The organism is Erythrobacter sp. SD-21 (assembly GCF_000181515.1).
Taxonomy (GTDB): domain Bacteria; phylum Pseudomonadota; class Alphaproteobacteria; order Sphingomonadales; family Sphingomonadaceae; genus Qipengyuania.
On the sequence record NZ_ABCG01000002.1, the window covers coordinates 286,370 to 344,040 of the forward strand.

Sequence of the window (57,671 nt, forward strand, 5' to 3'; positions counted from 1 at the left end):
GAGAAGTTCCGTCATCGTCTCATCCGTTTCGTTGCGAGGCCCATGGCACAGCTAGCCACGCGCTTGAAGCGGCGTTTGGGAGAATTTCGATTTCGGGAGGAAACGCCTGCCACCCGAAACCGGGTGGCGGTGCGTCGCTTAGGTCGCGCGCATCCGCCCCCGGAGAGCCGGGGTGGTAGTAGTCGTAGTCGTGATGCACGCTTGCGTCATGCTCACCCGAATATGACGTCGCAGTCCTAAGTGCAAGGCTCGGAGAGTTCGCGCGCGTCGAGCGCGGCGGTTACGCGGTGCGGGGGATTGATCGCGTCATTGCGGCTGCGCACGTCGTGCATGAAATGGTAGTCGCAATGGACGACGCCCGGCGTAAGCTCGATTACCATGTAGCCGCGCTTGGAAGCGTTCATCCATTTCAGTTCCGGATTGCATGCAATGAGCGCACCCGCGACCGCTTCGGGCGGGAGTTGCGGCAAGTATCCTTCCAGGCCCGGCGACGTGACCGAGTGCCCTCCGAATTCAACCCCGACCTTCGCGCCTTCGTGCGCAAGGTCGAAGGCCCAGGCATTATGCGTGTCGCCGGCAAGGCTGATGAGGCTGGCATCGGCAGCCAGCGCCGCTTCGAACAGCCGTGTGCGGGCCGCGGGATAACCGTCCCATGCGTCCATGTTGAGCGGCAGCTCCGCCCGGCTCGCCAGTGCGCCCGCGACGACGCGTTCGCGGATGTAGCTCGGGGTGCTGTCAGGCAGCGTGTCGGTGATTGAGGTGGCCGAGGCGAGCTTGCCCATGAGCACCTGCTGCACCAGCACCTGCCACTTCGTGCCACTCGACTTCGAGCGCTTCAGGCCATCGGCAAGCCATGCCTGCTGCCGCATTCCCAGCACCTCGCGCGATGGGTCTAGATATTCGCCGTGGCGAAAGGCTTCGAGCCGCGCAATGGCTTCTTCGGGAGGCAGATTGCTGCGCAGCAAAATGTTGTAGTCAAACTGTTTCGAGCGCGCGGAAAGACGCGTCTCGAGGCGGAACAATGTTGCAAGATCGCCGACTTGGTATTCGACCCAGGGCTCATCGGAAACGGGCATCCATTCGCGATAGGCTTTGATCGCTGCGGCCTTGCGGACGGACCATGGTCCTTCGGTTTCGGGCTGGTGGTTCTGCGCGCCGCCTTCCCAGCTGTCGTTGGTACTCTCGTGATCGTCCCAGCCGGCAATCATCGGGTAGAGCTGGTGGATGCGGCGAAGGTCCGGGTCGCTGCGGTATTGCGCATAGCGCGCGCGGTAATCGGTGAGCGCGACGGTCTCGGATTGCGGGTCGAGCGGGGCGCGGCCAGGGATCGTCTGCCGCTCGCCCGGATACGTGCCTTGCGGGTATTCGTAGAGGTAGTCGCCCAGATGCAGCACGCAGTCGAACTGGTTGGTTTCGGCGGCGTGGGCATAGGCGTTGAACCAGCCGAAGCCCAGGTTCGAACAGGAGAAGACCGCCATTTTCCAGCGCGAGACATTTTCGCGCGGGAGCGTGCGCGTGCGGCCGAGATCGGAGGTCGATCCATCGGGCGCGATGAAGCGGAAGTAATACCACTGCCCCGGCGCGAGGCCCTCGGCCCATGACTTGCAGCACCAGTCGTTGTCGGGCGTGGCGGTCACCTCGCCTTCGGCCACCACCCGGCGGTTGGCGTCGGCACTGAGCACCTGCCAGGTGAGCGTCATGTCCTGCGCGGCCCTGTAGCGCGTCCACAAGAGCACCCGCTCGTGCCCCGGCTCGCCGCTCGCCACACCTTGCGTGAAGCTCGCCGCTCTGGACTCGATCTGCGCGGCCAGCGGCGCGGCGAAAAGGCCGCCGCCAAGCAGACCGCCTTTCAGCAGGCTCCGGCGATCGAGGGCGGGCAGGCGCGGGGACGCGGGCGGTTCGGTTGCGGACATGATGTGCGGTTCTCCTCTTGCCCGCATGCCTGCGCCCGATGGCAGTCCCGTGACAAGCCCGGAATGCGATGCATGACAAGCACCATCTCCGTTTTGGAAAGCAACCTTGACATCTTCATCGAATTATGACAAACACCCTTTACATCAAGAAAAGGACACTTGCCATGACCCAGACTCAGAAAGCCCTTCTCCTCGCCGCCGCCATGATCGGCATCGCGCTCCTTGCCGTTTACGAGATCGTGCCCGAAGAGGTGGCGCAATATTCGCCCTTTCTCCTTCTCGCCCTGTTCCCCGGCGCTTGGTTGCGTGATCGCAAGTCCTGTAATTTACTGAAGCGGGGCGCAGCATGAGCGCGCAGGACCGTTCCGCCTTTCGCCAATCGGTGCCGCTCTGGGCCGGCCTGACCTTCGCCAGTTTCGGCATGGTCATGGGGCTCGCCCTGTCGGACGCGATCAACGCCACGACGACTCTCATCCTGATGATCGTGCCCGCCGCGCTGTTCTTCCAGACCATGCGCGCCGCCAGCCGCAAGGGACCGTGCAGCGGACGCGGCGAAGCGCAGCGGCTCTATATCAAGCGGGTCGCTATCTTTTCCTCGCTCTACCTCGTGGTGATCGCGCTGCAGGTCAGCTTGCTTGATGGAGAGGACCGCTCGCTCGCCGTGCGCGCCGGCCTCTCGGTCCTTCCGGGCCTCGCCATCTGCGGCGTGTTCTGGGCCATCGGGCGCCTCATCCTCGACGAGAAGGACGAATTCCTGCGCATGCTGATCGTGCGCCAGACGCTGATCGCAACCGGCTTTGCCCTGGGCTTCGCAACCATCTGGGGCTTCCTCGAGACGGGCGAGGTTGTGCCGCATATCCCGGCCTACTGGTTCGCGGTCGCCTTCTTCGGTGGGCAGTTCATCGGCGCGATTTCGAACCGCCTTACCCACGGCACATGGGGCTCGCTGTGAAGAACCGCCTCAAGGTGCTGCGCGCGATGCGCGACTGGAGCCAGCAGGAGCTTGCCGACCGGCTTGAGGTTTCGCGCCAGAGCGTGAACGCGATCGAGACAGGGCGCTACGATCCCTCGCTCCCGCTCGCCTTCAAGATCGCCGATGTGTTCGAAATGCCCATCGAAGACATATTTGAGCGTGACTGACACTCCACACGCTTGACTTGGGCGACCCATCTCGCCGATTGTCCTTCCCGGACGGGAATTTTTACGACAATTCGACTGGGGGGTCGCCCTTTTACATGTACCAGGAAGATATTCAGGCCGACAGCGCGTTCGGCTTCGACGGCAATTGGAAAGACTTCGCGAAGATCGCGCTGCCCAACCTCTTGCTCACCCTCGTCACCCTCGGGATCTACCGTTTCTGGGCGACTACGCGCGAACGCCAGTACCTCTGGTCGCACACGCGCTTCGTCGACGAGCGCCTCGAATGGACCGGCACTGGCAAGGAGCTGTTCGTCGGCTTCCTGCTTGTCATGCTGCTGTTCGCCATCCCGGTGTTCGGTATCCAGTTCGTGGCGCAGGCGCTGATCCTGCGCGGCTACGAAGCCGCCGGCGCGGCGCTCGGCATTCTGCCGATCCTCGCCATTTTCTACCTGACCGGCGTCGCGCGTTTCCGCGCGCTGCGTTACCGCCTCTCGCGCACCCGCTGGCGCGGCATCCGAGGCGGGAGCGACGACCAGGGTCTGGGCTATGGCCTGTCCTATATGTGGAAGACCTTCGTCGGATACCTGCCGCTGGGCCTCGCCATTCCCTGGTCGATGACGAGCCTGTGGAACGAGCGCATCAGCAAGATGAGCTTCGGCCCCTACCGGTTCGAATCGGACGCCGATCCGGCCAATGTCTTCGCCCGCTTCCTCCTCTTCTACCTCTCGCCGATCATCTTCTTCATCGGTGCGATCATCGCCGGCGCCACGGGCGCACTCGCCGGATACGGTCTCGGCGGGGAAGAAGGGATGCAGGTCGGCATTATCGGCATCACCATTTTCCTCCTGCTGTTCTTCTACATCGGTCTCGGCCTGATCGCGGTGGCCTTCTATGCGAAGTTCTACCGCGAGGTGGTCGGCTCGACGCATTGGAAGGACCTCCATTTCGGTTTCGAGGCCTCGACCATGGATTGGGTGAAGCTGCTGATCGGCGATGCGCTGATCGTGGTCTTCACGCTCGGGCTCGGTTTCGTCTTCCTCTCCTATCGTCACTGGAAATTCATGGTGACGCATCTGGAAGCGGGCGGCGATATCCTGCTCGACGAACTGACCCAGTCGACCACCGCCACCGCCCGGCACGGCGAAGGCCTGCTCGACGCCTTCGATATCGGGGCGTTCTGAGGCCATGGAAGACGTCTTCCACCAACCCGCGGTCTGGTACGACGGCGAAAGCGCCATCCGCCACGAGGGCGAAGCGCATTGGGACGGGAGCGACACGCTGTCGCTGCGCGGTTTCAGCGGTTCGATGGAGGTCGATTTCGCCGACCTCGTCTATGGCGAGGAACGCGGCGGCGAGCTGGTTTATCGCCGGTCGAGCGTGCCCGACTTCCGGCTGATCCTGCCCGAGGACCTGCCGGCGGGCCTGGCGGCGAAACTGCCCGCCAAGGCCATCTATGGCGCGTGGATCGACCGGATGGGGCTTGGCAAGGCCGCCGTCATCCTCGGCGCGGCAAGCGTGGCTGCCGTGGCGCTGTTCATGACCGCGCCCGAATGGCTCGGCCCGCGTGTTCCCGAAAGCTGGGAGCGCAATCTCGGCCAGGCCATGGTCGGCGACATGGGCGGGCGGCTGTGTCACACGCCCGCAGGCGACGCCGCGCTCGCCAAGCTGCTCGCCAAGGTCGATCCGGCCGAGGAGAAGGTGCGCGCAGGCGTCGCCAATATCGGCATGGTCAACGCGGTCGCGCTTCCCGGCGGGCAGGTCATGCTGTTCGACGGGCTGGTGCAGGACGCCGAGACGCCCGAGGAACTGGCCGGCGTGCTGGGCCACGAAGTCGGCCACGTGCGCGAACGCCATGTGATGACCGCGCTGCTGCGGCAATTCGGCCTCTCTATCCTGCTGTCGGGCGCCAATTCGGGCATGAGCGAGACGCTCTTCGGCCTCGCCGCAATGGGCTATTCGCGCGACGCCGAGCGCGAAGCGGACGAGTTCGCGCGCAAGCGGATGGCGGAAAGCGACGTCTCGCCGCTGGGCGCGGCCAGCTTCTTCGAACGCATCGGCGGCGACGCGGAAGAGGATAAAGGCGGCGAGGCCAACGCCGTGATCGGCTGGGTCTCGAGCCACCCCGACCCGCGCGAACGCGCCAAGGCCTATCGCGCAGCAGCCAAGGGCAAGACCTTCGGGCCCGTCCTGACCGAAGCCGAATTCCAGGCCATCAAGACTATGTGCGAAGAAGACCCGGACGTCGAAGAGTTCGACTTCGGCTTCTTCTGAGCGGTAGCCCCTCCGAGACTTGCAATCGGGCGTCTTCGGGCCGACATCGCGGCGGCATGACCGATATCCGTTTTTACGAAATGCCCGACGGGCGGCGCATCGCTTTCCGTCACCATGAGGGCGCCGGCCCCACGCTCGTTTTCCTGCCCGGCTACATGTCTGACATGGACGGCGGCAAGGCGAGTGCGCTGATGGACTGGGCGAAGGCGCAAGGGCGCGCCTGTCTGTTGCTCGACTATTCGGGCTGCGGGCGGAGCGACGGCGATTTTGCCGACGGCACTCCGTCGAAATGGCGCGAGGAAGTGCTGGCGTTGATCGAGGCACAGGTGGAGGGCGATGTCGTCGTCATCGGCTCGTCCATGGGCGGCTGGCTCATGCTGCTGGTCGGTCTTTCGCTGGGCGAGCGCGTGGCGGGGCTGATCGGCATCGCCGCCGCGCCCGATTTCACCGAGTGGGGCTATGACACAGACCAGAAGGCGCAAATGGAAGCGGGCGAGACCGTTTTCGAGAACAATCCCTACGGCCCCGAACCAACGCCGACACACGCGGGCTTCTTCGCCGACGGACAGGCGCAGCGCCTGCTTGGCACCGACATCGCGATCGACGCGCCCGTGCGCCTCCTCCATGGCCAGCGCGATGCCGATGTGCCGTTTGAGATCAGCCAGCGCCTCGCCGACGCCTTGCGTTCGGACGCGGTTCAAGTGAGTTTCGTCAAGGACGGCGACCACCGCCTCTCGCGGCCGCAGGATATCGCCCTGTTGCTGCGCACGGTGGACGGCCTCTTGAAAGACAGGGAAACCGCGTGACCGCACTCCTCGCCACTTTCGCCCTCCTCGCCACACAAGTCGGCCCGGACCCCACCGCGGGCGGCATGCCCGGAATTCCCGACGAATTGCGCGACCGACCGCCGCGCGAGGAACTGCGGATAGTTAAACAGCCCCAGACCAACTATCTGCAGCGCTGCCTCACCAAGGCGTCGAGCGACCCGCAATCCGCTCTCGATTTCGCGCAGAGCTGGCGCGAGGTGGCTCAGACCGATCTCGATTTTGCGCAAAGCGCGCATTGCCTCGGGCTCGCGCTGGTCCAGCTCGGCCGCATGGGCGAAGCGCGCGAGGCATTCGAACTCGCCAGCGGCGAGGCACCTGCGGACAATCTTGCCTATGCCGCGAGGCTGGCGGCGATGGCCGGCAATGCGGCGGTGTCCGCAGGCGACCTCGAAGGCGCCATCGCGCTGCTCGACCGGGCGGGCGGCATGGCGCTAGCCGCGCCCGACGGAGATTTGGCAAGCGAGCTGCGGGTCGACCTTGCCCGCGTAATGGTCCGCCATGGCCGGGCCGACGACGCCGCGCTGGCTCTTGCCGAAGCACGCGAGGCCAATGCGCTCAACGGCGAGGCATGGCTGCTGTCCGCCACGCTGTCGCGCCGGATGGAGCGGCTCGGCGAAGCGCAGGCGCAGATCGAGCGTGCGGCCATGCTCACTCCGCGCGACCCGCAGGTCGGCCTCGAGGCGGGAGTGATTGCCGCCATTTCGGGCCGTGCCGAGGACGCGCGCGCCAGCTTCGCCTCGGTGATCGAGGTTGCGCCCGGCACGCCGCTGGCGACCCGCGCGCAAACCTATCTCGACCAGCTTGGCCCGGCGGACGAGGAACCGGAAGGCGAATGACCGCCTACAACGTCCTCGATCTCGTTCCTGTCCGCGAGGGCAGGACCCTCGGCGAGGCGTTCAAGGCTGCGACCGCGCTTGCGGTGGCGGCCGAAGACGCGGGCTGCAAACGCTATTGGGTGGCCGAACACCACGCGATGGAAGGGATCGCCGGCGGCGCGACATCGGTCGTGCTGGCCCATGTCGGCAACGCCACAAGCACCATCCGCATCGGTTCGGGCGGGATCATGCTGCCCAACCACACGCCGTTCCAGATCGCCGAGCAGTTCGGCACGCTCGACGCGCTCTTCCCCGGCCGCGTGGACCTTGGCCTTGGACGGGCTCCCGGTGCGGGGCCCGAACTCCAGCGTGCGCTCAGGAAAGACCTCCACCGCGCCGCCGAGATGTTCCCGCAGGACGTCGTCGAACTGATGGCGCATATGGATGGGACCAGTGAGATACCGCCCAACCCCGGCCTTGGCGCGAACCCGGAATTCTGGATGCTCGGATCGAGCCTCTTCGGCGCCAGCCTCGCTGCACGGCTCGGCATTCCCTACGCTTTTGCGAGCCATTTCGCGCCCGACCACCTCGACGCGGCGCTCGAACTCTACCGCCGCAATTTCGAACCGTCCGAGGCGTGCGAGAAACCGCATGTCATGGCGGCCATGAACCTCTTCTGCGCCGAAACGGAAGCCGAAGCCGAGAAGCTCGCCACCTCGCAGATGCAAGCCTTCGTGGCGCTGCGCACGGGCAAGCCTTCCAGGCTCAAGCCGCCGGTCGCAGGCTATCGCGACCAGCTGCCACCCACTGCGCAAGCGATGCTGGCGCATATTGGGCAGGCGAGCGCCATCGGAACGCCTGATCAATGCGCCGCCGCGGTCCGCGAATTCGTGTCGCGGACGCAGGCCGACGAGATCATTTTCGCAGGCCCCACCTTCGATCCGCAGGCGCGGATCGACAGCCTTGCGCGCGCCATGAAGGCGCTCTCCTGACGCTACGGCGACAAGGCATGCATAGGTTTGCAAAAATGCGCGCTCGCCGCCTTGCTCTCTCTCTCCAACAGGCCTAATCGCCGCCCCTGACCAATCCGGGCAACGCCTCGGATATTTCACGGTGCAGCAACATTCGCGCGCCAGAAAAGCGAGAGGCCCCCAATGGGTTCCAAGACCGGTTCCAAGCCCGCCACCAACCCCGCAGCGCAGGCCAAGGCGCTGATGCAGCACATGCGCGATTCGCTACTGCCGGGCGACACGCCGTTCGACGGCGCGCGGATGAAGGAGGCGGCGGAATTCGTCGTCGAGGCGGCGCAGAACCGCGAATATGGCGACGTCGCCATGGCCATTGAGTCGGTGACCGACGGCCATCGCTACACACGCATCGCGATCATCAACGACGACATGCCGTTCCTGGTGGATTCGACCGCCAACGCGATCGCCGCGCTGGGCATCTCGATCGACCGCCTCGTCCATCCCGTCGTCCCAGTCGAGCGCACCGCCGACTGCACGCTCGACCGCATCCGCGAGGGCGAGCCCGAGGGTGCCTATTGGGAATCGATGATTTATCTCGAGACCGCGCGGGTCGACGCCAAGCAGCGTCGCGCGCTCGAGGAAAAGCTCGCCGTCACCCTCGCCGATGTCCGCGCCGCCGTAGCCGACTGGCCCAGGCTGCAGGAGCAGATGCAGGCCGACGCCGCGGGTCTGGGCGACGAGGAAGGCCGCGCCCTGCTCGAATGGCTCGACAGCGGCATGCTCACGCAATTGGGCCATGTCGTCCGTCGGCGCGACGGCCGATTCGAAAGCCCGCTCGGCATCTGCCGTGCAGGCGAGCCCGAACTGCTGGTCGATGCAAGCTACGAACGGGCCTTCAAATGGTTCGAGGGTAAGGGCGAACAGCGCACGCCGCTGATCATCAAGGCCAACCACATCAGCCGCGTGCATCGCCACGTGCCGCTCGACCTGTTCATCGTGCCGCGCCGCGAGGGCAAGAAGCTCGTCGCGCTGTCGGTCCATGCCGGCGTCTGGACGAGCGCCGCGCTCGCCGCCCCGCCGCGCGCCGTGCCGATCCTGCGCCAGCGCCTCGACGGTATCCGCGAGCGGCTCAATTTCGACGAGGGCGGCCACGCTGGCAAGGCGTTGGTCCACGCGATGACCGCGCTGCCGCACGATCTCCTCATCGGTTTCAGCGAGGAAGACACTGAGCGTGTCGCCACCACCATGATGGCGCTGGTCGATCGCCCGCGTCCGCGCCTTGCGCTGGTCGAAGCGCCGCTTGCCCGCCACCTCTTCGCCTTCGTCTGGTTGCCGCGCGACATGCTGGCAACACAGGTGCGCCTGCAGATCAAGTCGCTGCTCGAAGAAAACGCCGCCGCGCGCCTGCTCGACTGGAGCCTCGAGGTGGAAGGCGGCAATCTTGCCATGCTCCGCTTCGTGCTCGACATTCGCGACGGGGCACGGGCGCCCGACGAGGCCCTGCTCGAAGAACAGCTGCAGACCCTTCTGCGCGGCTGGAGCGAGGCGGTCGAGAACGAGCTGGTCAACCTGGTCGACAAGGGCCGAGCGGCTGCGCTCACCATGCGTTTTGCCGAGCATTTCCCTACCGCCTACCGCGCCCGTTTCGGCCCGCGCGAGGCGGCCGAGGACATCGCCCGCCTGCGCGCGCTGGGCATCCACGCGGACGAGGAAGAGCATCCCGACCCACCCCATCGCGGCGCGCGCCTCTACCTGTGCGAACGCGACGATCCGGCCTGCCTGCGCCTGAAGCTCTACCAGGCCGAAGGCAGTCTGCCGCTGTCCGACGCGGTGCCCGTGCTGGAGAACTTCGGCTTTCACGTGCAGTCGGAAATGCCGACCGTGCTGAAGGACGCCGACCTCGGAACCATCCACGATTTCAGGCTGGCCCTCGCCCCGGGCGTGGAGGCAGACGACCTCGTCGAACGCGCTTCTGAGATCGAGGACGCAGTCGCATCCGTGCTCAACGGCCATGCGGAAAACGATGTCTTCAACCGTCTCGTCGCCGAAGCTGGCCTTGGCGCGGCGCAGACCGACTGGCTGCGCGCCTTCTATCGCTACCTGCGCCAGACCGGCATGGGCTTCACCATCTACACCGTGGTCGATGCGCTGGCGAAGAACGCCGACATCACCGCAGCGCTGATCGACCTGTTCACCGCACGCCACGATCCCGAATTCAAGGGTAGTCGTGAGGAGGCTATCGAGGACGCCCGCGGCACAATCAAGCGCGGCCTCTCCAAGGTCAAGGCGATCAACGACGACCGCCTGCTGCGCCTCTACAACGCGCTGATCGACGCGATCCTACGCACCAATTCCTTCGCCCCGGCGGCGAACGAGGCGCTGGCGTTCAAGATCGACAGCGCGATGGTCCCCAACCTGCCCAAGCCGTTGCCCTGGCGCGAAATCTTCGTCTATTCGCGCCGCGTCGAGGGCATCCATTTGCGCTCCGGCCCGGTGGCGCGTGGCGGGCTTCGCTGGTCCGACCGGCGCGACGACTTCCGCACCGAAATCTTGGGGCTCATGAAGGCGCAGCGCGTCAAGAACGCCGTGATCGTGCCGACCGGCGCGAAGGGGGGCTTCTATCCGAAGCAGCTGCCCGATCCCGCGCTCGACCGTGAAGGCTGGGCGGCCGAAGGACAGGCGAGCTACGAAGTCTTCATCCGCACGCTGCTGTCGGTCACCGACAATATCGTCAACGAAAAGGTGGTGCACCCCGAAGGCGTCGTCATCACCGATGGCGAAGACCCCTATTTCGTGGTCGCTGCCGACAAGGGCACCGCGCGCTTCTCCGACGTGGCCAACGCCATCGCCGAATCGAAGGATTTCTGGCTCGACGACGCGTTCGCGTCCGGCGGCTCGAAGGGTTACGACCACAAGGCCATGGGCATCACCGCCAAGGGTGCCTGGGTCAGCGTCCAGCGCCATTTCCTCGAAATGGGCGTGGACGTTCAGTCGGACCCGATCCAGGTCGTCGGCTGCGGCGATATGTCGGGCGACGTGTTCGGCAACGGCATGTTGCTCTCGAAGGCGATCAAGCTGGTCGCGGCCTTCGACCATCGCCACATCTTCCTCGACCCCGATCCCGATCCGGCCAGGAGCTGGAAGGAACGCGCGCGCATGTTCGACCTGCCGCGTTCGAGCTGGGAGGATTACGATTCCGACCTCATCTCGCGCGGCGGCGGCGTTTTCCCTCGCGATGCCAAGACCATCAAGCTGTCCAAGGCGATGCAGAAGGTGCTCGGCCTCGACGTCTCGGAGATCGAGCCCGAGGCGTTGATTTCGGGCATCCTCAAGGCTCCGGTCGACCTCATCTGGTTCGGCGGCATCGGCACCTACATCAAGGCCTCGGCCGAGAACAACGTGCAGGTCGGCGACCCGGCCAACGACGTGCTGCGCGTCGATGCGAAGGAAGTGCGCGCGCGGGTCATCGGCGAAGGCGCCAATCTCGGCGCGACGCAGGCCGGACGCATCGAATTCTCGCACAATGGCGGGCGCTGCAACACCGACTTCATCGACAATTCGGCCGGCGTCGATTGCTCGGACAACGAGGTCAACATCAAGATCGCGCTTGCCGCAGCCAAGCGCAACGGAAAGCTGACCGAGCCCCAGCGCGTGAAGCTGCTCGAAGAGATGACCGACGAGGTCAGCGCGCTGGTGCTGGAAGACAACCGCCTGCAGGCGCTTGCGCTGTCGATTGCCGAAATCGGCGGCGACCGCGCGATGAATTCGCAGTTGCACCTCATCGAAACGCTCGAGGCGGGCGGCAATCTCGACCGCCGTACCGAAGGGCTGGCCGACAACCAGACGCTCCAGCGCCGCGCGGCCGACGGCATGGGCCTTACCCGCCCCGAACTCGCCGTGTTGCTCTCCTCGACCAAGCTGGTGCTGCAGGATGCGATCGAATCGAGCGACGTGCCCGACGACCCGATCCTGGAAGACCTGCTCTTGCGCAGCTTCCCCGAGCCGATGCGCAAGAAGTTCAAGGAGCAGATCGAGAACCATCGCCTGCGCCGCGAAATCATCGCGACCAAGCTGGCGAACGCCATGGTCAACCGCCTCGGCATCATCCACCCCTTCGAACTGGCGGAAGAGGAAGGCGTCGAGCTTTCGCAGGTCGCGGCCAGCTTCGTCGCGGTCGCCCATCTCTTCGACCTGCGCACCCTGTGGGCCGAACTCGATACGGCGAAAATGGAGGAAGGCGCGCGCCTGCTGATGTTCGACCGGCTTGCGGCGGCTACGGCCAACCTGATGTCCGACGTGCTGCGGACCGGCGCGGGCCGCGTGATGCCGGCCGACATGGTTGCCGAACTCGGCAAGGGCGTGACCATGCTGGTCAAGGACACCGACCAGCTGCTCGGCAGCGAACTGAAGGCGCAGTCTTCCAAGCTGCACGAGAAATTCACCACTGCAGGCGCCAGCGATGCCATGGCCGCGCGGGTCACGCATATGTTCGACCTCGACGGGTCGGTCGGCCTCGCCCAGCTGGCGAGCGACACCGAGATCGGCGCGCGGATGATCACCGAAGGCTTCACCGATATCGGTGCCAAGCTCGGCATCGACTGGGCGCAGAGTGTGGCGGCGACCATGGTCCCTTCGGACGTGTGGGAGCGCCTGCTCGTCTCCGGCCTCGCGCGCGATTTCCAGCAGATGCGCCTCGAACTGCTGCGCCGCCTCTCGCGCCGCAAGGGTGCCAAGGAGGACATGCCGCAGGTGGTCGAGAACTGGCTGGCCGACCACGAGGTCGCCGTGCGCCAGTTCAAGTCGATGGTCGAACGCGCACAAAGCCAGACCCCGGTCGCGCCTGCCATGCTCGCCCAGATCGCCAGTATGGCGCGCAACCTTCTGGCGCGGTGATCGACCGCGCAAGGCTTGACCAGAAGCGCGTTTGCGGCCAGCCACCCCGCCTATGGAGCATTACGACGTCGTCATCGTGGGGTCCGGGCACGGCGGCGCACAGGCTGCGATAGCCCTGCGCCAGGCTGGCCACGAGGATTCGATCCTCATGGTCAGCCGCGATCGCAACCCGCCCTACGAACGCCCGCCGCTGTCGAAGGAATACTTCGCGGGCGACAAGCCCTTCGAGAAGATCCTCATCCGTCCCGAAGCGTTTTGGGCGGAGCGCAAGGTGACCCTGCGGCTCGGCGCGAATGTCAATGAGGTCGACTGGATGCGCCGCGTCCTGTCGCTCTCGGATGAAAGCTTGGTCAGCTATCGCAAGCTCATCTGGGCGGGCGGCGGCGATCCGCGCCGTCTTGGCTGCCCGGGCGCGGAACTGGCCGGCATCCACACCATCCGCAGCCGCCGCGACACCGACAGTTTGAAGGACGAACTCGCCGCCGGTGCACGCCGTGCGGTCGTGGTCGGCGGCGGCTATATCGGGCTTGAGGCAGCGGCGGTGCTGCGCAAGCTCGATCTGGAAGTTACCGTGGTCGAAATGCAGGACCGCGTGCTGGCCCGCGTGGCCGGCCCCGAGATCTCCGATTTCTACGCCGCCGAACATCGCAAGCAGGGCGTGGACATTCGCCTCGAAGCGGACATCGACCGGATCGAAGGCGACGGCGAGAAAGTCACTGGCGTCACCCTGTCGAGCGGCCAGACGCTGGCCTGCGAAGTGGTGATCGTCGGCATCGGCATCGTGCCCTCGGTCGGACCGCTGATCGCCGCCGGGGCCGCGGGCACCAATGGCGTCGACGTGGACAGCTTCTGCCGCACGTCGCTCGACGATATCTACGCCATCGGCGACTGCGCCGCCCATGCCAATCCCTATGCGGACAACGCGGTGATCCGGCTGGAATCGGTCCAGAACGCGAACGACATGGCAAGCGTCGCGGCCAAGTCGATCATGGGCGACAAGCAGGACTACGACGCGGTGCCGTGGTTCTGGTCGAACCAGTACGATTTGCGGCTTCAGACCGTCGGCATTTCGAACGACTACGACCAGTCGGTGCTGCGCGGCGATCCCGAAGCGCGCAAGTTCAGCTTGATCTATCTCAAGGAAGGCCGCGTAATTGCGCTCGATTGCGTCAACAACACGCGCGACTATGCGCAGGGGCGCAAGCTCGTGATGAACCGCGCCGAGATCGATTCCGAGCTGCTGGCGGACACCGAAGTCCCGCTCAAGGAGATGGGCTGAGCCGTGCGGCGGCCCAGTCGGCGGCTTCGGCCACGACCGGGTTCGGATCGCAGCGCAGCTTCTCCACCTGCGCCGCCAGGGCGCCATTGCCGCTGTTGCCCGCCGCATAAAGGCAGTTGCGCACAAACCGATCCCGCCCGACGCGCTTGATCGGCGAGCCGGAAAAGAACTGCCGGAAGCCCGCATCGTCGAAATCGAGAAACTCGGCGAGGCGCGGCGCGGTCAGCTTTTCGCGCGGGGCGAGCTTGATGTGCCGGTGCGCGGCATCGGCGAACTTGTTCCACGGGCACACGGCAAGGCAATCGTCACAGCCGTAGATGCGGTTGCCCAACGCCTCGCGAAACTCTTCCGGGATCGGGCCCTTGTGCTCGATGGTGAGGTAAGAAATGCAGCGCCGCGCATCGAGCTTATAGGGCGTGGGGAAGGCATCGGTCGGGCAGGCGTCCTGGCAGGCGCGGCAGTTGCCGCACAGGTCGCGGTGGGTCTCGTCGGGCGCGAAGGGCAGCGTCGAATAGATCGCGCCGAGGAACAGCCAGCTGCCATGCTCGCGGCTGACCAGATTGGTGTGCTTGCCCTGCCAGCCGATCCCCGCCGCCTGCCCCAACGGCTTTTCCATCACCGGTGCGGTGTCAACGAAGACCTTGAGCTCGCTCTCCGGCTCCCGCTCGATCAACCACCGCGCGAGCGCCTTCAGCGCCTTCTTCACGATGTCGTGATAGTCGCGCCCTTGCGCATAGACGGAGATGCGCGCCTTCTCGGCATCTCCCTCCAGCGCCAGCGGATCGCCATCGGGCGCGTAGCTCATGCCGAGTGCGATGACGCTTTGCGCTTCGGGCCACAGGCCTTGCGGTGAGGCGCGCTGGACTTTCCGGCTTTCCATCCATTCCATCGAGCCGTGGCGCCCCTCGCCGAGCCACTCCTCGAATCGCTCGGCGCGCAGGGGATCGGTGCCCGCCCCGGTAAAGCCGCAGGCGACGAAGCCCAGCTCGCGCGCCTTTTCCCTCAGCGCAGCCTGCAATCCCTCCAGTGACGCGGCCTTGACCAAACTTGCTGTTGCTCCCGTTCACATCGCGCGGTTAACTCGCTCCCAGCAGGGGAGCCGGACACGCGATGTCGCGAAACGACGATCAACACAAGAACAGCCTCGCCATCGAGGCGCGCGGGCTGGTCAAGCGGTTCGACGATACGCTCGCGGTCGACGGGGTCGATATCTCCGTCCCGCAAGGCGCGATATACGGCATTCTCGGTCCCAATGGCGCGGGCAAGACCACGACACTGCGGATGCTGCTGGGCATTATCGATCCCGACGAGGGCCTGCGCCGCGTCTTCGGTCACGACCGCCCGCACGAAATCGCCAAGTGGATCGGCTATTTGCCCGAAGAACGCGGCCTCTATCCGGCGATGAAATGCGACGAGGCGATCGCCTTCATGGGCGCGCTGCGCGGGCTTTCGCTCGACGAAGGGCGCAAGCGCGGGCGCGAGTTGCTCGAAGGGCACGGGATGGGTCATGCCATCGACCGGCAGATCCGGCAGCTCTCGAAGGGCATGGCGCAGACGGTCCAGCTGCTCGGTACGCTGGTCCATCGGCCGAAGCTGGTGGTGCTCGACGAGCCCTTCAGCGGCCTCGATGCGATCAACCAGGGCAAGCTGGAGGTCATGATCCGCGATCTGGCCAAGCAAGGCACCACGGTGATCTTCTCGACCCACGTGATCCACCACGCCGAACGGCTGTGCAACGATGTCGCCATAATCGCCGGGGGCCGCGTGCCCTATGCCGGCTCGGTCGATGCCGCGCGCGATCGCATTCCGGCGCAGGTCCGCCTCGAAACGCAACGCGCCAAGGGCGACTGGCGCAGCGCCCTGCCCGCCGATGCCCGCCACGACGCTAAGGAAGGCGGCGGACATTTCTGGTATTTCCCGATCCCCGAAAGCGGGATCGAAGCGCTGCTCAAGCGCCTGATCGACGGCGAGGCGGGCATTCTCTCGCTCTCGATCGAACGCGCCGGCCTGCATGACGCCTTTGTCGAGATCGCGGGCGCAGCCGCGGCACGCCAACTGGAAGCGGAGGCCACCACATGAGCGGCGAGCACCAGGCCTCGCGCCTGTCCTTCTTCGAAGCGGCCTGGGTTGTCGCGCGGCGCGACTTCAGGGCAATCCTGTTCAGCCGCGCCTTCTTCTTTTTCCTCTTGGGTCCGCTCTTTCCGCTCGTGGTCGGCGGGCTTGCGGGAGGGATCGGCGGACAGGTCCAGCGCGAGGCGATCGTCAATTCGATCGCGCTCGCCATGGCCGATACGGACAACGAGGCACTTCTGGCCGCGCGACAGACTGCGCGTGAAACGGTCGACGGCCTCCCCGAACTCGTCGTGATCGAAAGCAGCGTGCGCGATGCTCCGGACTTCTCGCCCGAAACCGTGCTGCGCACCTCGGACTACGCTGTTGTCGTCACCGGCACGCCGGAAGAGCCCGAATTGACGGGCACGCAGCTGCAAATCGACCGCTGGGACGGGCCAGTCTCCTTGCTCTCCGCCATGACGACGGGGGCGACGCCCACAAGCTACCCCGAGGTGACCGAGAACGTGCTTGCGACTACCGCCTCGGCGGCCAAGTCCAACCGCATTCGCACCGCGCAGGCGGGGCAGTTGCTGCTGTTCCTGCTGATGATGCTGCTCGCCGGTATGGTGCTTTCCAATCTCGTGGAGGAGAAGGCCAACAAGGTCATCGAGGTGCTCGCCGCAGCGATCCCGATGGACAGCGTGTTCTTCGGCAAGCTCTTCGCCATGCTGGGGGTGAGCTTCGTCGGCATTGCGGTCTGGGGCCTGTTCGGGGCCGGGATCGGTGCGCTGGCGGGCGAGGCCATGCCGACACTGGCCGAACCGGCGCTCGGCTGGCCGGTCTTCATCCTGCTTGGGATCGCCTATTTCGCCATGGGCTACCTCATCCTTGGCTCGCTCTTCCTCACCATCGGCGGCATGGCGACCACCGTGCGCGAGGTGCAGACCCTTTCCATGCCGGTGACCATGGCGCAGCTGCTGGTGTTCTTCCTCGCCGCCTATTCGATGACCAGCCCCGGCTCTCCGCTGGAGCTGACCGCGGCGATCTTCCCGCTCTCCTCGCCCTTCGCCATGCTGGCCCGCGCGGCGCAATCCGCCGAGCTATGGCCGCATGTCCTCGCCCTCGCCTGGCAAGCGCTGTGCGTGGCGATCTTCGTGAAAGCGGGGGCGACCCTGTTCCGCAGGCGGGTGATGAAATCGGGCAAGGGCGGACGCGGCGTGAAGGGGCGGGTCGGCAGCACCGCGCCCGCCGATCCCGCCTGATCGTCGCCTTCATGCAAGACTCTCCGGCGACCCTGCATTAGGTTCGCTTTTGCAACGCACTATTGACACGCCTGTCAGTTAAGGCAGGATGCGGGGCGAAGAGGAGAGAACCATGGCCACAGCTGCCGTCACCCGGCCCGAATGCCGCATGTCCCCCACCGCTTACGAAGCGCTCAAGAAGCATTTCGAAGAGCATCCGGAGGAACGGCCGGATCATCCGCACAAATGGGACGTCAGCCGCAGCGATATCTACGCCGACAACACCTGGCAGCCGATATTCAAGGAGATGCGCGAATCCGGGCCGCTTCATTACATTCCGGAAAGCCCCTTCGGCCCCTATTGGGCGGTCGTCGGACACAAGGCGATTCAGCATATCGAGGCGCTGCCGGAGGTGTTCTCCTCCAGCTGGGAGCATGGCGGGATCACCATCCTCAATCGGCTGACCGAGGAAGAACTGGCCGAGAGCGGCGTGGGCGACCGGCGCGAACTGCCGATGTTCATCGCCATGGACCGCCCGCAGCACACCGGCCAGCGCCGCACGGTGGCGCCCAAGTTCACGCCTTCGGGCATGGCCGAAATGGAAGGCGAGATCCGCGCACGCACCGGCGAACTGCTCGATTCGCTGCCGCGTGGCGAGGTGTTCGACTGGGTCGACAAGGTCTCGATCGAGCTGACCACCGGGATGCTCGCCATCCTCTTCGGCTTCCCCTGGGAAGACCGCCGCCTGCTGACCTTCTGGTCCGACTGGTCGGGCGATACCGAGCTGGCCACGGTGCGCTCGCTCGACGAGATGCGCTGGGGCTTCCTCCACGAGATGGCGGCCTATTTCCAGTCGCTATGGATCGAACGCACCCATGACAAGGAACCGGGCGACGATCTCATCTCGATGATGATCCATTCGGACGCGATGAACCAGATGCGGCCCGAGGAGTTCATGGGCAATCTCGTCCTGCTGATTGTGGGCGGCAACGACACCACACGCAATTCGATGAGCGGGATCATCTACCAGCTCGACAAGAACCCCGACCAGCGCAAGCTGTTCGAACAGCAGCCCGACCTCATCCCCAACGCAGTGCAGGAAATCCTGCGCATGCAGACGCCGCTGGCGCATATGCGCCGCACCTGCACCGAGAACACCGAGGTCTTCGGCCAGCACATCAAGGCGGGTGACAAAGTGGTGCTTTGGTATCTTTCCGCCAATCGCGACGAGCAGGTCTTCGAGAACCCCGACAAGCTCGACATCACCCGCGAGAACGCGCGGCGCCACATCGCCTTCGGCTACGGCATCCACCGCTGCGTGGGCGCGCGGCTGGCCGAGCTGCAACTGCGGGTCCTCCTTGAAGAGCTGCACAAGCGCCGCATGCGCGTCCATGTCGCGGGCGATATCGAACGTGTGCGCGCCAACTTCGTGCACGGCTTCCGCAAGCTCGAAGTCGAGATTACCGAGTTCTGAAGTAACCGTTCGGGCATTCGGCACGTATTCAGGGGCAGGAGGCTATACATATGCCCATGACCGACACCCGACCGAACCGCCGCTCCTTCCTCGGACTGCTGGGGTCCGGCGTCGCTGCGACGACGCTGGCCGCCTGCGGTTCGCGCGAGGCGCAGGCGCGCGATTACCCCGTCTCGCTAAGCGAAGCGCAATGGCGCAAGAAGCTCACCAAGAGCGAGTATTACGTGTTGCGCGACGCGGGCACCGAACGGGCCTATTCCTCGCCCCTGAACGACGAGAAGCGCGCCGGGACCTTTATCTGCGCGGGCTGCGGCAACGCGCTCTACAGCTCGAAGACGAAATACGATTCGGGCACCGGCTGGCCGAGTTTCTGGAAGAGCCTGCCCGGCGCGGTGGACACGAGCACGGACTACAAGATCGGCTATCCGCGCACCGAAGTGCACTGCGCCGATTGCGGCGGCCATCTGGGGCATATCTTCAACGATGGCCCCAAGCCGACCGGCAAGCGGCACTGCATCAACGGCGTGGCGATGGACTTCCGGACCGCCTGATCCGGCAGAAACAATTCTCAGGCCGCGTCGGGCGTCTGCTCGAGCATGACCGGGCACTGCACAGAGGCCGCCATGAGCGCAAATTCGCGCAAGGACAGTGTGTTGTCGAACACCAGCCCGTAATTGGCGTCCTTGCGCCAGCGCACCTTGGCGCGGGTCTCGGGGAAGTGATCCCCGGCGACGCGCAGCGCCTGGTCGATGGCAAAGGCCGCATCGCATTCTACCCGCGCGCCCTGCTGCGACATGTTGACCGTCACTGCCTCCCCGCTCGCCGAGAGCGACGAAAGCGTCAGCGGGATGGCGATATTGAGCCGCAACTGGCGCTTGGGGAAGTTCCACGTTTCGTAAATGAGTCGCTCGACAGTGACCGGCCGGTCGAACTGGTAGCTCGCTTCGAAACCCTCGCGCCGCGTCTCGGTGATCTCGTAGGTCTCACCGTTCTGCAATTCCAACGCGATAGTACGGTCGTTCGGCAGGGCATGGAAGGTGCGCAACGAGATTCCGGTGGCCGAAACATCGCGGATGACGCAGATGAATTCGCCCTGTCCGCAGACCAGCTTGGCCGCGCGAATCAGGGAGGTGTATCGCGGCTTTGAACGCCGATCGACCTCGACCTCTTCAATATTTTCGTCCGCGCGGAAACCAGCGGAATATTCCATTACGTGCGTACCCCCAAAGTCGGGGAAGGAGAATGCCTTCCGCCAGCCTTCTTGGACCAGCGCCCCTGTTGAGCCGTTTAGTACGAACCTAGGGATTAATACTCAGGGAAGGCGAATGGTTAACCTGTCAGCCATTCCGACACTCGCCAGCGCAAGTCGTTGAATTTACGAGCGGGCGCCTGTGGGCTGCCGGTGCGGGTGGTGGGACTCGAACCCACACGCCCAAAGGACAGGGGATTTTAAGTCCCCGGCGTCTACCATTCCGCCACACCCGCTGTCCGGCAAGTCGGCTGGTTAGAGAATCGGAGGATGTGCTGCAATCGCCAAGTTGGGCGAGGGGACGTGCGGCTCAATTCTCGTTGAGTCGCTCGCGGATTTCCTTGCCCGGCTTGAAGTACGGGACCTTCTTGGCTGGGACATCGACGACTTCGCCCGTGCGCGGGTTGCGGCCCTGGCGTGCCTGCCGCTCGCGGGTGGAGAAAGCTCCGAAGCCGCGCAGTTCCACGCGACCGCCTTCGGTCAGTCGCTGGGAGATTTCCTCGAAGAAGATATCGACCACCTGCTCAACCTCTTCGGCCCGCAGGTCGGAATTGTCCTCGGCTATCGCGGTGAGAAGTTCGGATCGGATCATCATGCGCTCTCCCGGTCGCCGTGCAGGGCGATCGTCAAAACTCTGTTAGCGGCCCTGCCGGGCAGCGCCGAGACGCACCCCTATCCCGCCTAAGTGGCAGAATGCGGGGCTTTCCGCAAGTTCCGAGATGGGGCAGGCGCTATTCATGCCACCGGCTGGTGTCACGCGTCGGTCAGCAATTCCGCAGGGGCGATACCGAGCCGGTCCATCCGCTCGCGGATCTCGGGCCATTCCTCCTTGAGGAAACTTTCGCGTTCACGCTGGCGCAGTACGGACGCTGCGCCATCGGCCACGTACATGCCCACCCCGCGCTGCACTTCGACGAGACCGTCGTTCTGGAACTGCTGGTAGGCCTTGGCCACGGTCAGGGGGTTCGCGCCCTGCTCCGCCGCGAGAGCCCGGACCGACGGCAGCATTTCGCCTTCCTTGTAGCGTCCGTCGATGATGGCCGCCGCGATCATGTCGCGCAGCTTGAGATAGACGGGCTTGGACTGGTTGCTCATGACGGATTCCCGGACAGCGAATAGTGCATCAGTGCCATAATACAGCGCGGCGCGCAAGGTTCCCTCAAATGTGGTCGCGCCTGTAACTAATGCTTCACATGAGCGCGCGAACCGCTAGGGTGCGCGCTTTCCAGGGAAGGGGCCAAGCGAAAGCGACGCCGCCAAAATAAAAAGAGGGACACCGATCTTATGGTCGAAGGCATGTTCTTCACATTCGACTCAGCGTTCGAAATGTGGACATTCAGGGTTGCAGTAGTCGCGCTGGCAGCCTTTCTCATCGGAGGCGTGGTGCTCATCACCCGCCCCCAGGAAGAGGTCATCGGACACCCCAAGGGGCTGTTCCTGCTGTTCATGGCCGAAATGTGGGAGCGTTTCTCCTACTACGGCATGCGCGCCCTCCTGATCTTCTACCTCGTCCAGCACTGGCTGTTCTCGGATAGCGAAGCCTCGATCATCTACGGCGCCTATACCGCACTGGTCTACATTACCCCGGTGGTGGGCGGCTATCTTGCCGACCAGTACATCGGCCAGCGCAAGGCGGTGCTGTTCGGCGCGGTCCTGCTGACCTTCGGCCACTTCTTTATGGCGTTCGAAGGATCCGGCGGACAAGGCGACCCGATGATCAACGTGTTCTGGCTTGCTCTTGCCCTCATCATCGTGGGCTCGGGCTTCCTGAAGGCGAATATCTCGGTCATCGTCGGCCAGCTCTATGCGCGCACCGACGTGCGCCGCGATCCGGCCTACACCATCTTCTACATGGGCATTAACGTCGGCGCGGCGACCGCGTCGATCATCTGCGGCTATCTCGGCCAGACCTATGGCTGGCAGTACGGCTTCGGCCTCGCCGGCTTCGGCATGCTGCTGGGTCTTGTGTTCTTCGTCATCGGGAAGCCGCTGCTTCTCGGCAAGGGCGAGCCCAAGGACCCGGCCAAGATCAAGGGCGGCAAGGAATGGGGCATTTACGGCGCCGGCCTTGCCATGGTCGCGCTGTGCTGGGCCGCGATCCAGTTCCAGGAACTGGTCGGCACCGTCCTCGGCGCATTCGGTGGTGCGCTTGTCGCCTATGTGCTGGCCATCGTGACCTTCAAGATGGCCTACGGCTCGTGGAAGGCCGCTCCGCAGGGACCGTTCATGGTCTACCTGCTGGCGGCCGCCACCATGATCGTCGGCATCGTGCTGGCAGCGCTCGGCACGGAGTGGATGGTATGGGTCGCGCTGGGCGGTCTTGCCGTCCTTGTCGCGGTCCTGATCCAGCAGTCGCTGGTCAAGGCATTCGACGAACGTGACCGCATCTTCGCCGCCATGTTCCTGATCCTGACCTCGATCGTCTTCTGGGCGCTGTTCGAGCAGGCCGGTTCGTCGCTCAACCTGTTCACCGACCGTCATGTCGACACGCAGGGCGTGAACGCATCCATGTTTCAGTCGATCAACGCGATCTACATCGTGCTGCTCGCACCGGTCTTCGCGATGCTGTGGCAGGGTCTGGCGCGCAAGGGCAAGGAGCCCAGCACGCCGCTGAAATTCGGCCTTGCCGTGATCCAGGTCGGTCTCGGCTTCCTCGTCCTCGTCTGGGGCGCGGAGAGCGTGGGCTTGAACGTCCCGACGCCGGTCATCTTCATCTTCCTCATCTACCTGCTGCACACCACCGGTGAGCTTTGCCTCAGCCCGGTCGGCCTGTCGGCGATGAACCGCCTGAGCCCGGCCCATATGGCCAGTCTCGTTATGGGCACCTGGTTCTTCGCTTCGGCCACGGGTAACTTCGCTGCCGGCCTCATCGCCGCCGCAACGGGCGCCGAAGGCGTGGGCGAGGAAGCGGGCAAGCAGGTCGTGCTCGACGTCTACTCGACCGTCGGCTGGTACGCCGTCGGCATCGGTGTCGCCGTGATGGTGGTCAGCCCGCTGATCAAAAAGCTGATGCACCTCGACACGATCCGCGACGACAATGTCGGCGACGATCTCGAAGGCCAGGCCGGTGCCGGTCTCGAATCGATGGAAGGCGGGGTCCACCCGACGACCAAGCCGACTGCCTGACAAGGCATCGACACAAGAGAGAGGGCGCGGCTTGAAACCGCGCCCTTTTTCGTGTCTGGGCGCGGTATGACGAAGAAGTCCGAAAGCCGCCCCGCCCTGCCGCGCGAAATGCGCTTCATGTTCGCTGCCGTGGGCGCGGCAATCGCCTCCGTCGGCATTCAGGCGGCCATGGCGCAGGAGGAGCGTCCCGACCGCTCGCAGGACATTGCCTGGATGAGCGCGCAGCAGGCCTATCTCGCCAAGCTGTCGCCCGAGGACGGCTGGCGCAGCATGGAGGGCGGGCTTCGCTGGCGCTATGTCGAATACGCAGGGTCGCAAGAGAAGCCCCGACTCAACGACCGCGTCACCGTGCATTACGCGGGCACCTTCATCGACGGCACGACCTTCGATTCCAGCTTCGATCGCGGCGAACCCGCCACCTTCCCGCTCCATCGCCTGGTCGAGGCGTGGCAGATGGCCATCCCCCAGATGGGCGTGGGCGACACGATCGAGATCGCCGCGCCCGCCGACCTCGCCTATGGCCCCAAGGGCAAGGGGCCGATCCCCGGCGGCGCGACGCTGCTGTTCACCGTAAAGCTGATCGCCATTCCCGAGGACTGACGCCCGCTTGCCGGGCGCGCGATGTGTGGTAGCCTTGCCGCGCAGGAGGGAAGGCTTTCATGGACCCACTCGTTTCGCTCATCGCCGCATCGCTGGCCTTCGTCGGCACGCATTTCGCGCTATCGCATCCCTTGCGCGCACCGCTCGCCGGGCGGATCGGGGAGAACGGGTTTCGCGGGCTCTATTCGGTCGTCGCGCTGGGGACGTTCGTCTGGGCGGTGACCGCCTTTCGCGCGGTCGGCCCGGGCGACGCGCCGCTGTGGCACGGCATGAGCGAAGTCCTGTGGGCGATCGGGACCGTCGTGATGCTGCTGGCCTCGGTCCTGCTGGCCGGGTCTTTCTTGCGCAACCCCGCCCTGCCCGATCCCCGCGCGGCGCAGCATGCTGCTGCCGGGCCGCACGGGGTCTTCCATGTCACGCGCCACCCGATGATGTGGAGTTTCGCGCTCTGGGCGGGCGTGCATATCCTGCTGAGCCCGACACCGCGCCAGCTCGTGCTGGCCGGGGCGCTCGGCTTCCTCGCGCTGGTCGGCGCCCGCATGCAGGATCGCAAGAAGGAGCAGCTGATGGGCGAGGCCTGGGCCGGGTGGGAGGCGCAGACGAGCTACTGGCCGCGGCTGGGACGGATTGCCAGGTCCGGGACCGTCGCCTGGATCGGGGGCATAGTGATCTGGCTCGCGGCCACTTACGGCCATATCCACGCGAACGGCGTGCCGGCAGGGCTGTGGCGCTGGATCGGCTAGCCGCCGCGTTCAGCCTTCCGGGCGCGAGGGTGAACCATGGAACACATGGAACACGGTCCTGGAACAAGAACCGGCCAGCCCCACTAGGGCTGCGCCAGCGGGAAATCTCGACGGTTTGAAAGAGCCGCTGACGGCATACCAGCGGCCTGCAGCTGTAGGACAGCGCTACCTGCCCCGGAACTGCGGTGCGCGTTTCTCGATCAGGGCGTCGACCCCCTCCATGTGATCCTCGGTCGAATGCATCAGAGCCTGCGCGTTGGCCGCCATTTCGAGCGCCGCATCGTAAGTGGTCGAGCGACCCTGGCGCATGAGGTTCTTCGCCTGCCGCAGCGCGTGCGGCGGCATCGCCGCAACCTTGGCGGCGAGACCAAGCGCCTCGTCCGTCAGTGAATCATGTTCGAGCACGCGGCTCACAAGACCCCAGTCGAGCGCGGTGGAGGCGTCAATCACATCGCCGGTGTAGAAGAGCTCCGCCGCGCGCGCCTCGCCAATGATGCGCGGCAGGATCCATGTGCCGCCGTCGCCCGGAATGATGCCGAGCTTGAGGAAGGTGACGCCGAATTTCGCCTTCTCGCTCGCAATTCGCATGTCCGCGAGGCAGGCAAGGTCGCAGCCCAGTCCGATGGCCGGCCCGTTGACCGCTGCGATCAGTGGCACGCGTAGCGAATAGAGCGCGCGCAGGATCTTGTGGATGTTGTTGCGATATCCATCGGCAATCTCGGGCGCGGTGCCGCCGAAATTGCCGGTCTTCTCCTTCATCGCCTTGATGTCGCCACCCGCGGAAAAGGCGCGTCCCGCCCCAGTGAGGATTACACAGCGCACATCGAGATCGGCGTTGATCGCATCGCAGGCCGCGACGAAGGCATCCCCGTCGCCCGCCGCGCCGAGCGGATTCATGCTTTCGGGCCGATTGAGAGTGAGGGTGGTGACGTGGTCGGCGGTGTCGATCTGGAGGAGGCTCATCGGGCTTCGCTTTCTTCGGGGTGCTTTGCGAGAAATGTCAGAACGGCCTCTTCGGCCTCGTCGTCCCAGGCAAGGTCGTGGCCCTTGCCGGGAAAGATGACCAGTTCGGCATCGTCCCGCACCGAAGCAAGTTGGTGTGCGTGCGCCTCCGGGATGAGCGTATCGGCAGTGCCGTGGAGGATAAGGACCGGTGCGGCGACTTGGGCGAGTTTCCGTTCGTTATCATAACGCGAACGCAGGAGAAGGCGGGTCGGCAGGAAACGCAGCTTCTCCGCCGCAAGCTGGCGAAGGCTTGCGAATGGCGAAATCAGGATGAGGGCGCGAGGAGCGTGCTCGCTGGCAAGCTGTGTTGCGACGCCCGACCCGATGGAATTGCCTATCAGCACCATTTCGTTCGCCGCAACTCCTTGCTGGGCGAGGAAACCGAGGGCAGCGCGGCCGTCTGCATACAATCCCTCTTCGCTGGGATGTCCTGGATTGCCGCGATAGCCGCGATATTCCGCGGCCAGCACGCCGTATCCGGCTGGCACGAGGCGGTCGGTTGCGACCACGCTGGAGACCCAATCGGCACCGTTGCCGTGAAAATAGGCAATTGTCGGAAAGCCGGGTGTGGCCGGTCGGTAGCCCGCGGTGATGTCGAGCCCATCGCTGGTGCGATATGTGACTTCCTCAAAGCCACCGGTGGCCGGGCCGATGCCCTGTGGCGCAGGGTAGATCAGCCGCTCCTGCTGGTTCCACAGCAGCAGCGCGACAGCTAAGTAGGAAATGAGAAGAAGGCCGAAAAACCACATGGTCTTGCGGACCAGTGGGCTCAAGCCCGCGCCTCTTCCACGCCTGCGCTGTTATGCCTCAGCGCGCTGAGCACCGTGTCAACGATATGCGGCGCGTTGAGGCCCGCCTCGTCATACTGCTTCGTCGGATCGTCCTGGTCCTGGAAGGCATCGGGCAGGCGCATGGTGCGTACCTTTAGCCCGCCATCCGTTAGGCCCTCGTCGCTGGCGTAGGTCAGCACATGCGCGCCGAGTCCGCCCACGGCGCCTTCCTCGATGGTTACCACGACCTCGTGGCTGCGCATGATTTGCTCGATCAGCGCAGTGTCGAGCGGCTTGGCAAAGCGCATGTCGGCGACGGTCGTCGACAGGCCCTTGGCTTCCAGCTGGTCGGCGGCCTTCTTGGCCTCCTCCAGCCGCGCGCCCAAGGAAAGGATGGCGACCTTGCTGCCTTCGCGCATGATGCGGCCCTTGCCGATCTCAAACTTTTCGAGCTTCTCCGGAATTTCGACGCCGGTGCCTGCGCCGCGCGGATAGCGGAAGGCGATGGGGCCATCATCATATTCGGCCGCCGTGTAGGTCATATGCGCCAGCTCCGCCTCGTCGGCGGCGGCCATGACCACGAAATTGGGCAGCGTGGCGAGATAGGTTATGTCGAAGCTTCCGGCGTGCGTGCAGCCATCCGCACCGACCAGCCCGGCGCGATCGATGGCGAAGCGCACGGGCAGGTTCTGGATCGCCACGTCATGCACCACCTGGTCGTAGGCGCGCTGGAGGAAGGTCGAATAGATCGCGGCGAAGGGCCGCATGCCTTCCGCGGCAAGGCCGGCGGCAAACGTCACGCCGTGCTGTTCGGCGATGCCGACGTCGAAGGCCTTGTCGGGATGCGCTTGCGCGAATTTGTCGACGCCCGTCCCGCTCGGCATGGCGGCGGTGATGGCGCAGATGCGCGGATCGTCGTTGGCGAGCTTGGCCAGCGTTTCGCCGAAGACGTTCTGGTAGGCGGGCGGGCCGCCGCTCGACTTCTTCTGCTCGCCGGTCACGACATCGAACTTGGCGACGCCGTGGTATTTGTCGGCGCTGTTTTCGGCGGGCGCGTAGCCCTTGCCCTTTTGCGTCACCACATGGATCAGCACCGGGCCCTGCTCGCTGTCACGCACATTTTCGAGCACCGGGATGAGGTGGTCGAGGTTGTGCCCGTCGATCGGGCCGACGTAATAGAAGCCGAGCTCTTCGAACAGCGTGCCACCGGTGACCATGCCGCGCGCGTATTCCTCGGCCTTTTCCAGGCTGGAATGGACGCGTCGGCTGAGCTTCTTCGACAAGCGCGAGGCAAGGCTGCGCAGGCCGAGATATTCGCTGCTCGACACGGTGCGCGCGAGATAGGCCGATAGCCCGCCCACGGGCGGGGCGATCGACATGTCGTTATCGTTGAGGATCACCACCAGGCGATTGCCCGCCTGTTCGGCGTTGTTCATCGCCTCATAGGCCATGCCGGCGCTCATCGCGCCGTCGCCGATCACGGCAATGCCGCGGCCCGGGCGGCCCTGCATCTTGTTGGCCATGGCAAAGCCGAGCGCGGCGCTGATCGAGGTCGAGGAATGCGCGGCGCCAAAGGGATCGTATTCGCTCTCGCTGCGCTTGGTGAAACCCGACAGGCCCCCACCCTGGCGCAGGGTGCGGATACGGTCGCGGCGACCGGTGAGGATCTTGTGCGGATAGCACTGGTGGCCCACGTCCCACACCAGCTTGTCGGTCGGCGTGTCGAACACGTAATGGATGGCGGTGGTCAGCTCGACCACGCCAAGGCCGGAACCGAGATGCCCGCCGGTGGTCCCGACCGCGTCGATCATTTCAGTGCGCAGTTCGTCGGATAGCTGGCGGAGCTGGTCCTGCTTCAGCTTGCGCAGGTCGGCGGGTGTGTCGACCGTGTCGAGCAGAGGGGTATGGGGGCGTTCACTCATACGAATGTTCTACACGCGGATTTCCGAACTGTCGATGAACGGTTTACCGCTGATAATGCACGGCTTGGCGCTGGCGCTCAGGCGGCGCAGTCGTCACACAACCCGCGCAGCTCGACCACAGGGCGCACATCGGTGAAGCCCGCGTCCTTTCCCGCCTCGCGCAACGCGCCTGTGACGCGGTCGTCGTCGATATGGGTGGCCTTGCCGCAATCGTCGCAGATGAGGAAGATACAGTCGTGGCGGCAGCCCGGGTGCGTGTTGACGAGATAGGCGTTCGCGCTCTCGATCCGGTTGGCGAGATTGGTCCGCACGAAGAGATCGAGGATGCGATAGACGCTGTTGGGCGCGACCCTCTTGCCGCGTGCGGCCGAAAGGTTGTCGGCAATGTCATAGGCACTGGCGGGCTTTTCGTGCCGCGCGAGTTCCTGGAACACGGACTGGCGCATGCCGGTCCACTGCTCGCCGGCGTCGGTCAGAGTGAGGCGAGCGGCGTCGATCAGATCGTCGCCCGAATGTTCGTGATGCGCGTGTGCGTGTCCTGCCATGCGTCAGGAGGTAAGACGCGTCGCGCAAGCGCGCAAGTCAGTTGCGGCGGAACTCGGCCCGGTAGAGCGCGGGGTATAGCCGCTTGAGGGCCGCCACCTTGGGCGCGTCCCAGCGCAGGATATAGCCGTGGCGCGGGTTCTTTGCGGCGAAGTCCTGGTGGTAGGTTTCGGCGGCGTAGAAGGTGCGGGCCGGCTCGATGCTCGTGACGATCGGCGCGTCCCACTTGCCGCTCTTGGGCAGCTGGGCCAGATAGCTTCCCGCCACCGTGCGTTGTTCGGCAGACAGGGGAATCAGCTCGGCGTTGTAGTGCGCGCCGCGGTCGGGGCCCTGGCGGTTCTTGAGCGTGGGGTCGATCACCACCGAGAAGAAGATGCGCAGCAGCTGATCATAGCGCACGACGCTGGGGTCGTAGGTGACCTTCACCGCCTCGACATGGTCAGTTACGCCCGAGGATACGAGGCTGTAATCGGCCTGGCGCTTCGTCCCGCCGTGATAGCCCGAGACGGCGCTGGTCACGCCCTTGGTGTGGCTGAAGACGGCCTCGACGCCCCAGAAACAGCCTCCGGCGAAGATCGCAGTTTTCAGACCCTTGCCTTCGCTGGCCTTGCGCGCAGCTGCGGGCGCCTCGACCACCTTTTCGGCGGCGAAGGCGGGCTGCTGGCAGGCGGAAGCGAAGGTGAGCGCGCCTGCCGCCATGATAAGGGCGGCACGGCGCATCAAAGGACCGCCGCGATGGCCGAGACGATTTCCGTCCCGTTGGAGAAGGCGATGACAAAGGTTCCGGCGAGGAAGCCGATGCCGAAATTGCGATAGAGGTCGGGGCTGAAGAGGTTCATGTCGTATTCTTTCGTGGACTTATCCCACGTGGTTACACATCGCCCGATGTAAAGGCGCTGAATGGCTTGGTTGTGCGGCGTTCAGGACCGATTGTGGCCGCCCGGCAAAGGCCCCTTAGTGCCGGAAGTGTCGCATTCCGGTAAACACCATGGCGAGGCCCTGTTCGTCCGCTGCGGCGACCACTTCCTCGTCGCGGATCGAGCCGCCCGGCTGGATGATCGCAGTTGCGCCCGCCTCGGCGGCGGCCTGCAGGCCGTCGGCGAAGGGGAAGAAGGCGTCCGAGGCCACGGCGCTGCCCACGGCACGGCTCTGGTCCCAGCTGTATTTCTCGGCAGCTTCGGCGGCCTTGATCGCGGCGATGCGCGAGCTGTCGCGGCGGTTCATCTGCCCAGCACCGATGCCCGCCGTCGCGCCGTCCTTGGCGTAGACGATGGCGTTCGATTTCACGTGGCGCGCCACGGTCCAGGCGAAGAGACAGTCCTTCAGTTCTTGGCTTGTCGGTTCGCGTTTGGTGACGACCTTGAGGTCGGCTTCGGTAATCGCGCCGTTGTCGCGCGTCTGGACGAGCAGGCCGCCGGTGATCGGCTTGACGAGCAGTCCGCCCCGGCGCGGGTCGGGCAGGTCGCCGGTGACGAGCAGGCGCAGGTTCTTTTTCTTCGCAAAGGCGGCACGGGCCTCGTCGCTGACCGACGGGGCGATGACGACTTCGGTGAAGATCTGGCAGATCGCCTCGGCGGTTTCGCCGTCGAGCTCGGTGTTGACCGCGACGATGCCGCCAAAGGCCGAAACGCTGTCGCACTGCAGCGCCTCGTTCCACGCATCGATCAGCCTCGCGCCTTGCGCGACGCCGCAGGGGTTGGCGTGCTTCACGATCACGACCGCCGGCTCGCCGCCGGCAAATTCGGCGCACAGCTCGAGCGCGGCGTCGGCGTCGTTGTAATTGTTGTAGCTGAGTTCCTTGCCCTGCAGCTGCTCGGCCTGCGCGATGCCCTTCGCGTGCGGGCCAACCGGGGTGTATAGCGCCGCCTTCTGGTGCGGGTTCTCGCCATAGCGCAAGGTCACCGGCGCCTTGCCGTTGATGGCGAGGAAGTCGGGGAACAGCTGCTGCTGGTCCGAAAAACCGAACCACTGGCTGATCATCGAATCATAGGCGGCGGTTGCAGCGAAGGCCTTAGCCACGCATTTGCGGCGGAAGTCGAGGCTGGTCGCACCGCTGGCTTCCAGCTCGCCCAGCAGCGTGTCGTAATCGGCCGGGTCGGTGACGATGGTGACGAACTGATGGTTCTTCGCCGCGCTGCGCACCATGGACGGCCCGCCGATATCGATGTTCTCGATGATCTCGTCGCGCTCCGCGCCCTTGGCGACGGTCGCCTCGAAGGGATAGAGATTGACCACCACGAGGTCGATCGCGCCGATTGCGTGTTCCTCCATGGCGGCCGCGTGCTCGGGATTGTCGCGCACGGCGAGGAGCCCGCCGTGAACCATGGGGTGCAGCGTCTTCACGCGGCCGTCCATCATTTCGGGAAAACCGGTGAGGTCGGAGACGTCCTTCACCTCGAGGCCCGCTTCGCGCAGCGCCTTCGCCGTACCACCGGTCGAGACCAGCTCGACACCCTTGGCGGCCAGCGCCTTGCCCAGATCCACCAAACCGCTCTTGTCGGACACCGAAAGAAGTGCCCGCTTGATTGCCACGTCTGACATTGAAACTTCTATCCCATTTTCTTGAGCAGCCAGGGGAAGCGTTCCCCGCTGCGAGCGGCCATGCCTTCGACCACGATCTGCTGCGTGCCATGCGGACGGCCCTGGCCATCGACCCAGAGGCTGTCCTCCAGCGCGCAGTGCGCCTCGCCGCTAGAACCTGCGAGGCGGAATTGCCAGTAGCTTGCGTCGGCCAGCGCCAGATGAACGCCCATTGCGTCGTCGGTCAGCCTGGCCTCCACTCCGCGCCCGAGGTGGAAGCGGATGGCGAATCCGATCTTGCCGCGCTTGCCCTTGCGTCCCGAAGGCTCGAGCACATCCTCTCCGCGCAGTTCTGTGCCGTCGTCGGAAAGGATGAGGATGCGGCGATGCAGTAGCCCGTGGCGTGCGACATACCCGTTGTGCGAGGCTTCCAGCTTGGCCGCCTTGCGTTCGTTCGTGTGGACCGTCTCGCGGTGGAAATCGACTTCCTCCACCCCCTTGCCGATCTTGCCGTTGATTAGGACGGCGGTGGAATTCGCCTCGTCCAGCACCAGCGTCGAATGGGCCGAGGTGCCGCGCAATCCCTGTTCGATTCGCGCAGGCACCAGCGCTCCGGCAAGCTCCGCGCCGCCGCAATTGACGACGATCCGCTGAGCCCCATGCGAAAATTCGAATGCCAGCGTCGAAGCGCAGCCGTGGCGCGCGTGGCGCGGCTTGGGCGGCGGTGCGGCGTCCATCACCAGCACGCCTTCCTTCGCGCGGACGCGCTGGTAGCCCCAGTGCCGAGCATCGACCATCGGCCGTGCGCGCACGCCGCTAGCGGTCACCAGCGAGTCGAGCGCCGGTTCGCCCACGACGGCGCTGCCCTGCCAGCTGCCGAGGCCCCTGTCCCCCATGCGCAGCGAAAGCAGCGCCGGGACCAGCAGGCCGAGCAGCGCGTCGAGGACGGTGGGCGGCTCTTCCTTCACCGCTTCGTAGCAGGCGCGAAGATCGGTCAGCAGCGCAATCGCCTGCGCCTGCGCGGTCGGACTGCGCGAGAGCACCCCGCCGTCGTCGCTCACCAGTTCGCCCAGCGTGCGCAGCAGGCCGGCTTCGCCATGCAAGCGGCGCGGCTTGCCGTCGGGAAGCAGCAGACCGGCCGCCACGATGGCGGTCCAGCCGGTGACCTGCGCCATCCGGTCTTCGCCGTTCGCCACCTGCCGGTCGAGCCAGCGTGCGGTCATCTCGATCGCCTCGAGCAGCGGGTTCTTGAGCCTTTCGCCTTCGCCCGAAAGCAGGACAGGCGTGTGCACCAGCCAATTGAGGAGGCGCAGGCCCGCAAGTTCGACATCCCACGCCGGCCCCTTGCCCGGCTCAGGGTTCTTGGCGAGCCACTTCTCGAAGATCGCGCCCGAGGTATCCGCGCATTGCCCGCGCGGTGCGCAGGATGAGAGGTCGCGCATCCAGGTAAATCCGTGGACCGCCCGCACGAAAGGCTCGGCTAGCTTCGAGGGCGAGCCGAAGTCGAGCTTCGCGATCGCCACTTTCAGCCCGGCGACCTGCATCTGCCCCGCGCGCAGAGACATGCCCGCCACGCGGTCGCCCGCCAGCGGGGTTTCGACCATGGCGAGGAAGCGCGGGCGGGCAGGCTTGCGCAGCGGCGCGGCGAGCACCGAGCCGGGCACGCCCATCTTGTATCCCCAGCGGACCAGCGCATCGAGCGCGCCGCCATGCGGGAGGGCGAAGTCGGCCGGCACGAGCGAGCGCGCCGGTTCGAGCGGTTCGGGATCGATCTCCGGCTCGGGCGCCGGTGTGACGACTGGCCTGGGTGCCGGCTCGGCCACCGGGGCAGGCGTCGCTGCAGCCGGCTCGGGCTCGACCGCGATCCTGGCCTCGGATCCCGCTTCGGGCACGGGCGCGGAATTCGTCGCCTCGATCGCCTCTTCGATATCGATCTGGTCGGACTCGACCTCGTCCTCGACCAGAGGTTCGGGATCGTCGAACAGCGGCAGGGCGACCTGGACCTCGTGCCCGGCATCCTCGCGCGCGGCGCTGAGGAGGTCGGAGTGCCCCTCGCTCATCCCCGCCCCTTCAGAGCAGCAATGTTGGAGGCGTATTTCTCCGGCCCGCCCCGGAAAGTGGCCGATCCGGCAACCAGCACATCGGCCCCCGCCTCCACGCAAAGCGGTGCGGTGGTCGGGTCGACCCCGCCGTCGACCTCGAGGCGGATGTCCTTGCCGCATTGATCGATCATCTTGCGGATCGCTTCGATCTTGCGCAGCTGCGAATGGATGAAGCTCTGCCCACCGAAACCGGGATTGACGCTCATCACCAGCACGAGGTCGACTTCCTCGATGAGGTAGTCGAGCATCTTCGCAGGCGTGCCCGGGTTGAGCACCACGCCCGCCTGCTTGCCGAGGTTCTTGATCGCCTGCAGCGTGCGATGGATGTGCGGGCCAGCTTCCGGATGGACGGTGATGATGTCCGCGCCGGCTTCGGCAAAAGCCTCAAGGTAAGGGTCGACCGGTTCGATCATCAGGTGGACGTCGAAGGGCTTCTTCGTATGCGGGCGCAGCGCCTTCACCACGGCTGGACCGATGGTGATGTTGGGCACGTAATGCCCGTCCATCACATCGATGTGGATCCAGTCCGCCCCGGCCTCGTCGACCGCGCGAACCTCCTCGCCCAGCCGGGCGAAATCGGCGGAAAGGATCGAGGGAGAAATCAGCGGAACGGTCATAGAGCCCTGTCCGGCGTTGAAAGGGTACGTACGCGAGCGGGAAATACCCCTCTCCACCGCGCCTCCACAAGCTTGTCCGCAGGCTTATCCACCGGTGACCGGCTGGGGAGACGATTGCCAAACGGATCGACGTGCCCGATCAATTCAGCGCGAATTAAGCGTGTCATCTATAGATATGAGCCTAAACAACGGTGGCTTTCGCCGCCGAAGAGGCGCGCCTGGATGAGCGCGCAGACGAAAGATTAACGGGGCATTCGACATGAAACGCAAGATTGCAGCTATCACCGCGGGCGCAGCGCTGGCCATTACCGGCCTTGCAATGACCGTTCCGGCGCAGGCCCAGTACCGCGAGAAGATCTCACACGATCCCGGCAAGTGCGCGGCGGGCAAGGGTCCCGCCGTCCTGGTTTCGGTCACTGATATCAAGGAAAGCATGGGCACGATCCGCATCCAGTCCTACCGCGCCACCAAGGCCGACTGGCTGGAGAAGGGCCGCTGGATCTACCGCATGGAGGCACCGGCCAAGGCGGGCACGATGCGCTTCTGCATGCCGCTGCCCAAGGCAGGCCATTATGGCATCGCGGTGCGGCACGATCTCGACGGTGACGGGGAAACCGATATCTTCGGCGACGGCGGCGCGATGTCAAACAATCCCAGCATCAATATCTTCAACCTCGGCAAGCCGAGCTACAAAAAGGTCGGCTTCGACGTCGGCAGCGGGGTCGAGAGCATCTCGATCCGGATGCGCTACCGCTGAGCCTGGTCGCTGCGGCGTTTCGCGCGCCATAGGTCCCAGGCCGCACCGGGCATGGCGAGCAGGGGGTGTTTCTCCCGGAACGGCGTGACTTCGAGCGCGATGCCCGTGTGCCGCTCCAGCTTCCACGCGCCGTAGCGCGCGGCGCCCTCGAAGGTCGTGGTGGCCTTGGCGAGGCGCAGGATATTGAGCGCCTTGCCCATCCGCTCGCGCCGCTTCCACGCCTCGGCAGTCCGGGCGCGAGCCGCAGGATCGAGCCGTGGCTCCAGCATCCTCCCATCCCTCTCGAACGCGATACCCTCCGCCTGCCAGGCTAGCGGCAGCAAGCCTTCGAAATGGCCTGCGTTGACCGAGAGGATCGAATCCTCGCGACCCGGTTTCTCCACCCGGAACTCCGCGCGATAGGTGGCCTGGAAAAGCGCCCGCCAATAGGCTTCGGCCGGCCCTTTTTCCGGCCCGAGGACCGCCGCGAAACGCGAAGCGGTGCGCGCCGCCTGCGCCACTGCGCTCAAGGTCTGCTTGCGGGCGTCCTCGCCGTTGGCCCAGATCAGCGCGCTGGGCTGGACGAAGCGTGTCCAGATCGTCGTGTCGCGACTTTCCCCGCGCGCGGCCTCGGCGAATTTCGCAAGGCTTATGGTCGCGATCTTTGCGCGCAGCACCTCGCCCTCGCGTTCCCATTCGCGGTAGCTCACGCGCGGCCAGATCCTTTCCTGCTGGGGGCCTGGCAGGAGGACATAGAAATCGAGCACGCCTTCGAGCGAACCGGTGCGCAAATTGGAACCGTAGAACAAAACCGCGCAGGCCCCGGCCTCCTCGCCCAGCTTGCGCGCATATTCGGCTACCTCGGGGTGGATTTCGCGCGCGAGGCTCGCCGCGACCCTCTCTTGGAGCGTCTCGCTCACCCGGCGACGAAAGTCAGCGGCGCGCCCTGTTCGACGCGGTAGCTGCCGCCCGGAAAATGCTCGCCATCGAGGATGAATTGCGAATCGAGCGTGATCGCGAAGCCTTCGACCGACAAATGGTGCAGCCCCGCTGACTTCAGCCAGCGCGGATGCCAGCCGGCAAGGATTGCCGGGACCGAGAACAGCACCCGGCGGCGTGGGTGGTCGAGAACCAGCATGCGAATATCGCCCTGCCCCTTGCCGAACAGCTTGATGTCGAGCGGCATGGTGGTGAGCGTGGAGGCAAGCACGATATTGCGCCGCGCCGGGTCGCCGTGGCGCGAGTGCGGCAAGGGCTCGCCGGAAGGCAGGTATTCGAGTTCCATCCGTGCGCCGCGCCGCCACATGTTGTCGTCGCTCCCGAAGAGCGCCTGCAACACGCCCCAGGCGCTGGTCATCCCCACGGCGAGCGAGTTGAAAAAGCCGATCTTGTGGGCGTCCTGCCCGGCATCCACACCGAGCGTGAAGGCGCCTGCACCCATGATGAAGCCGAGGATGGGCGGCTCTTCGTCATCGACCTTGCTCACGGCAAGCGGACGGCGCTGGATCCGCCGGCCCTGAGTGCGATCTTCGAAAGCCGCGATCGCATCGGCCAGCGACCAGTCGCGCGGGCTGCCGAGATCGACGTTGAGCGCGTTGGTCTTGCCGCGAGGGAGCACCGCCAGTTCCGGCCAGTTTTCACCAAAGGCGGCTTGCCCCATGGTGAGGACGTCGCGCACCGTGCCGTCGCCGCCGCTGATAACGAGGAATTCGGTCCCGGCTGCGGCGAAATCGGCGAGCGCCAGCGCGATGTCACGCCGGGTTTCGGGCCGCACGATAGTGACATCGGAACGGTTGCCGAAATCGGGCTCGCGCCCCTTGTTGTGGTGGCTGCGCGCGCTGAAGACCACGCCGATGCGCATCGCGTGCCCGGGGCCCTTCGCACCCGCACGCCTTGCGCCGGTCCGTTCGGGAAGATCGTCGAACTGGTAGATCTTGCGCTCCATGATTGGCTCTTGGCGCGGGTCTAAGCGGTTTCGGCGGCTTTGGCGAGGGCGCGGTGGGTAATATGGCGCGCCCGACGTGAAAGTGATGGGCACTATCATCGTTGGCAAATTCGAGTTCCCCTATCGTCTTAACGACAGCTTTGCGCCCTCGTAGTGACCGTAGCGAGCATTCACCACTTTACCAAAAAGCACATCAGAATGGCTCAAGCTCGCGCCAAGGCGATCGGCTCCAGGCCTTCTCGCGATCAGAAGGAATGCGAGGGGCTATTCGCCATTTGATCCTCCAATTGCTGGTCAGGCACTTAGAGTGCCGGTAGGCGGGGGTAACGAAGCAATGGCTCGCGCAAAAGCAGATTTGCAGGGTGCGATTCTTTTCGATCGTCAGGGACCGATGAATTCTTCTCAGGTCACTGCGATCTACTACGACTGCCCCGATGAAATATCGGAGCAGTCGATTGAGCCGGGCTTCGCCTCAGAACGCGACCATGTCGGTCATTGAAAGATCGGCCATTGAAAGACTGCCTAGATGACTACGTTCTGGAAGTTTCCGCATGGGCAAACGGGTGGGAACCAAACCCAACGCATGAAGGGGAGGGGTGGACCATTCTCCTTGGTTCGCATTTCGCCTTGCACGATCCACGGATTGCTGCCGAGTACCTAGCGGAATGCCTTCCTTCAGCCACCGTTCGCATGGTTCGCAATGGCGGAACAATGCTGGCCTGGTCTCACCCCGACCTCATCGCCGAAGCTATCTGTCGACGGTACCGGCGGTCGCCCCTCCATGACCAACCCTAATACCATCGATTGTCTGGATTGGTTCGCATCAGCCCGTTGCTACGCTTAGGTGCGGCACCCGTCGTGAGGAGCAACAGTTCTGTCGATATCCGAAGCGTGAGAAAGCGCGCATTTCAGACTTGGGGATACCCCAGAAGGAAGAATCCCACGATATCGGCAGACTCCTGGACTGTGCAAGCCAGTCTACCGCCTGCTGCAAATTCGGATTGCGGGGCGAAGGCGATCACGTCCTGCAATTCGAACGGCTTGAAAACGACGACCAGTCTCGTTGGCGAGTGTGCTCAGCTTGAAGCTACGACAGGATTGCGGTCCTTGATAAGCGCTTCCAGCAAGGCGCAATCTCTCTCGTAACCTTGTGCACGCTCGGTCCAGTGATCTTTGTTCGTCGCATCACGTTTGGCGAGGTTGCGAACGAAATTGGCTCTTTCCCGGCACGCCCTGAGGCTGTCGAACAAGCTTCTCTCCAACATTTCGTCCTGTTGTCTTTCCAATGATCGGCTGGTGTAGGCATGGCCGGTGTGGCAGCGGTATCGCGTTAGCGGTCCGTCCGAAATCTCCCAAAGCACACCGTTGCAATCGGGGCAGTTATAGGGAGTAAGTTCTCCAAGACTTTCTTCGCTTGCCATGCTGGCCTTCTCCAGTCCGGCGATCATCATTTCCAACTTGACTTCCCGGTCGACTTCGCGGTGTGGTCCCGTCTCTTCGCATACCGTTTGCGATAACCTCGCTCCGAGGTCTTTTGCCGCAAAAATCGCGTCCGGCTCTCCCACCGCGCTGATCGTGGCACGCGGCATGTCGGGGGACATCGCTTCTGCGGGATCCTGCACCATTACCTTGCCCCCGATGCCCTGAATAGCGCGAGCTCCGGCTGCGCCATCGTCCAGGTAGCCCGACAAGATTACCCCTACCGCGCGGGTTGAACCGAAAACAGCAAGGCTGCGGAACAACGGATCTATCGCCGGCCTGAAATTGTTTTCGCGCGGTCCGTGGCGCAAGTGGATGTGGTTCTCGCCGATCATCATGTGACGGTCGGGGCGGGCGATATAGAGGCAGTTTGCCCGCATCGGCTCGCAATCGTCCGGTTCGCAAACTTCCAGCTTGGAAACTCGCTGAATGATAGATTTCAAATGCTGGGATTCGTTGGAGCGGTGAACAACAAGAAAGACAGTGGCGTCATCCTCCGGGTCGAATGATCCGAGCAGATCGATGAGCGCGGGAATCGCCCCGGCGCTACCGCCTATGCCGATCAGATTCCGCCGCCGTGTGGTCATTGTACTATTCCATCATTTCCTGCCGCGACACAAGGCGCGCAGCATTGGCCAACAAAGCGTTGGCACTCGCGGGTTTCGGGACAACTATGTCCTGTTCGAACCCGTTGGGAAGGTCGGTATTGGAACCGTACCCGGTTACGAAAAGGATCGGCACCGCAGCCTCCTTGAGCTTTTTCGCGAGTGGCAGAACGGTATCATCCTCAGCCAGAGAGAAGTCCAGGATTGCCAGATCGATGGCTTCGGCCTCCTCGGCCATGGCATCCGAAAGGGATAAGAAAGGCCCCACAATTTCGGCCCCCACGGCGGAGAAGACTTCGGCGTGCTGCTCTGCAATCAGCCATTCGTCGTCGAGCACGAGGATGCGTTTTCCGTCGAGACAATCATGGGAGACGTACTCGCCGTTCGTCTGCTCGGGCGTTTCGGTAGCAGTGGGGGGCAGAACATTCGGTAACCGAATGATGGCCTTTAGCTCCATCCCCTTCGCTTTCCAGGAAGTCGTCGTTTCCGCCGACAATTGACGCTTGACGATCTGGCCCAAGACCTTCGTGCCAAAACCGGTCTTCGTTGGCTTCTTGACATGCGGTCCGCCCGATTCCGTCCAGACCAAGTGCAAGTCGTCTCCGTCGCCCCTTCGCCAACTGATCTCGACATGCCCTTCGGGCACTGAAAGCGCACCGTACTTATGAGCATTGGTGTTCAACTCATGGAAGAACATCGAAAGTGCCTGGGCCGCGCTGGGTGCGATGGGCACATTTGGCCCGGATACCGAAACCTGATTTTTGCCTGCCTGCTTCACCACCTCGTCGACAACGAGCGAGCGTAGGTCGGTTCCCGTCCACCGCGCGTCGGCCAAGAGGCTGTGGGTGCGGGCCATCGCATCCAGCCGGGCACGGAAATCCGATTTGAAGGACTCAAGGTCGCGACTAGAACGCGAGGTGATTTCGGCAATCGAAAGAATAATCGCGAGCAGGTTTTTGACGCGGTGATCGAGTTCACGCATCATGAACTCGCTCCGCTCTTCGCTCTTCTTGCGTTCCGTCACATCTGCATTGATGCCGAGTACAGTCGAGCGGCCATCCTGCTGGAGACGCTCTCCCTTGCCCAGCAGCCAGATCATTTCCCCGTCCGGGCGGATGAAGCGGAACTCTTCGTCGAACGGAACGCCGCGGGATACGGTCGCGGCGAGAGCTTCTTCGACCCTCTCGCGATCGTCCGGAGCAATGCGTGCAAAAAAGCTACCGGCATCGGGACGCGTTTTCACGCTCTCGATGCCGATCATCGCGCGGAGGCGCTGGTCCCATGTCACCTCGCCGGTTTCGACGTCCATGGTCCAAAGGCCCATTTCTGCAACGCCCATCGCGAGTGACTGGATCAGCCTTTCTCGAGACAGGTAATTTTCGCGCGTTGTCTGCATCACCGTCATCGAGATGATGTTCGAAACCGCTTCCAGGATCGCAAGGTCTTCCTCGTCAAATGCGTCCGGCTCGCGGTTGTGCAGGCCGATCACGCCCCAAGGCTTTCCGCCGACGGTAATCAGAGTGCTGATGCCAGAACGCACGGCATGATCGGTTAGGAGTGTGGGTCCTTCGAAACGCTTTTCTTCCAAAAGATCGCCCACGAGGACCGAATGCTCTTCGAGAAGGGTGTAGCCAGCCTGACTGTGGCGCCCACTTTCGACACGCGCGCTGCCGACGCAGCCAGAATTCCAGCCAGCTCCGGCAGAGACGAAAAAGCTCTCATCTTTCTCGATCTGTAGAACTTTCGAAAAATCACAATTCATGGCCTCGCGGAGCGAGCCACATACCTCGTCGAAGAATTCTCCGAGATCACGTGTCGCGAGTGCCTTCTGGCTGAGGTCCGCGACAATGCGCGCCTGGCGTTCCCGTGCAGCAAGCATACGCGAAGTGTTCGCCTGCTCGGTAATGTCGGTGAAAGTAGCAACTACGCCGCCGATTTTCTCCTCGGCCGTGCGATAAGGCTGAAGCCGCCGTAGATAGATCCGATCGTCCTTACCGGAAATCTCACGTTCGACAGGCTGCAGGGTGTCGAGCACGCCTCGAGCCTCCTTGGCGAGGTCTGGATCATCAATCTTCGTGGCAAGCTCGCTGAACGGTCTACCGATGTCGCCGTCGCGCAATTCAATGAGGCCTCTCATCGAAGCGGTAAAACTCGAGATATTGAGGTCCTGATCGAGAAACAGGACCGGAAGCCTGGTTGAGGCGAAAAGGTTGCGGAGGTCGTCGGTCGCCTTCTCGACTTCGAAAATCTTGTCTTCGAGCTGATGGTTTACAGTAACCAGCTCTTCGTTGAGAGACTGCAGTTCTTCGCGACTGGTTTCGAGTTCCTCGTTTGCCGATTGAAGCTCCTCGTTGGAGGCCATGGCCTCTTCGTGGCTTGCCTTCAGCTCTTCGTTCGATGTCTCGAGCTCTTCAACGGTGGTCTGCAAATCCTCGCGTACGATCTCGAGTTCGTTTTCCAAATGACGGACATAGTCGTCGTCATCGGTTTCCGGTACATCGCCTGGCTTTTGACTGGCGCTGACTTCGACAAAAGTGACGAGATAGCGAGCGTCGTCACCTTCCTCGTCCACCTTGGTGCAATCCACACGCACCGATTGATCGCGATCGGGGAAACGTACTGCCACACCCCGGCCGTCGGGATTTTCACCCATCGCGCGGCGGCGCACCGCATCGCGTACCCGCGCCCTCAACGGTGCGGGTAGGATGTCGTAGATATTGTTGGTTGGCTCGCCCTCGGGCGTATCCACGAAACGGCGTACGGGTCCGACGTAATGGTGAATGTTGCCATTGGTGTCGATGACGACCCCGGCCGGCGCATAGCGTTCCAGCAGCGAACGGCGAACCTGCTCACCAAGGTCGCTGGCTTTCTCACGCCTGCTCTTTTGGAGGAAGCGCTGGATTTCATTGGCCCCCATATCGGCATTGTTACGCGCAGAAAACTGGGCAACCGAACGACCGGCCTTACGCTGGTAGATGTGCGCCTTTGCGGCAATCGTCCTGAATTCCCGCGATTGAGAAGACACGGTCTCGGATGTGCCGAGCATCAGGTAGCCGTTTTCCCTCAAGGCAAAATGGAATGTCTCGATCAGTTGCTTCTGATGGGCCGCATCCAGATAGATCATCAGATTGCGGCATGAGACGAGTTCGAGGCGCGAAAACGGCGGATCGGCGAGAAGGTTCTGCTGCGCGAAAACCACGCGTTCACGCAGCCGCTTTTCCACACGATAGTGCTTGCCTTCCTGGCGGAAGCACTCGCGGAGCCGCTCGGCCGTGAGATCCGCTGCAATGCTGTGTGGGTATATCCCCTCACGGCCCTGCGCGATGGCATCTTCATCGAGGTCGGTAGCGAAAATCTGCCAATCGCATGACTTTGACTTCTTCGCACAATGCTCTTCGAACAGGATAGCGAGGGTGTATGCTTCTTCACCGCTCGAACAGGCCGGAACCCATATGCGGATCGGTTCGTCGCCTGCCGCTTCGATTAACGGGGCAATGATAGTCTCTTCGACCTGTGGCCAGACCTCTGCATCGCGGAAGAAGCTGGTCACATTGATCAGCATGTCGTCAGCGAGCTGGCGCAGCTCGTTGGCATCCGATCGCAGGTGGTCGGTATATTCTGAAAGGTTAGCGAACCGCAGTAGGTTCATCCGGCGGCGGATACGCCTTCCGATCGTACCGCCCTTGTAGGCGCTAAAATCATACTTGAGGCGCGCCTTTATCAACGCCAGCACGCCTTTCAGGTCGGCCTGGCTGAAGCCCTTGTCACCTTCCTTCTCGGTCCGCTCCGCATATTTGACGATCGATCTCGAAATCTCGGAAATTGTCCCGACCTCATCGGCATTGTCGCTGTCGATCGCCGCCTGAGGCATGCCATCGTAAAGCGCGGTTTCCGGTGACTGGGCAAAGGTGAGCCCTCCTGCGCCTTTGATTGCACGCAATCCCAAAGTTCCGTCGCTTCCAGTGCCGGAAAGGATTACTCCTACCGATTGGGAACCCGCGGTCTCGGCGAGCGAACGCATGAAGTAGTCGATCGGCATACGCGAACCGCGAGGGTGCTGGGGCGTGTCCACGAACAGGCCATGATCGACGATCCGCAAGTATCGGTTTGGCGGCAAGACATAGATATGACCGGGATCGACGGACATATCCTCTTCGGCTTCCACACAGGGTAAGTTCGCCGATCGCGAGAGGATGCTGACAAGCTGGCTCTCGTAGTCGGGCGCGAGATGCTGCAGGATGACAAAGCTGGCTTTGGTACCCGAAGGTATGCACTCGACCAGCGACTTGAGCGCCTCGATCCCGCCGGCGGATGCGCCAACAGCCACAATCGGATACTTGAATACCGACATAATGCCTTTCTGCCCCCTATGCGCGCCGGCCAGCCTAAACCCGTTTGCGCTTGCAAAACCCGATTGGATAGTCCCGGTCAAGGCCAGGCTTCATTTGCGGCCGCCACTATGGAAAAAGCTGCGATATGAGAGGCTTTCGCGCACTTTGGTAGCATCCGTCAGACGGATCGAGCGATTATTGCGCTCGACAATACCATCTTCTTCGAGTCGAGAGAATGTCCGGCTGATATGAACTGGCGTGACGCCCAGCAGGTCGGCGAGTTCTTGCTGTATAAACGGCATTGGAATTCGGTCGTCTACAAAGCCCGCCGTCGCGAACTCGTCGTAAAGATCGAGAAGAACCACCAGCAAGCTTTCTGTAGCGCTTAACGAAATCAGGGCACGGACACGCTGCGTCACACGCATGGTCCGGGCCAGTTCATGGCGCTTGATAATCGAGGCCAGCCCCGGTTTATCGTCGAGAAGGGCCTCAAGCTTGCGCGCATCTAATATCGTCGCGACCGAATGCGCCTTGAAGAGGATGTCGTCCTGTTCCTCGAATGCGCTTAAGCGCGACCAGTTGCAAATTGCACCGGGACCAAAAAAATCGGCAATGTGCCGCTGACCGTTCGGCAATATCTCGAACTTGAACGCAAAGCCCTGTTGCAAGATGAACAGGTTCGACAAATGCCCCCGGTCGGACCAACTCGGCTGATCATTGGGGAACGTTTTCTGACCGACGATGATATCAGACAGGTCGTCGCGCAGAAAACGGCCGGAAAAATTTCCGAGGCGCTGCACGAGTAATTCGAGTGGGTCACAAGCAACGGCCTCCGGACGCCCGAAAGGCGCTGAGTTTGATCTGCCAATAGTTTGGTTTTGTCCCATACCGAAAAAACCGATGAGCGGGGGCCATGTTCCGAATGACTTCCTTGCCTGATGGATAGCTAGTCCTACTCGGCTACCGACAAAAAAGGCGAATGGCCCGCATGGAGGAGCGGAACCCAAATGGCACAGGTCGCGACTTTCAGTGGGACAGGTCGACGCCATTCGCCAAGTTAGGATGCAACAAATTTCGAGCTCGTTCGATAACAAAGGTTTAGTCGGATTGATTGTGACAGGTCGCATAACATTTGTTATCTGACGGCTATTGCCGGAAGGAGCTATTAGCTGGGGGAGAGAGGGGCGGCGACTTTTTGCGACCCTGGCGCCGCCGTTGTGGGATCTAGGGTGGCCGGAAAACCGAGAATCTTCGACGAGGACGAGCCGCTCATTCTGATGGACTTGATCGACACTCTCAACGAGGTCGGCTTCAAGACCTTCGAAGCGAGTTGCGCGAAAGAGGCCGTCGAGATTATGGGACGCCGACCGGAAGACATTAGCCTCTTGATAACAGACATCAATCTTGGCGCAGGACCGAGCGAGTGATAAATTGCTGAAAAACTCTGCGGGGGTTCTCCGGAGGCACCGATCATTTTTGCGGCCGGTGACAGCTTTCATGATCGGGAGAGGCTCGCACTCGCGAACAGTCCTCTTCTTGTAAAAGCCTTGTCTCCAAAAAATGATGCTCCGCGCAGTGAAGAATGTCATCACCTATACAGTGGGCTGACCGGCCGTTCCGCGTGAACTCAGATCGATACCAGACTGTCCGGTTACGGCCCGATAGCTTCTATTCGGCGCCCATCAGATTCCTGCCGGGCGAATCCGAGAATCCCAAAATTCTGCAGATTTTCGCCAATGGCGCACCCGACAGGATTCGAACCTGTGGCCTCTGCCTTCGGAGGACAGCACCTAATTCCGGAAATGGCGGAAAACGGCGATGTCTGCCCTTTCAATACGCGGAACAATACAAGAATACAACGTGAATATCTGCAAATTTCACCGGAGTTTCACCGGAGAACCGGTGCGTCGAAAAGCTCCGGCGCGAGCTTCTCCAGCGCCCTTTTACGCTTTCTCCAGTCCGGCATCTTCTCAGTGAGGTGAGCAATGAAAGCCGCTCCATGATCGCCATATCCAACGTGCGCGAGTTCGTGAGCGACAACGTAATCGATCAGCGGTGGCGAGACCTGCACGAGTGATCGGTTGAGAATCAATGTATGGGTCGCCGAGATATAAGATCCCCAGCGCATCTTGATTGGCCTGATGAGAAGGTTGGGCTTTCGCTCTACCTCCTTGCGAAAACTGGGCAGACATCTTTCGACCGCGGCAGGCAAGTGGTGTCGAGCCTCCTTCATATACCATCTAACCAAGCGATTGCGGATGCGACCGGCTTCGTTCGGTTGGATGGCACCCACGATTATGCGCGACCCTTCGCGCACCACCCCCACCCTCTCTGGATCCACCCGCAGCCGATACTGCTGGCCGAGATGAAGGAATGTTTCACCTGGCTTGAACTGCCTCGCAGTTGCCTCAATACTCCTAGTCGAGAACTCGGCCTGCTTATCGAGGATCCAGCCAGCTTTTTTTCGAACGCGACTTTCGATGTCGGCGAAATCCGCCTTCTCGGGTGCGCTGACCACAACCGCTTGATCGGGCGAAACCGAGATTCCCATGGTCTTTCGCGGCGAGCGACGCAGCTGGAAACGTATCAGTTCCCCACCGATCTCGATTACGTGCTGTTCCATTGATTAGCGAGCCGCCTGGCGTTTCGCGATCGCGATGGCGGCGTCCATCAGGCTGTCCATCGCTTCGACAGAAAAACCGTAAAGGCCTCGCGCGCCCTTGATGTGGTCGAACAGGTAGTCGTCCATATCCTGCCGCATTGCGTTTTCGGCATTCGGATCGGTCGTCCAGCCGACACGTTTGTGGCGCTCAATGATCGACGCAAATTCGACAGCGATCTCCTCGGAAATCTCGGTAGACTGCTCGCCCGCCAATTCTCCGACAGCATCCCGTGCTTGGCCGTAGATCGCACTGCCCAACGGATCTCCGCGGAGCGATGCGGGCGTTTCCTCCGTTTTCGCCCGCGATCCCTCTACTACCTGCTCCCGGATTTCGTGGGCCTTCGCCAGATAATCCTTCTCGCTCAGGCGACCCTCGCGAAACCCGTCTATGATGTCCTGCACCATCTTGGCGAAGCGCCGATACATCGCCGGGTCCTCATCCATTCGTTCGGTGATCGAACGCTGAGTGGCCGACGTAATGGCGTCGGCAACGCTGGCCGCCGTCCCCGTCTGCTCCTCGACAGTGCGCTTGAAATTCTCTTCGTCGAAAATGTCGACCGGCGGCACAATAGCCACCAGTTCCGTCGCATCGATGTGCTTGTCTAGCAGCGCACGGATCGACGCCTGATACCGCTTGTAGTCGTAATCCTCCTCGGCATCACCGTAACGCAGGCGAACCGCGCGCCGTAACGCCTCGAAGCGCTTCAGGTCCTGCTTGTAGTTCGCAATCACCCGGGGCTCCGTATTCTCTACGAATTGATCGGAGCCGAAGGCCGTCTGGAGGGTGCGAGCAAAATCGGACAGTCGATCATAGAAGCGCTTGCGGCGAAGCTCGTCGCGCAGGTGAAGCGCATAGGCTTCCGGATCGTAGTGATTGCCCACACCCTTGAAGAGGTCAAGCAAGGCCGCGTGCTTGTCCGGCAAGGTGTCGACCTCTTCACGGATCGACACCAGAGCTTGCGCAACGTCGCCCTCGTCATAGCCTTCGAAGGCGCTGTAAGCCGTCAGTGCCTGGTCAAGATCTTCGAGGATGCCGACGTAATCGACGATACGGCCGTGCTCCTTGTCATAGAGCGCGTCGCCATCCTCGTCCTTCTCCTCGCTGGAGAACAGCCGATTAACCCGCGCAATCGCCTGCAGCAGCTTATGGTCCCGCAAGTTCTTGGCGATGTAGAGCGTCTGGTTGCGGGGCGCATCGAAGCCGGTGAGCAGTTTGTCGACGACGATCAGAACATCCACCCCCACGCCATTCTTGAACGCGCGGATCGTGTCTTCCTCGTATTTGGCCAAGGGCTGCTTCGCCTCGACCTTCTTGATGAAGGACTGGACGATATCATCGTCATCGTCGCCGACGTCCTCGTGGCCGTCACGGTCGTCGCTCTTCGAGATGATGACGGCGCTTTCGACGATGCCAATCTCCTCGAGCATCTGGTGCAACAGCACGGCCTCGCGCTTGAATGGGGCGACGAGCTGCGCCTTGTAGGGCGTGCCCAACATCGTCCGCTCGAAATCCTCGCTTACGTCCTGGGCGACTTCGTTCAGCCACGGCTCCACGCCCTGGACGACCTGCGCGCGGGCGATGCGCTTCTTCAGGTCGGCCTTCTGACCATCGGTCAGATTACGCGTCTTGCGCTCGAACCACTTGTCTAGGTTCGCCTGCTGCGCCTCCATCTCAACGTGACGCCCTTCGTAAAGCAGCGGCACCACCGCCTTGTCCGCCACGGCCTGGTCGATCTTGTAATCGTGGATCAGCCCGCCGAAGCGGTCGAAGGTGCTTTTCTCACGCTTCAGAAGCGGGGTGCCGGTGAAGCCGATATAAGCCGCACCGGGCAGCACCTTCCGCATTTGGCGATGCAGGCTGTCGATGTCCTTCACCGTCTGGCTGCGGTGGCTTTCGTCGACCAGCACGAAGATATCGGTGTCGGGATCGGTGAAACTGCCTGCCGATTTCAGCCCGGCCTTGAACTTGTGAATCAGCGTCGTGATAACGGGGCGCTTGTCTTTCAGCATGCGGATCAAATCGCTACCTCGCGTCGCCTGCTGCGGTAGCTTGCCGGCATTACGGAAAGTTTGGGTAAGCTGACGGTCGAGATCGACACGGTCTGTCACCAGCACGAAGCGCGCCTTTCCGAACTCGCGTTCGATCGCGCCGGCCAGCATCACCATCGTCAGCGATTTGCCCGAACCCTGCGTGTGCCAGACCACGCCGCCCTTGCGGTGACCATCATCGTCGTGCTGGCGGACGCGTTCGAGCGAACGGCGCACGCCGAAATACTGCTGGTATCGCGCGACCTTCTTCACGCCGTTGTCGAACAGCGTGTAGCCGCGGACGATATCGAGAAGGCGGTCGGGGCGGCACAGGCTGATGAGCAAGCGGTCGAGCTGGTTGGGCAGACGTCCGCCCGCGCCCGGATCCATCAGGCCGTCATGCGTCCGGCGGTGGCGGTCGAAATCGATCCAGATCTTCGAGGCTTCGTCCGGGTCGAGCCCAGCATTGACGATCCGCTCGACCTGGCTGTCGGCGATCTCTTCCTCGCGCCAGAGCGACCAGAACTTAGACGGCGTGCCACTGGTGGCGTAGCGCGGATCGCTGTCGTTGGCGGCGATCAGCATTTGCGAGACGGTGAAGAGGCGCGGGATCTCGTCCGGCGCCTGATTACGAAGCTGCTGGCTGATGCCTTGCTGAGTCTCGATCGCGGAGCATTTCACCTCGATCACCACCAGTGGGATGCCGTTGACGAAGAGCACGATATCGGGTCGCCGCGTATCCTCGCGCCGCTCTCGGCGGACGGGAAACTCGGCGGTCATGTGGAACAGGTTGTTGGCGGGAGTGTCCCAGTCGATGAACTTGAGCTGCCGCCCGCGCTTCTCGCCATCGACTTCCACGTCGACGCTCTCGCCCAGCTTGAGCAGGTTCGTCACCCGCTCGTTTGCTGGCATCAGACCGATGGCGCGATCGCTGGCCGCTTCCTTCAGCTTTTCGATCAGTTCGCGCGCTGCATCGTCGGGAACGGCATGGGTCCTGCCGCGCTGGCGGATGCGATTGATCGCCACCATGCGCTCGGCAAGCACGTCCTCGAGGATGACCTGCTCCAGCCGACCACGCCTTTGCGCTTCTCCTTCAGCCCGGCTGACGTAGCGCCAGCCCAGCCGCGCCAGGGTCATGACGGCGGGCAGTTGCACGCCGCCTTCTTCGCTGGTGGAGAAGCGGGGGGAGGTCATAGCGCCCACTCGGGATGGCGGGCGCCTTTGTAGAAATCGACACAGGGCGCGTCTGGCGTCTGCCCGATTTTCACGCGGTGCGGCTCCAGAATGTCGATTAGGCTCTGATAATAGGCCTGCTCACCTTGATAAGCTTCGGCTTGCGACCTCAGTTCGAGGTGACGCCGATAGACATAGCAAATTGCGTCAGCGACCTGCACGAGAGATGAGTGATCCGACTTGATCGCGAAGGCCGTGTTTATGATCTGGTCAAAGCGGTCCTTTTTTGAGCGGGGCTGCCAGATGCGCTTCTTCCGCTTCGTCACACGGCATTGATAAAGACCGTCATACCAACCGTCGCACGCATAAAGACCGTCCGAAAGGTTCGCCATTTCCGCTTTGTTGTCGTCCATTATGACAACAGTCAGCCCTTTGCTGTTGGCCACTCCTTGCATCTTCTTCTGGACGAGGGCGCTTGTGAACATCCCGCCGGCGATCCAGTAGCTGTTGCCGAAAGGGTGTCCGTGACCCGCGGCTCTAGCCGCATCGAAGGCCTCGAAGGAGAGGGCTACACCGAAGATCTTGCCACCATTTGCGACCGCGAGCGCACAGACCTCGGTAAGGAAATCCTTTCGTTCTTGCGCATCAATCTGATTCCAAGCACCCTTTCCATTAATAAAGCGGCTAGTCTTCAAGTCTGCCCGGTTACCGGGGTGTTTGGCGAAAAGAGCTTCGAGTCTCGCATCGAAGTCTGCGGTCTTCTTGCGCAGTTTATATGCATCGACCATCAAACCGCACATGACGAATACGTCACCTTGATCACGTGCTCCGCTCTCATCGACATAGACAAACTTCATCGGTCGAGTGCCTCCCCTTTTTCCTCGCGGCGAGAAATCGAAGCTCGTTCATCTCCGGTGTCCGGAAGAAGTCGCTGCATCAACGAACGCTTTTTTATCTGAAGAAGTTCGCCCCTCCGGATCTCCGCGAGCCAATCGCTGTGAGCTGCATCTAAAGGCAATAAGAGGTTAGCTTGTTCGTCCTTGCTCGGGAGCGGCAGGGGCGCTCCTTGGACAACCTCCCAATCTGCTCGCGGCATTCGCGAGCCTGTTGGGCGATTAGCCTCTGCCGCGAACTCGTGTGTCTGGATTAGATGGAATAAGAAACGCTGCTCACAAACATCGCGGTCGGCGCGCAACACCCAAAATTCGGTCGATGCGAGGCCGGGCCTATCGGCGTAATGGAACTTGTTGAGATACGGTCGCAGCTTACAGTATAGGATATCCGCAGTCTGGAAAGTTGCCCGGGCGCCTTGCAATTCCTTTGTCGGGGTGGCGCCAATCAGGCGGCCGCTTTGACCCTCCACGTTATCGAGTTCGATTGATGTTGGGGCAGAATCTACGCTGGCCTTTTGACTGCTCCTCGCAACAAAATCTCCGAGCTCAGTCCTCGCTCCCGCGTGGTTCGAAGATAGTCGCTGGATGAGCGCGCGATATCTCCGGCCCTTTGCGCCTGCGAGGCGATGCGAAAGCAGGATCAGGCGTTCAATTTGGTCGAGCGCATCGGCAGTCTGTATTTGATCTAAAAACTCAGGCCACGAGACAGGGATCTCGAGAAACTCAGCCGGATACAAACGGAGGCGGTCTTCGGTTAGGCCATAAGAAAAAGCCCATAGCATGTAGAGACCGCGGTCTGACTTGAACCAGTGTTTGGCGAAACGCGGATCAACAGTATTTTTCGGACGCATAACGCCATACGCTGGGCTAACATTCGCCGCCTCATCTGCGAGACCCAAAGCGCCCTGCCACATCCGCATCATATTGTAGGCAATATCGCCTGGCTCAACGAGCAAATGCTCTTCGTCCTTCAGCGCACTATCCGTTTTGCGGTCGAGACTATCGCGGCGAACCAGACCGTCGTGCATGGTGACCGACATCAGCGGCAAGCCTGCGCGGCCCTTGCGCTTACTGTGCGTGAAATAGTGCGAGAGCTTCCGAGGTGCATCAGCCATTGCTGCCCCCATCTTTCCGCTTCGCGCCGATCCGCTTCACCGTCTGCGTCGCTTCGAGGAAATGCCGTTCGACAGCGCTCGGCGCTTCGATGGCGCGGGTGTGCCATTTGTCGTATTCAACGTCGGCCTTCTTCTTGGCGAGCTTTGCCGAGATACGACCCGCATTCGTCAGGATCTCGCGATCCGACAGCGACAGGAACTGGTCGAGCTTGGCGATCCAGTCCTTCATATACATCGGCTTGCGGTTCTCTGCCTGCAGTTCAGCAAATTCGAGATAGGCGGTGACGATGCGATTGAGCGCCTTGATCTCGTCTTCCTCGAGGTAGTTCTTCGCCACTCGCGCGTCGTCCTTGCGCGGCAGGTTGCCCCGGGTTTCGCCCGCCCAGCTGGTGAGGCCCATATGATCCTTCTGCGCATCGGCGCGGGCGTGGATAACCTCTGCCGCGGTATGGCCGTGAGCCGCCCAGTGCATCTTGTTCTGCACCGTCTGGAAGAAGGTCTGGCTGGTTTCCGCCTTCGGGTCGTAATCCACACTGAGCGCGTAGATATCGAGCACCTTGCGGTAGAACACCTTCTCCGACGAACGGATATCGCGAATGCGGGCGAGCAGTTCGTCGAAATAGTCGGCCTCGGGGTCCTTCAATCGCTCGTCATCCATGACGAAGCCCTTGACCAGATACTCCGACAGAGCATCCGCCGCCCAGCGCCGGAACTGCGCGCCGCGAGGGCTGCGCACCCGGAAACCAACGCCAAGGATGATGGGGAGGCTGTAGTGCGCAATTGAGCGCTTTACCTCACGTCCGCCCTCGGTTCGAACTTGTAAGTAATCGTTACAAGTTGCCTCCTCGCCGTATTCCTCGTCCTCGTAAATTGCCCGGATATGCTGGGTCACCGCCTGAGGCGTCACCTGATAGAGGTCCGCAATCTCCGCCTGGCTGAGCCAGACGTTGCCGTCTCGCGCCTGAAGCCGGATGACCGTCACACCGTCCTCAGTCTGATACTGGATCAGCTCTCCATTGCTTTTACGGTCTGCCATCAGAGGACGCCCAGCTCCTTGAGGTAGCCGTTCATCTTCTGGCGCGTTTCGGCCAGTTCCTTCTCCAGCTCCTCGATCTCGGCCTGGACCGCCGCGATGTCGATTTCCTCCTCGGGCTCGAAGGTGTCGACGTAGCGCGGAATGTTGAGGTTGTAGCCGTTCTCGGCGATCTGCTCGCGCGTGATGACACTGGCGTAGCGTTCGACATCCTCACGCGCGCGCCACGTATCGACGATCTTGTTCAGGTGATCCTTCGACAGCTCGTTTTGCTTCTTGCCCGGCACGAATTCGCGGCTGGCATCGATGAAGAGGACGTCATCGGCATCCTCGCGCGCGCCACCCTTTTCGCGGGCGCGGTCGAAGATTACCATGCAGACCGGAATGCCGGTCGAAGGAAAGAGTTGCGCGGGGAGGCCAACCACACCGTCGAGCAGGTTCTCCTCAATCAGCGCCTGCCTGATCTTGCCCTCGGCTCCGCTTCGGAAGAGCACACCATGCGGCGCGATGACAGCTACACGGCCTTCACGCGGCTTGGCGCTCTCGACCATGTGGCTGATGAACGCATAGTCCCCGCGGGACTTCGGCGGCACGCCGCGATGATAGCGGTTGAAGCGATCGTCGCCTGCAACCTCATGCCCCCATTTCTTGAGCGAGAAGGGCGGGTTGGCAATGATCCTGTCGAACCGCATCAGCGCGTCGCCATTGACGAACTTCGGATTGGTGAGCGTGTCGCCCCATTCGATCCGCGCATTGTCGAGCCCGTGGAGGAACATGTTCATCCGGGCGAGCGCCTGGGTCTGGTTCGTGGCCTCCTGTCCAAAAACCTGCGCATTTGCTTGGCTTGCATGTTCCTTGCCCTCGATACCGGCGACATATTCGGCCGCGCGGACCAACAAAGTGGATGAACCACAGGCTGGATCGAGGATCTTGTTGCCAGGTTGAGGATCGGCCAACCGCACCAGTAATTCCGAAACCTTGCGCGGCGTGAAGAACTCACCCGCCTTCTTGCCGGCGTCAGATGCGAAGCGGGAAATCAGGTAGATGTATGTCTCGCCAATTACATCCTCCGCATTATCCTCACCACCAAATCGGGAGGGCGAGAAATCGAGCGCAGGACGCGCGAAGTTGTCGAACAGATCCTTGATCCGTCGATTGCGATCCGCCGTTTCGCCAAGATTGGTTCGGCTGTTGTAGTCCGTTTCGCTTAGCACGCCTTCCAGTTTCGCGATGTTAGCTTGCTCGATTGCCTCTAGCGCAACATTAACCTGCTCGCCGATGTTGTCGGCGTTACGGTTCGGATAGAGATCGTGGAAACTCGAGCCTTCTGGGATCTGGAACCGGAAACGGGAAAGACGCCGTGCAACACGCTCACTGTCCCCCGCATACTGGTCTTCGGCAGCTTTCCTTTCGTCCGCCCAAAGGTCGCTTAGAAACTTCCAAAACAGAAAAACAAGGATGTAATCCTTATAAGCTGATGGATCGATCGTGCCGCGAAACGTATCGCAGGCATCCCACGCGGCTTTATTGACATCCGATTGCTTGATTGCGGGCACTACTAGTCCTCTCGTCCTGGGCCACTCAGGAATTGCGCGGCGGCTTGGGTCATCACTTCTTCGAATACGGTTTCTCTGCGAACGGCAATGCTTCGCTCGAGCTTTGCGATCTTCCGGCCAGCTACACCGGCTCGCACGAACATTTCAGCCGACTGCGGCGGAAATAGAGGCACCTCCAATCTTCGGAGTGCTGGTAGCGGAAGCCTGAATGCGTGACTTCCGACGCGATGGACTGCTAACTTGGACTGCGTGCTTTCGAGATTGAACCACAGCGACAGCGCGAGCGCTCCAATCTGGTCTGGGTGACGAAGCCTGATTACAGCCACGTCGAGCGAGGCATAAACAGGCAGGCCTTGAAACTTCGCTGCGGTAAAGACTGAGGTCCCATTCCGCTTACCCCTCAGCGAGATCAGGATGTCCGAATCTTCCAAGCGCGCATCCTCGCCAGCCGGAGCAACCGCTGCCAAATCTGTGCTGATAACCACCTGAGCGCCGACGTCGCCCACCATGACAGCCAGAGCGCCACAGCCAGACCGGTCGACTGAGATGCCACTGTATACTGAGGCTATAGACTCAAGTGGGTAATTTTTACTCATGGATCGCCGATCTAACGACCAAAGCGGTTAAGTCAATGGATTTGCGATCCAACCTAAAATTCGGGTCATTCGGCCCCGCTTGGCGTAGAAAGGAGTCGATGAGTGAGGCGGTCCAACGCCGGCAGCTGTAGCTTTTGGGGCGTCAGGGAGCGCCCTCCAGAATGCTCACGTTTTCTGCATGGTCTGCATAGGGGATCAATATCTCTGCCTCGCTTCGGTCGTTGAGAAAGGCGAATGCCTCATTCTCATCTACGCTGCGCGACACGATCACGGGTTCACCTTTGGCTCCCCAGCTGCGAGGCCACTCGTTCGCATAAAAGGAGGCTACCTCACGGTCGAGCGTCCAACTCACGCCAGATGCGACTTCGTCGACCGTGCCCGTCCCGCCACGATAAACGGTCAGCGGGAAAGCCATTGCCTTCAATTCCCGCGCCTCAGCGTCCGACATGAGAGAGACGCCCCATTCCTCGATAAACTCGTCCATGCTGAACGCCCAGGCGTCTCGCAGTCTCGCTGCAGCGCTTGTCACATATGAACCCACTCGGGCTCCGCCGGTGTAGGGCTCGCTATCCCAAGCATGGCGCAGGGCTCCGCTCACCATGGCGTGATTAAGTTCTTCCCCATCCAGCCAGTTGTCGAGAATCCTGGCGATCAGATCGACCCGTGCGCCATCGTCGAGGCGAAGGAAGATGGAAGCACCTTTCTCTCGATCATCTGCTCGGGCTTTGACACCCTGGCGGCCGACCTTGAAGAAATCCTCTGCGTGCTGCAGTTCATATTCAACAGTTTCGTTCAAGATATTGCTCCCTCTGATTTCAGCAGGGTGGCCGCAAGATATTGAGATTTTGTTGAATTTCGGACTCTGCCAATCGCGATTTCGCTTGGTGGTGGCCACTCAAGCGCACAATCGACAAAGCCTATCGAACGAGTTCTATCATGAACGTCGCGGGGATTTGGCATGGCCCTTCCGACCCGCGTCAGCAGGGTGTCCCACCTGCAATGAGTGCAGCGTCGTCTCCGTGTCCGGAGGGTGGCTTACTTGCTATAAACGAAGTTCACCCCCCATGTCCGGAGGGTGGCTTACTTGCTATAAAGTATAAGGCATTTGAGCAGACCAAGCGCCTCACTCCAGTTCGAGGCCTGACAAGGGTTCCTACCCTAAATTTATGGGCGCAATAGGGCAGGAAGGTCCTCCTTCGTCGAACCTGCCTGCTTTGCTTCTTAACATTCAGAAGTATCTGCGCGCGATCTGCGCTAAGATCAATCTGTGTTCACCCGAACATTTCCGCATACGCAAGTGAAATCGGCCATTTTCCCGGTTTCATCATAATCGTCGCCACCCGATATTAACGGAATGACCGATAAGAAAATCACCACGCGGCAAGCTCATGCGCAACTGCGGCAAGTAGAGCGTCTCGTCTCCGCCCTGATGCGTGGCCCCAACCTCGACGCGGCCATGGTCGTCGCCATCCGCAAATCCGGGCCTAGTGCTGAACTTTTGGCCCGCATGAATTTGCAGAATGCGGTAATCCAGGCCCCGAACCTTTTGCCCGACCCATTGAATAAAGATTTACACATCACCGGCAAAGTCGGAGGGCTGGCGAAGCGCCGCCGCGCCGCAGTTGGAGAATGGGGCTCGGGGCCGAACCACCATCAGCGCACGAATCTCATGTATCCCGTTTCGCGTCCATCCCGACCGCGCGGACCTGATGGCGGCCGCTCATTCCATATGCGCGAAGAAATCATGCACACGGTCAAGCAGGGTGCTCGCTCCGTCAAACAGGCGCGACAAGATTATACGTTGGACGCGAGCAAGGTCCCCATCTCCGAAGCAATGCTCGGCGGAAGCTATTTGGAACGCGGCCTATATCTGTTTCGGGATACCGTATCCGTCGACCATAATGGCTACCGCCTCGCTCTGACCTCGCTCGGCAATGGAAACGATGCGGTGATCGATGGCTGGCAACTCATCGAGAGCACCGAAATTCGGCGTGTCGGCAAGCCAATCGAGCGACACCTCACCATCGATTTATCCAAATCGGAAGATCTCGGTTTCTGGCAGGCGATTAAGAAACAGCCGAAAGCACCCGACAGCCTAATCGAATTTCTCGATTCGGGTGACGACAGTGTGAGATTCACAGGTGATGAGGCGATGTTGGTCGAGTGCTTCCTTCGTAAGAACGGCTGGCACAATCGAAATTCGAAGAAACGTAAAGACGTGATATTTCATCTCGGCCGACAGGTCATCACGCAGCGCCGGCTCGTATTCGAACTTCCTACCGGCATGCCGTTAGCCGCTATCGAGCGCATCACTCGCAGCCTCGCGAAAGAGTTTTCGGACCGCGATCTTCCTTTTGTCCTGGTGGTTCACAAACCAGACGAGACCAATGACGATCGGAATTGGCACGTCCATTTGGATTATCATCACAGGCCGATGAGGCGCTTCGATCCCGCGAAATATCAGCTTGACCCAGTCCCGCCCCCAAAGAAGGTCACGGCCCCGGACAATAAGGAGATCAACAAAGGTGAGAAGGCTTATGCAAAATATTGCTTGGCGCTAAAAGCCCTAGCCAACCCGGATCCGTCATGGACCGGGAAATGGGACAGTGAGATTGAATACGAGTATCGAACGCCCAGCGGCCGGAAGAAGAAGGCCTTCCCGTTCATCCAGGATACTCATCCGGTATTCCGCGAGGACGGCAAGTGGCTCAAGACGCTTCGCAGCAAATACGCCGACATCATAAACGCCGAACTTGTCCGAGAAAATCTTCCAGATCGCTTTGATCCTCGCAGCTTCGAAGATCGCAACATCGACAAGATCCCGGATGCACATCTCAACACTTCGAAAACACGCTGCGAAAGGACCGGTCGCCCTACACTCGAGGGGGCAATGAATGAGCAGTGCCAATGGAATTACGAGGTAAGTGAACTTCGTAAGCGCCATCCGGGCGGGGATCGACCAAATGGCGATCCTCTCGCGGTCGCTGGTTACATATCCGCATATCTCGAACTGCTTAGGATGCGGCTTCGCTCGCGCAGCGAATACGTGCTGAAGTTTGCCGACCAAGAAACGGAGTGGGATAGTCGGCCCAGTCCCACGCCCTCATCGGTGCGGCGAAATAAACGAGGCGACTACAGACCAGAAGCACTTGCCCCAGACGCTAGCGCAATGCTCAATCGGATTGACGACATATGGCCGCACATCGCGCAAGGGCTGGAGAACCTCGCTGGACGCATTCGATCGGTGGTCCCGCAACACCAAGCACGAGAGGCTACAACTTCTAGTTCAATGACCCCCACCGCGGCGGCTAAACATCCGTGCCAGGCTGGGAATGAAGATGCCGACCAGGCGAACGCTCACGCGCCTTTAGTGGCGTCAACCAAGCTTATTTCAGATCCTCCGCTCAAGCAGGAGGTGATAGCGCCTTCTAAACCGCCACAATCTTTCG

General features: G+C 62.4%; 48 protein-coding genes and 1 tRNA gene (2 of these 49 running past the window's edge). 21 read left to right on the forward strand and 28 right to left on the reverse strand.

Going from position 1 to position 57,671, the window contains the following annotated elements; all coding sequences use genetic code 11:
* Together thrS and ED21_RS04725 are read right to left on the reverse strand one after the other, a co-directional pair.
* Positions 1-15, reverse strand: the start of a protein-coding gene (gene thrS / locus ED21_RS04720) for a threonine--tRNA ligase (protein WP_006832698.1). Its footprint begins 2,001 nt before the window's first position; only the first 15 of its 2,016 coding nucleotides appear in the window; it begins with the start codon at positions 13-15; its stop codon lies off the left edge, out of view.
* A gap of 221 nt (positions 16-236) precedes the next feature.
* Positions 237-1,913, reverse strand: a complete 1,677-nt coding sequence (locus ED21_RS04725) for an alkaline phosphatase (protein ID WP_006832699.1) — start codon at positions 1,911-1,913, stop codon at positions 237-239.
* A 164-nt stretch (positions 1,914-2,077) separates the two neighbouring features.
* On the opposite strand from ED21_RS04725, the gene ED21_RS04730 reads away from it, so the two are divergent.
* The 10 genes from ED21_RS04730 to ED21_RS04775 all read left to right on the forward strand — a co-directional run bounded on the left by ED21_RS04730 (position 2,078) and on the right by ED21_RS04775 (position 14,106).
* Positions 2,078-2,263: a hypothetical protein gene (locus tag ED21_RS04730; protein WP_156787288.1), complete on the forward strand. Its 186-nt coding sequence runs from the start codon at positions 2,078-2,080 to the stop codon at positions 2,261-2,263.
* Entirely contained in the window at positions 2,260-2,865 is a 606-nt protein-coding gene (locus ED21_RS04735; protein ID WP_006832701.1) for a hypothetical protein, read from the forward strand. The genes ED21_RS04730 and ED21_RS04735 overlap by 4 nt, the downstream gene beginning before the upstream one ends.
* Positions 2,862-3,053: a helix-turn-helix transcriptional regulator gene (locus ED21_RS04740; protein WP_034921586.1), complete on the forward strand. Its 192-nt coding sequence runs from the start codon at positions 2,862-2,864 to the stop codon at positions 3,051-3,053. The genes ED21_RS04735 and ED21_RS04740 overlap by 4 nt, the downstream gene beginning before the upstream one ends.
* A gap of 95 nt (positions 3,054-3,148) precedes the next feature.
* Positions 3,149-4,234, forward strand: a complete 1,086-nt coding sequence (locus ED21_RS04745) for a YjgN family protein (protein WP_006832703.1) — start codon at positions 3,149-3,151, stop codon at positions 4,232-4,234.
* Between the two features lie 4 nt (positions 4,235-4,238).
* Positions 4,239-5,324 (forward strand): M48 family metallopeptidase, encoded by a 1,086-nt coding sequence (locus ED21_RS04750; RefSeq protein WP_006832704.1) that lies wholly within the window; start codon positions 4,239-4,241, stop codon positions 5,322-5,324.
* 56 nt (positions 5,325-5,380) lie between these two features.
* Complete coding sequence (locus ED21_RS04755) at positions 5,381-6,130, forward strand: alpha/beta fold hydrolase (protein WP_006832705.1); 750 nt, start codon at positions 5,381-5,383, stop codon at positions 6,128-6,130.
* Positions 6,127-6,987: a hypothetical protein gene (locus tag ED21_RS04760; RefSeq protein ID WP_006832706.1), complete on the forward strand. Its 861-nt coding sequence runs from the start codon at positions 6,127-6,129 to the stop codon at positions 6,985-6,987. The genes ED21_RS04755 and ED21_RS04760 overlap by 4 nt, the downstream gene beginning before the upstream one ends.
* On the forward strand, positions 6,984-7,958 hold the full coding sequence (locus tag ED21_RS04765; RefSeq protein ID WP_006832707.1) for an LLM class flavin-dependent oxidoreductase: 975 nt from the start codon (positions 6,984-6,986) through the stop codon (positions 7,956-7,958). The genes ED21_RS04760 and ED21_RS04765 overlap by 4 nt, the downstream gene beginning before the upstream one ends.
* A gap of 162 nt (positions 7,959-8,120) precedes the next feature.
* Positions 8,121-12,827 carry an NAD-glutamate dehydrogenase domain-containing protein gene (locus tag ED21_RS04770; protein WP_006832708.1) on the forward strand — a complete coding sequence of 1,569 codons (4,707 nt, stop codon included), beginning with the start codon at positions 8,121-8,123 and terminating at the stop codon, positions 12,825-12,827.
* A 52-nt stretch (positions 12,828-12,879) separates the two neighbouring features.
* Positions 12,880-14,106 (forward strand): NAD(P)/FAD-dependent oxidoreductase, encoded by a 1,227-nt coding sequence (locus ED21_RS04775; protein ID WP_006832709.1) that lies wholly within the window; start codon positions 12,880-12,882, stop codon positions 14,104-14,106.
* On the opposite strand, the gene queG is transcribed toward ED21_RS04775, so the two are convergent.
* Complete coding sequence (gene queG, locus ED21_RS04780) at positions 14,090-15,151, reverse strand: tRNA epoxyqueuosine(34) reductase QueG (protein WP_156787290.1); 1,062 nt, start codon at positions 15,149-15,151, stop codon at positions 14,090-14,092. The two genes, ED21_RS04775 and queG, sit on opposite strands and share 17 nt — an antisense overlap.
* Before the next feature lie 65 nt (positions 15,152-15,216).
* On the opposite strand from queG, the gene ED21_RS04785 reads away from it, so the two are divergent.
* The 4 genes from ED21_RS04785 to msrB all read left to right on the forward strand — a co-directional run bounded on the left by ED21_RS04785 (position 15,217) and on the right by msrB (position 19,424).
* Positions 15,217-16,185 (forward strand): ABC transporter ATP-binding protein, encoded by a 969-nt coding sequence (locus tag ED21_RS04785; protein WP_006832711.1) that lies wholly within the window; start codon positions 15,217-15,219, stop codon positions 16,183-16,185.
* A complete protein-coding gene (locus tag ED21_RS04790) occupies positions 16,182-17,420 on the forward strand; it encodes an ABC transporter permease (protein WP_006832712.1) in 1,239 nt (412 codons plus the stop codon). Before ED21_RS04785 ends, ED21_RS04790 begins: the two co-directional genes overlap by 4 nt.
* Before the next feature lie 112 nt (positions 17,421-17,532).
* A complete protein-coding gene (locus ED21_RS04795) occupies positions 17,533-18,873 on the forward strand; it encodes a cytochrome P450 (protein WP_034921588.1) in 1,341 nt (446 codons plus the stop codon).
* A gap of 50 nt (positions 18,874-18,923) precedes the next feature.
* Complete coding sequence (gene msrB / locus ED21_RS04800) at positions 18,924-19,424, forward strand: peptide-methionine (R)-S-oxide reductase MsrB (RefSeq protein ID WP_006832714.1); 501 nt, start codon at positions 18,924-18,926, stop codon at positions 19,422-19,424.
* 17 nt (positions 19,425-19,441) lie between these two features.
* Here msrB and ED21_RS04805 read toward each other — a convergent pair whose 3' ends face one another.
* The 4 genes from ED21_RS04805 to ED21_RS04820 all read right to left on the reverse strand — a co-directional run bounded on the left by ED21_RS04805 (position 19,442) and on the right by ED21_RS04820 (position 21,217).
* Positions 19,442-20,083, reverse strand: coding sequence for a PilZ domain-containing protein (locus ED21_RS04805; protein ID WP_006832715.1), 642 nt, complete (start codon positions 20,081-20,083; stop codon positions 19,442-19,444).
* A 193-nt stretch (positions 20,084-20,276) separates the two neighbouring features.
* A tRNA-Leu gene (locus tag ED21_RS04810) sits at positions 20,277-20,358 on the reverse strand.
* A gap of 74 nt (positions 20,359-20,432) precedes the next feature.
* A complete protein-coding gene (locus ED21_RS04815) occupies positions 20,433-20,714 on the reverse strand; it encodes an integration host factor subunit beta (RefSeq protein WP_034921591.1) in 282 nt (93 codons plus the stop codon).
* 161 nt (positions 20,715-20,875) lie between these two features.
* Complete coding sequence (locus ED21_RS04820) at positions 20,876-21,217, reverse strand: GntR family transcriptional regulator (RefSeq protein ID WP_006832717.1); 342 nt, start codon at positions 21,215-21,217, stop codon at positions 20,876-20,878.
* A gap of 189 nt (positions 21,218-21,406) precedes the next feature.
* Here ED21_RS04820 and ED21_RS04825 point away from each other — a divergent pair, with 189 nt between their 5' ends.
* From ED21_RS04825 to ED21_RS04835, 3 genes are all read left to right on the forward strand, one after another.
* Positions 21,407-23,248: a peptide MFS transporter gene (locus tag ED21_RS04825; RefSeq protein ID WP_006832718.1), complete on the forward strand. Its 1,842-nt coding sequence runs from the start codon at positions 21,407-21,409 to the stop codon at positions 23,246-23,248.
* A 66-nt stretch (positions 23,249-23,314) separates the two neighbouring features.
* Positions 23,315-23,848 (forward strand): FKBP-type peptidyl-prolyl cis-trans isomerase, encoded by a 534-nt coding sequence (locus ED21_RS04830; RefSeq protein ID WP_006832719.1) that lies wholly within the window; start codon positions 23,315-23,317, stop codon positions 23,846-23,848.
* Between the two features lie 59 nt (positions 23,849-23,907).
* Positions 23,908-24,591: an NnrU family protein gene (locus tag ED21_RS04835; protein ID WP_006832720.1), complete on the forward strand. Its 684-nt coding sequence runs from the start codon at positions 23,908-23,910 to the stop codon at positions 24,589-24,591.
* A gap of 165 nt (positions 24,592-24,756) precedes the next feature.
* On the opposite strand, the gene ED21_RS04840 is transcribed toward ED21_RS04835, so the two are convergent.
* The 8 genes from ED21_RS04840 to rpe form a co-directional block, all read right to left on the reverse strand.
* Positions 24,757-25,554, reverse strand: a complete 798-nt coding sequence (locus tag ED21_RS04840) for a crotonase/enoyl-CoA hydratase family protein (protein WP_006832721.1) — start codon at positions 25,552-25,554, stop codon at positions 24,757-24,759.
* Positions 25,551-26,369, reverse strand: coding sequence for an alpha/beta hydrolase (locus ED21_RS04845; protein WP_156787294.1), 819 nt, complete (start codon positions 26,367-26,369; stop codon positions 25,551-25,553). The genes ED21_RS04840 and ED21_RS04845 overlap by 4 nt, the downstream gene beginning before the upstream one ends.
* Entirely contained in the window at positions 26,366-28,288 is a 1,923-nt protein-coding gene (gene dxs, locus ED21_RS04850; RefSeq protein WP_006832723.1) for a 1-deoxy-D-xylulose-5-phosphate synthase, read from the reverse strand. Before dxs ends, ED21_RS04845 begins: the two co-directional genes overlap by 4 nt.
* Before the next feature lie 77 nt (positions 28,289-28,365).
* Entirely contained in the window at positions 28,366-28,833 is a 468-nt protein-coding gene (locus ED21_RS04855) for a Fur family transcriptional regulator (RefSeq protein ID WP_006832724.1), read from the reverse strand.
* Between the two features lie 37 nt (positions 28,834-28,870).
* Positions 28,871-29,551, reverse strand: coding sequence for a peptide-methionine (S)-S-oxide reductase MsrA (gene msrA, locus ED21_RS04860; protein WP_006832725.1), 681 nt, complete (start codon positions 29,549-29,551; stop codon positions 28,871-28,873).
* A gap of 234 nt (positions 29,552-29,785) precedes the next feature.
* On the reverse strand, positions 29,786-31,372 hold the full coding sequence (purH, locus tag ED21_RS04865) for a bifunctional phosphoribosylaminoimidazolecarboxamide formyltransferase/IMP cyclohydrolase (RefSeq protein ID WP_006832727.1): 1,587 nt from the start codon (positions 31,370-31,372) through the stop codon (positions 29,786-29,788).
* A gap of 8 nt (positions 31,373-31,380) precedes the next feature.
* Positions 31,381-33,411 (reverse strand): heparinase II/III family protein, encoded by a 2,031-nt coding sequence (locus ED21_RS04870; protein WP_006832728.1) that lies wholly within the window; start codon positions 33,409-33,411, stop codon positions 31,381-31,383.
* Positions 33,408-34,070, reverse strand: coding sequence for a ribulose-phosphate 3-epimerase (rpe, locus tag ED21_RS04875; RefSeq protein WP_006832729.1), 663 nt, complete (start codon positions 34,068-34,070; stop codon positions 33,408-33,410). Before rpe ends, ED21_RS04870 begins: the two co-directional genes overlap by 4 nt.
* Before the next feature lie 259 nt (positions 34,071-34,329).
* Here rpe and ED21_RS04880 point away from each other — a divergent pair, with 259 nt between their 5' ends.
* Complete coding sequence (locus ED21_RS04880) at positions 34,330-34,827, forward strand: DUF2141 domain-containing protein (protein ID WP_006832730.1); 498 nt, start codon at positions 34,330-34,332, stop codon at positions 34,825-34,827.
* Here the strand turns inward: ED21_RS04880 and ED21_RS04885 are convergent.
* Together ED21_RS04885 and ED21_RS04890 are read right to left on the reverse strand one after the other, a co-directional pair.
* On the reverse strand, positions 34,818-35,726 hold the full coding sequence (locus ED21_RS04885; RefSeq protein WP_006832731.1) for a hypothetical protein: 909 nt from the start codon (positions 35,724-35,726) through the stop codon (positions 34,818-34,820). The genes ED21_RS04880 and ED21_RS04885 overlap by 10 nt on opposite strands.
* Positions 35,723-36,751, reverse strand: a complete 1,029-nt coding sequence (locus ED21_RS04890; protein ID WP_006832732.1) for a diacylglycerol kinase family protein — start codon at positions 36,749-36,751, stop codon at positions 35,723-35,725. The genes ED21_RS04885 and ED21_RS04890 overlap by 4 nt, the downstream gene beginning before the upstream one ends.
* A 334-nt stretch (positions 36,752-37,085) precedes the next feature.
* Here ED21_RS04890 and ED21_RS15325 point away from each other — a divergent pair, with 334 nt between their 5' ends.
* Positions 37,086-37,250: a hypothetical protein gene (locus ED21_RS15325; protein ID WP_006832733.1), complete on the forward strand. Its 165-nt coding sequence runs from the start codon at positions 37,086-37,088 to the stop codon at positions 37,248-37,250.
* A 577-nt stretch (positions 37,251-37,827) separates the two neighbouring features.
* Here ED21_RS15325 and ED21_RS04895 read toward each other — a convergent pair.
* The 3 genes from ED21_RS04895 to ED21_RS15590 are packed head-to-tail and all read right to left on the reverse strand — an operon-like array spanning position 37,828 to position 43,966.
* Positions 37,828-38,817: a chemotaxis protein CheB gene (locus tag ED21_RS04895; RefSeq protein WP_006832734.1), complete on the reverse strand. Its 990-nt coding sequence runs from the start codon at positions 38,815-38,817 to the stop codon at positions 37,828-37,830.
* A 4-nt stretch (positions 38,818-38,821) separates the two neighbouring features.
* Complete coding sequence (locus tag ED21_RS04900; protein ID WP_233995705.1) at positions 38,822-43,267, reverse strand: chemotaxis protein CheB; 4,446 nt, start codon at positions 43,265-43,267, stop codon at positions 38,822-38,824.
* A gap of 9 nt (positions 43,268-43,276) precedes the next feature.
* Positions 43,277-43,966, reverse strand: a complete 690-nt coding sequence (locus tag ED21_RS15590) for a Crp/Fnr family transcriptional regulator (protein WP_006832736.1) — start codon at positions 43,964-43,966, stop codon at positions 43,277-43,279.
* 429 nt (positions 43,967-44,395) lie between these two features.
* Between ED21_RS15590 and ED21_RS15595 the strand changes: the two genes are divergently transcribed.
* A complete protein-coding gene (locus ED21_RS15595) occupies positions 44,396-44,593 on the forward strand; it encodes a response regulator (protein ID WP_006832737.1) in 198 nt (65 codons plus the stop codon).
* Between the two features lie 461 nt (positions 44,594-45,054).
* Here the strand turns inward: ED21_RS15595 and ED21_RS04915 are convergent, their stop codons facing one another.
* From ED21_RS04915 to ED21_RS15330, 8 genes are all read right to left on the reverse strand, one after another.
* The gene (locus ED21_RS04915; protein ID WP_006832738.1) at positions 45,055-45,789 is read right to left on the reverse strand and encodes a M48 family metallopeptidase; all 735 of its coding nucleotides are present in this window, start codon (positions 45,787-45,789) and stop codon (positions 45,055-45,057) included.
* A 3-nt stretch (positions 45,790-45,792) separates the two neighbouring features.
* The gene (locus ED21_RS04920; RefSeq protein WP_006832739.1) at positions 45,793-49,050 is read right to left on the reverse strand and encodes a type I restriction endonuclease subunit R; all 3,258 of its coding nucleotides are present in this window, start codon (positions 49,048-49,050) and stop codon (positions 45,793-45,795) included.
* Positions 49,047-49,886: a DUF3800 domain-containing protein gene (locus ED21_RS04925; RefSeq protein ID WP_006832740.1), complete on the reverse strand. Its 840-nt coding sequence runs from the start codon at positions 49,884-49,886 to the stop codon at positions 49,047-49,049. Before ED21_RS04925 ends, ED21_RS04920 begins: the two co-directional genes overlap by 4 nt.
* Positions 49,883-51,037 carry a restriction endonuclease subunit S gene (locus tag ED21_RS14640; protein ID WP_050784715.1) on the reverse strand — a complete coding sequence of 385 codons (1,155 nt, stop codon included), beginning with the start codon at positions 51,035-51,037 and terminating at the stop codon, positions 49,883-49,885. Before ED21_RS14640 ends, ED21_RS04925 begins: the two co-directional genes overlap by 4 nt.
* Positions 51,030-52,073 carry a virulence RhuM family protein gene (locus ED21_RS04940; RefSeq protein ID WP_006832742.1) on the reverse strand — a complete coding sequence of 348 codons (1,044 nt, stop codon included), beginning with the start codon at positions 52,071-52,073 and terminating at the stop codon, positions 51,030-51,032. Before ED21_RS04940 ends, ED21_RS14640 begins: the two co-directional genes overlap by 8 nt.
* Entirely contained in the window at positions 52,073-53,626 is a 1,554-nt protein-coding gene (locus ED21_RS04945) for a type I restriction-modification system subunit M (RefSeq protein WP_006832743.1), read from the reverse strand. The genes ED21_RS04940 and ED21_RS04945 overlap by 1 nt, the downstream gene beginning before the upstream one ends.
* A 2-nt stretch (positions 53,627-53,628) precedes the next feature.
* Entirely contained in the window at positions 53,629-54,135 is a 507-nt protein-coding gene (locus tag ED21_RS04950; RefSeq protein ID WP_006832744.1) for a hypothetical protein, read from the reverse strand.
* 229 nt (positions 54,136-54,364) lie between these two features.
* A complete protein-coding gene (locus tag ED21_RS15330; protein WP_156787298.1) occupies positions 54,365-55,018 on the reverse strand; it encodes a hypothetical protein in 654 nt (217 codons plus the stop codon).
* A 558-nt stretch (positions 55,019-55,576) separates the two neighbouring features.
* Here ED21_RS15330 and ED21_RS04960 point away from each other — a divergent pair.
* Positions 55,577-57,671 carry the 5' portion of a MobA/MobL family protein gene (locus ED21_RS04960; RefSeq protein ID WP_006832747.1) on the forward strand. Its footprint extends 1,085 nt past the window's final position, so only the first 2,095 of its 3,180 coding nucleotides appear in the window; it begins with the start codon at positions 55,577-55,579; the stop codon falls past the right edge of the window.

Bases quoted from the DNA above. Each gene is read 5' to 3' on its own strand.
- ED21_RS04725 (WP_006832699.1), bottom strand. From the start codon at position 1,913: ATGTCCGCAACCGAACCGCCCGCGTCCCCGCGCCTGCCCGCCCTCGAT.
- ED21_RS04730 (WP_156787288.1), top strand. From the start codon at position 2,078: ATGACCCAGACTCAGAAAGCCCTTCTCCTCGCCGCCGCCATGATCGGC.
- ED21_RS04735 (WP_006832701.1), top strand. From the start codon at position 2,260: ATGAGCGCGCAGGACCGTTCCGCCTTTCGCCAATCGGTGCCGCTCTGG.
- ED21_RS04745 (WP_006832703.1), top strand. From the start codon at position 3,149: ATGTACCAGGAAGATATTCAGGCCGACAGCGCGTTCGGCTTCGACGGC.
- ED21_RS04750 (WP_006832704.1), top strand. From the start codon at position 4,239: ATGGAAGACGTCTTCCACCAACCCGCGGTCTGGTACGACGGCGAAAGC.
- ED21_RS04755 (WP_006832705.1), top strand. From the start codon at position 5,381: ATGACCGATATCCGTTTTTACGAAATGCCCGACGGGCGGCGCATCGCT.
- ED21_RS04765 (WP_006832707.1), top strand. From the start codon at position 6,984: ATGACCGCCTACAACGTCCTCGATCTCGTTCCTGTCCGCGAGGGCAGG.
- ED21_RS04770 (WP_006832708.1), top strand. From the start codon at position 8,121: ATGGGTTCCAAGACCGGTTCCAAGCCCGCCACCAACCCCGCAGCGCAG.
- ED21_RS04775 (WP_006832709.1), top strand. From the start codon at position 12,880: ATGGAGCATTACGACGTCGTCATCGTGGGGTCCGGGCACGGCGGCGCA.
- ED21_RS04785 (WP_006832711.1), top strand. From the start codon at position 15,217: ATGTCGCGAAACGACGATCAACACAAGAACAGCCTCGCCATCGAGGCG.
- ED21_RS04790 (WP_006832712.1), top strand. From the start codon at position 16,182: ATGAGCGGCGAGCACCAGGCCTCGCGCCTGTCCTTCTTCGAAGCGGCC.
- ED21_RS04795 (WP_034921588.1), top strand. From the start codon at position 17,533: ATGGCCACAGCTGCCGTCACCCGGCCCGAATGCCGCATGTCCCCCACC.
- msrB (WP_006832714.1), top strand. From the start codon at position 18,924: ATGCCCATGACCGACACCCGACCGAACCGCCGCTCCTTCCTCGGACTG.
- ED21_RS04805 (WP_006832715.1), bottom strand. From the start codon at position 20,083: ATGGAATATTCCGCTGGTTTCCGCGCGGACGAAAATATTGAAGAGGTC.
- ED21_RS04815 (WP_034921591.1), bottom strand. From the start codon at position 20,714: ATGATCCGATCCGAACTTCTCACCGCGATAGCCGAGGACAATTCCGAC.
- ED21_RS04820 (WP_006832717.1), bottom strand. From the start codon at position 21,217: ATGAGCAACCAGTCCAAGCCCGTCTATCTCAAGCTGCGCGACATGATC.
- ED21_RS04825 (WP_006832718.1), top strand. From the start codon at position 21,407: ATGGTCGAAGGCATGTTCTTCACATTCGACTCAGCGTTCGAAATGTGG.
- ED21_RS04830 (WP_006832719.1), top strand. From the start codon at position 23,315: ATGACGAAGAAGTCCGAAAGCCGCCCCGCCCTGCCGCGCGAAATGCGC.
- ED21_RS04835 (WP_006832720.1), top strand. From the start codon at position 23,908: ATGGACCCACTCGTTTCGCTCATCGCCGCATCGCTGGCCTTCGTCGGC.
- ED21_RS04840 (WP_006832721.1), bottom strand. From the start codon at position 25,554: ATGAGCCTCCTCCAGATCGACACCGCCGACCACGTCACCACCCTCACT.
- dxs (WP_006832723.1), bottom strand. From the start codon at position 28,288: ATGAGTGAACGCCCCCATACCCCTCTGCTCGACACGGTCGACACACCC.
- ED21_RS04855 (WP_006832724.1), bottom strand. From the start codon at position 28,833: ATGGCAGGACACGCACACGCGCATCACGAACATTCGGGCGACGATCTG.
- msrA (WP_006832725.1), bottom strand. From the start codon at position 29,551: ATGCGCCGTGCCGCCCTTATCATGGCGGCAGGCGCGCTCACCTTCGCT.
- purH (WP_006832727.1), bottom strand. From the start codon at position 31,372: ATGTCAGACGTGGCAATCAAGCGGGCACTTCTTTCGGTGTCCGACAAG.
- ED21_RS04870 (WP_006832728.1), bottom strand. From the start codon at position 33,411: ATGAGCGAGGGGCACTCCGACCTCCTCAGCGCCGCGCGCGAGGATGCC.
- rpe (WP_006832729.1), bottom strand. From the start codon at position 34,070: ATGACCGTTCCGCTGATTTCTCCCTCGATCCTTTCCGCCGATTTCGCC.
- ED21_RS04880 (WP_006832730.1), top strand. From the start codon at position 34,330: ATGAAACGCAAGATTGCAGCTATCACCGCGGGCGCAGCGCTGGCCATT.
- ED21_RS04890 (WP_006832732.1), bottom strand. From the start codon at position 36,751: ATGGAGCGCAAGATCTACCAGTTCGACGATCTTCCCGAACGGACCGGC.
- ED21_RS15325 (WP_006832733.1), top strand. From the start codon at position 37,086: ATGGCTCGCGCAAAAGCAGATTTGCAGGGTGCGATTCTTTTCGATCGT.
- ED21_RS04895 (WP_006832734.1), bottom strand. From the start codon at position 38,817: ATGACCACACGGCGGCGGAATCTGATCGGCATAGGCGGTAGCGCCGGG.
- ED21_RS04915 (WP_006832738.1), bottom strand. From the start codon at position 45,789: ATGGAACAGCACGTAATCGAGATCGGTGGGGAACTGATACGTTTCCAG.
- ED21_RS04920 (WP_006832739.1), bottom strand. From the start codon at position 49,050: ATGACCTCCCCCCGCTTCTCCACCAGCGAAGAAGGCGGCGTGCAACTG.
- ED21_RS04925 (WP_006832740.1), bottom strand. From the start codon at position 49,886: ATGAAGTTTGTCTATGTCGATGAGAGCGGAGCACGTGATCAAGGTGAC.
- ED21_RS14640 (WP_050784715.1), bottom strand. From the start codon at position 51,037: ATGGCTGATGCACCTCGGAAGCTCTCGCACTATTTCACGCACAGTAAG.
- ED21_RS04940 (WP_006832742.1), bottom strand. From the start codon at position 52,073: ATGGCAGACCGTAAAAGCAATGGAGAGCTGATCCAGTATCAGACTGAG.
- ED21_RS04950 (WP_006832744.1), bottom strand. From the start codon at position 54,135: ATGGTGGGCGACGTCGGCGCTCAGGTGGTTATCAGCACAGATTTGGCA.